Origin of the sequence: Flavobacterium sp., assembly GCF_027484945.1 — a bacterium.
Lineage (GTDB): Bacteria > Bacteroidota > Bacteroidia > Flavobacteriales > Flavobacteriaceae > Flavobacterium.
Genome location: NZ_JAIXRZ010000027.1, coordinates 1 through 50,618, shown reverse-complemented (window position 1 = coordinate 50,618; position 50,618 = coordinate 1). Strand labels below are relative to the sequence as shown.

Annotated in this window: 35 protein-coding genes and 1 tRNA gene; 16 read left to right on the top strand and 20 right to left on the bottom strand. The window is 37.4% G+C overall.

Features of this window, described 5'->3' with window-relative positions:
* The 4 genes from Q0039_RS04370 to Q0039_RS04355 all read right to left on the bottom strand — a co-directional run.
* On the bottom strand, nt 1-1,392 hold a 1,392-nt coding region (locus tag Q0039_RS04370), incomplete at its 3' end, for a peptide MFS transporter (protein ID WP_297509642.1).
* A complete protein-coding gene (locus Q0039_RS04365) occupies nt 1,392-3,050 on the bottom strand; it encodes a peptide MFS transporter (RefSeq protein ID WP_297509639.1) in 1,659 nt (552 codons plus the stop codon). The genes Q0039_RS04365 and Q0039_RS04370, both read right to left, overlap by 1 nt.
* 77 nt (nt 3,051-3,127) lie before the next feature.
* On the bottom strand, nt 3,128-4,846 hold the full coding sequence (locus Q0039_RS04360) for a peptide MFS transporter (protein ID WP_297509638.1): 1,719 nt from the start codon (nt 4,844-4,846) through the stop codon (nt 3,128-3,130).
* Nucleotides 4,847-4,874: 28 nt separating this feature from the next.
* Nucleotides 4,875-7,043 carry a S9 family peptidase gene (locus Q0039_RS04355; RefSeq protein WP_297509636.1) on the bottom strand — a complete coding sequence of 723 codons (2,169 nt, stop codon included), beginning with the start codon at nt 7,041-7,043 and terminating at the stop codon, nt 4,875-4,877.
* A gap of 168 nt (nt 7,044-7,211) precedes the next feature.
* On the opposite strand from Q0039_RS04355, the gene Q0039_RS04350 reads away from it, so the two are divergent.
* Nucleotides 7,212-8,528: a hydroxymethylglutaryl-CoA reductase, degradative gene (locus tag Q0039_RS04350; protein ID WP_297509633.1), complete on the top strand. Its 1,317-nt coding sequence runs from the start codon at nt 7,212-7,214 to the stop codon at nt 8,526-8,528.
* A gap of 11 nt (nt 8,529-8,539) precedes the next feature.
* A complete protein-coding gene (locus Q0039_RS04345; protein ID WP_297509630.1) occupies nt 8,540-9,457 on the top strand; it encodes a GYDIA family GHMP kinase in 918 nt (305 codons plus the stop codon).
* A gap of 54 nt (nt 9,458-9,511) precedes the next feature.
* Here the strand turns inward: Q0039_RS04345 and Q0039_RS04340 are convergent, their stop codons facing one another.
* The 7 genes from Q0039_RS04340 to Q0039_RS04310 all read right to left on the bottom strand — a co-directional run bounded on the left by Q0039_RS04340 (nt 9,512) and on the right by Q0039_RS04310 (nt 16,944).
* Entirely contained in the window at nt 9,512-11,602 is a 2,091-nt protein-coding gene (locus tag Q0039_RS04340; protein WP_297509627.1) for a peptidylprolyl isomerase, read from the bottom strand.
* 96 nt (nt 11,603-11,698) lie between these two features.
* On the bottom strand, nt 11,699-12,964 hold the full coding sequence (locus Q0039_RS04335; protein ID WP_297509624.1) for a hemolysin family protein: 1,266 nt from the start codon (nt 12,962-12,964) through the stop codon (nt 11,699-11,701).
* Entirely contained in the window at nt 12,965-13,162 is a 198-nt protein-coding gene (locus Q0039_RS04330) for a hypothetical protein (protein WP_297509621.1), read from the bottom strand.
* Between the two features lies 1 nt (nt 13,163).
* Nucleotides 13,164-13,706 carry an LPS export ABC transporter periplasmic protein LptC gene (lptC, locus tag Q0039_RS04325; RefSeq protein ID WP_297509619.1) on the bottom strand — a complete coding sequence of 181 codons (543 nt, stop codon included), beginning with the start codon at nt 13,704-13,706 and terminating at the stop codon, nt 13,164-13,166.
* Nucleotides 13,706-14,953, bottom strand: a complete 1,248-nt coding sequence (locus Q0039_RS04320; RefSeq protein WP_297509616.1) for a hypothetical protein — start codon at nt 14,951-14,953, stop codon at nt 13,706-13,708. Before Q0039_RS04320 ends, lptC begins: the two co-directional genes overlap by 1 nt.
* Before the next feature lie 16 nt (nt 14,954-14,969).
* Nucleotides 14,970-16,220 carry a hypothetical protein gene (locus Q0039_RS04315; RefSeq protein WP_297509614.1) on the bottom strand — a complete coding sequence of 417 codons (1,251 nt, stop codon included), beginning with the start codon at nt 16,218-16,220 and terminating at the stop codon, nt 14,970-14,972.
* The gene (locus tag Q0039_RS04310; RefSeq protein ID WP_297509611.1) at nt 16,213-16,944 is read right to left on the bottom strand and encodes a type III pantothenate kinase; all 732 of its coding nucleotides are present in this window, start codon (nt 16,942-16,944) and stop codon (nt 16,213-16,215) included. The genes Q0039_RS04315 and Q0039_RS04310 overlap by 8 nt, the downstream gene beginning before the upstream one ends.
* Nucleotides 16,945-17,042: 98 nt before the next feature.
* Between Q0039_RS04310 and Q0039_RS04305 the strand changes: the two genes are divergently transcribed.
* Nucleotides 17,043-17,115: transfer RNA gene (locus Q0039_RS04305), tRNA-Phe, on the top strand.
* A gap of 173 nt (nt 17,116-17,288) precedes the next feature.
* On the opposite strand, the gene Q0039_RS04300 is transcribed toward Q0039_RS04305, so the two are convergent.
* The 5 genes from Q0039_RS04300 to Q0039_RS04280 form a co-directional block, all read right to left on the bottom strand.
* Nucleotides 17,289-18,128 carry a hypothetical protein gene (locus Q0039_RS04300; RefSeq protein ID WP_297509608.1) on the bottom strand — a complete coding sequence of 280 codons (840 nt, stop codon included), beginning with the start codon at nt 18,126-18,128 and terminating at the stop codon, nt 17,289-17,291.
* 154 nt (nt 18,129-18,282) lie between these two features.
* Nucleotides 18,283-21,180, bottom strand: a complete 2,898-nt coding sequence (locus tag Q0039_RS04295) for an alpha-amylase family glycosyl hydrolase (protein ID WP_297509605.1) — start codon at nt 21,178-21,180, stop codon at nt 18,283-18,285.
* Between the two features lie 62 nt (nt 21,181-21,242).
* On the bottom strand, nt 21,243-22,382 hold the full coding sequence (locus tag Q0039_RS04290; RefSeq protein WP_297509602.1) for a SusE domain-containing protein: 1,140 nt from the start codon (nt 22,380-22,382) through the stop codon (nt 21,243-21,245).
* A 17-nt stretch (nt 22,383-22,399) separates the two neighbouring features.
* Nucleotides 22,400-24,010 (bottom strand): RagB/SusD family nutrient uptake outer membrane protein, encoded by a 1,611-nt coding sequence (locus Q0039_RS04285; protein ID WP_297509599.1) that lies wholly within the window; start codon nt 24,008-24,010, stop codon nt 22,400-22,402.
* A 3-nt stretch (nt 24,011-24,013) separates the two neighbouring features.
* Entirely contained in the window at nt 24,014-26,929 is a 2,916-nt protein-coding gene (locus Q0039_RS04280) for a SusC/RagA family TonB-linked outer membrane protein (protein ID WP_297509596.1), read from the bottom strand.
* Between the two features lie 225 nt (nt 26,930-27,154).
* Between Q0039_RS04280 and Q0039_RS04275 the strand changes: the two genes are divergently transcribed.
* The 10 genes from Q0039_RS04275 (at nt 27,155) to Q0039_RS04230 (ending at nt 44,904) form a co-directional block, all read left to right on the top strand.
* Nucleotides 27,155-28,177 (top strand): LacI family DNA-binding transcriptional regulator, encoded by a 1,023-nt coding sequence (locus Q0039_RS04275; protein ID WP_297509593.1) that lies wholly within the window; start codon nt 27,155-27,157, stop codon nt 28,175-28,177.
* A gap of 188 nt (nt 28,178-28,365) precedes the next feature.
* A complete protein-coding gene (locus Q0039_RS04270) occupies nt 28,366-29,712 on the top strand; it encodes an MFS transporter (RefSeq protein ID WP_297509590.1) in 1,347 nt (448 codons plus the stop codon).
* A gap of 4 nt (nt 29,713-29,716) precedes the next feature.
* Nucleotides 29,717-30,370, top strand: coding sequence for a beta-phosphoglucomutase (pgmB, locus tag Q0039_RS04265; protein WP_297509587.1), 654 nt, complete (start codon nt 29,717-29,719; stop codon nt 30,368-30,370).
* A 53-nt stretch (nt 30,371-30,423) separates the two neighbouring features.
* Entirely contained in the window at nt 30,424-32,724 is a 2,301-nt protein-coding gene (locus Q0039_RS04260) for a glycoside hydrolase family 65 protein (protein ID WP_297509584.1), read from the top strand.
* 74 nt (nt 32,725-32,798) lie between these two features.
* Entirely contained in the window at nt 32,799-34,661 is a 1,863-nt protein-coding gene (locus Q0039_RS04255) for a glycoside hydrolase family 13 protein (protein ID WP_297509581.1), read from the top strand.
* A 61-nt stretch (nt 34,662-34,722) separates the two neighbouring features.
* On the top strand, nt 34,723-37,101 hold the full coding sequence (locus Q0039_RS04250) for a TIM-barrel domain-containing protein (protein ID WP_297509577.1): 2,379 nt from the start codon (nt 34,723-34,725) through the stop codon (nt 37,099-37,101).
* Nucleotides 37,102-37,103: 2 nt separating this feature from the next.
* The gene (locus Q0039_RS04245; RefSeq protein ID WP_297509574.1) at nt 37,104-38,756 is read left to right on the top strand and encodes an alpha-amylase family glycosyl hydrolase; all 1,653 of its coding nucleotides are present in this window, start codon (nt 37,104-37,106) and stop codon (nt 38,754-38,756) included.
* 121 nt (nt 38,757-38,877) lie between these two features.
* On the top strand, nt 38,878-39,537 hold the full coding sequence (locus Q0039_RS04240) for a glycerophosphodiester phosphodiesterase family protein (protein ID WP_297509572.1): 660 nt from the start codon (nt 38,878-38,880) through the stop codon (nt 39,535-39,537).
* Entirely contained in the window at nt 39,534-40,766 is a 1,233-nt protein-coding gene (locus tag Q0039_RS04235) for an NAD(P)/FAD-dependent oxidoreductase (protein ID WP_297509569.1), read from the top strand. Before Q0039_RS04240 ends, Q0039_RS04235 begins: the two co-directional genes overlap by 4 nt.
* A gap of 64 nt (nt 40,767-40,830) precedes the next feature.
* Nucleotides 40,831-44,904, top strand: coding sequence for a fibronectin type III domain-containing protein (locus Q0039_RS04230; protein ID WP_297509566.1), 4,074 nt, complete (start codon nt 40,831-40,833; stop codon nt 44,902-44,904).
* A 50-nt stretch (nt 44,905-44,954) separates the two neighbouring features.
* Here the strand turns inward: Q0039_RS04230 and Q0039_RS04225 are convergent, their stop codons facing one another.
* Nucleotides 44,955-45,431, bottom strand: coding sequence for a TspO/MBR family protein (locus tag Q0039_RS04225; RefSeq protein ID WP_297509563.1), 477 nt, complete (start codon nt 45,429-45,431; stop codon nt 44,955-44,957).
* A gap of 75 nt (nt 45,432-45,506) precedes the next feature.
* Here Q0039_RS04225 and Q0039_RS04220 point away from each other — a divergent pair, with 75 nt between their 5' ends.
* Genes Q0039_RS04220 through Q0039_RS04210 form a run of 3 tightly spaced genes read left to right on the top strand, consistent with a single transcriptional unit; the run spans nt 45,507 to nt 48,479 of the window.
* On the top strand, nt 45,507-46,595 hold the full coding sequence (locus tag Q0039_RS04220; RefSeq protein ID WP_297509560.1) for a diphosphomevalonate decarboxylase: 1,089 nt from the start codon (nt 45,507-45,509) through the stop codon (nt 46,593-46,595).
* A 15-nt stretch (nt 46,596-46,610) separates the two neighbouring features.
* Entirely contained in the window at nt 46,611-47,549 is a 939-nt protein-coding gene (locus Q0039_RS04215; protein ID WP_297509556.1) for a mevalonate kinase, read from the top strand.
* Between the two features lie 6 nt (nt 47,550-47,555).
* A complete protein-coding gene (locus Q0039_RS04210; RefSeq protein ID WP_297509553.1) occupies nt 47,556-48,479 on the top strand; it encodes a geranylgeranylglycerol-phosphate geranylgeranyltransferase in 924 nt (307 codons plus the stop codon).
* 141 nt (nt 48,480-48,620) lie between these two features.
* Here Q0039_RS04210 and Q0039_RS04205 read toward each other — a convergent pair whose 3' ends face one another.
* The 3 genes from Q0039_RS04205 to Q0039_RS04195 form a co-directional block, all read right to left on the bottom strand.
* Complete coding sequence (locus Q0039_RS04205; protein WP_297509550.1) at nt 48,621-49,136, bottom strand: gamma carbonic anhydrase family protein; 516 nt, start codon at nt 49,134-49,136, stop codon at nt 48,621-48,623.
* 35 nt (nt 49,137-49,171) lie between these two features.
* On the bottom strand, nt 49,172-50,173 hold the full coding sequence (locus Q0039_RS04200; RefSeq protein WP_297509547.1) for a type IX secretion system membrane protein PorP/SprF: 1,002 nt from the start codon (nt 50,171-50,173) through the stop codon (nt 49,172-49,174).
* Between the two features lie 4 nt (nt 50,174-50,177).
* The coding region (locus tag Q0039_RS04195; RefSeq protein WP_297509544.1) for a T9SS type B sorting domain-containing protein at nt 50,178-50,618 on the bottom strand (441 nt) is incomplete at its 5' end.

The following is a 50,618-nucleotide window of genomic DNA, read 5'->3' as shown; positions in this document are numbered from 1 at the left end:
TTGACTATTGGTAGCATTTTCTGAAGCTTCTGCAATTCCTGCACCTAATAGACCTGCAAAATATTGGCCATAGGCACTGGCTAAAAACCACATTCCCATGATAACGGCTTGCGTCTTTTGAGGCGATAATTTGGTCATGGCACTCATTCCGATTGGGGATAGACACAATTCTCCAAACGTAATCACAAACCAACCGAATGTAAATAGGTCTAAAGAGGTTTTTCCATCGGGTCCAGCGAAGAATTGTGTGTAATAAAACACCCAAAAACCGCCAGCTAGAAATAAAAACCCGAGTCCAAATTTCACAACTGTATTGGGTTCGATTTTCTTTTTTGCCATCCAAATCCATACCATTCCAATTAAAGCTGCGAAAACAATTACAAAAAGTGAATTGGCCGAATTATTGACCCCGTTAGGATCTAATTCAATACCACCGACTGTATTTTTTAAATTATTTGCTGCAAACAAACTCAAGGAACCCCCACTTTGTTCGAAAAAAGCCCAAAAGAAAATAGAGAAAATAATAAATATTAGCGCTGCTAGTAGCTTGAGGTTTTCCGACTTTGAAAAGTTTTTCATTTCATAAAGCAGATAGACCACCGATAAGGGACCAATTACCATCATAAAATAATCGGTATAAGTGGTATTGGCAACCATTTTAATAATGATTGGAATAAAAATCAACGAGGCTATATAGGTTCCAACCTCCAAAATTTTTCGCTTTGACCCTTCACAATTGGTTAGCGGTGAAAGTCCGATATTACCTAAACTTTTTTGAGTTTGCGTAAAAGTTAATAAACTTATAATCATAACTACTGAGGCGAAGCCAAATGCATAATTCCAACGTAATTGCTCCGGAATAAAAGTACTCCACAAATTTCCATTAGCAACCGCAATACAAATATATCCCCCAATTAGTGCGCCTAAATTAACCCCAGCATAAAACAAAGAAAATCCTGCATCGCGTCTAGTATCATTATCGCGATACAATTGACCTACCATTGAAGAAATATTGGGTTTAAAAAATCCAGTACCTACAATGGTAAATCCGATTCCGGTAAAAAACAAGTCTTTCGGACTTACCGCAAGTATAATACTACCAATAATCATTAAAAGACCACCCCAAAACAAAGATCGGCGTAAGCCTAAAATTTTATCGGCAAATAAACCTCCAATAAAAGTAAAGGCATAAACCCAAGCTTGGGTAGCACCGTATTGCAAATTGGCGGTCGTTTCACTCATATCGAGTTGGCTCACCATAAACACAGCGAGCATTCCACGCATACCGTAGAAGCTAAATCGCTCCCACATTTCACTAAAAAATAAATACCACAACTGTTTCGGGTATTTTCCTTTAAAATCTTGAATCTGTTCTATTGTTAGTGGTTCCATTAGCGAATTCCATTTTCACGCATTACGGCGTTTAATCGTTTTAATAAGACAAACATTAAAGTAGCTGCAAAAAGCAACAAGGTAAAGTTTATCCAAAAGAAATTGGATTTATCTTCATAACTATCCCACATACTCGCCAAAACTCCCGACAACTTATTTCCAATAGAAGTAGCTAAAAACCATCCGCCCATCATTAACGAAGTAATGTTCCTCGGGCTTAATTTGGACACTACAGATAAACCCATCGGACTCAAAAAGAGTTCCCCAATGGTGATTACACCATAGTTGGCCACCAACCACCAAACAGACACCTTTTCAGCACCATTTTGACCCGCTTTCACGGCTGCAACCATTACTAAAACGGATAGGGCCGAAATTAATAAGCCAAATGCGATCTTGGTGGGCGTTGTTGGTTCTTTTTGACGGTGACGTAAAAACGTAAAAAAGGCCACGACCAAAGGTGTCAATAAAATGACCCACCCGGGATTAATCGACTGACTTAAATTGGACGACCAAGTGTAGACCGAAGTTGCTTCTTGTGGCTTTTTCTCAGGAGCCACATTGCGGAAATACAAGGGATAATCGACCGTTTTAACCACTTCCCCGTCTTTCTTTTGAATACGGAAATAGTCATCATATAAAGCAACACTGTCTTTTTTATAGTGCAAGGTATCTACTAATACTAATTTAGAACCAATTTGTTGAGCTGTACCCGTTAATTCACGATCGGTATATTTATCACCCCAATTATTTAAAGCCGAACCGTTTAATTTGAAAACCGCCCAGAACAAAATTACAACCGCAAAAATAGAAAGTAAGGCTCCTATCGGACGCTTCTCTTCGACTTTGGCCTTAAAATACAAACTTCCGTAAAAGAAAATTACGGGGATACAAGCAAATATAAAAGCATCCGTACTATCAGAACCAAAGATATAACTGTCGGTATTGGTATCCGAATACGTTCCTTTTAACATCCAACCAATAACGCCAAAAACCACTGAGGGCAATAAAATATACAATACAATTTTACTGAAGGGCATGTCGCCAGGCTGTTCACCTTTTTTCTCGACTTTATCCCCATAATGTTTGGAACCCAATAAAAAGACAATGACCCCAATTAACATTCCGACACCGGCCGCCATAAATGCATACTGCCAACCGAATAGAATTTTAAATGCAGCACCAAAGAAATTACAAATAAAAGCTCCCACATTAATACCCATATAAAAGATATTATACCCCTCATCTTTCTTGTCTTTATAGTGGTCGTCATTGTAGAAATTCCCTAGTAATGTAGAAATATTCGGTTTAAAAAACCCATTTCCAAGAATTACCAACGTCATTGCGAGATACAACATAGGCATACTGTGAATTCCCATGAGCATATACCCGGCTCCCATCATAAGTCCGCCAATGACAATCGATTTTTTATAACCCCAATAACGATCGGCAATTAATCCTCCAATAAACGGCGTCAAAAAAACCAAAGCGATAAAGGTACCATACAAATCGGCAGATTCTTTTTCGGTCATGGCAAATCCAGCTTCTACATCTTTTAAATAAAGCGTAAAAATCCCGATCATTAAATAATAACCAAAACGTTCCCACATTTCTGATAAAAACAAATAAGGCAGCGCCTTAGGATGACTTTTCCACATAGTTAATTGTATTTAAAAAACAAAACCTACAAGTGTCGCTTGTAGGTTTGAAAGATATAAAATTATTTTTAATCGAATTATGTGATCCCGTGCATCATTTTCTTCAATCGAGGAGATAAAACCGCTAAAATAATAGCCGCTATACCACACAATACCACAAATACCATAAAGAACTCATAGAGGTTGTGAATTTCAAATCCAGCGAAGGAAGTATTTGAAATAGGAAGTTGTTCTTTCTCAAATAAAGCAATTTGATCGGGAGTTAGGGTAACTTTCTTATCTAAAACATCCTGTAAATTGAAACCTAATTTTTCGGCTTTCTCAAACTTATCTCCCGTAGCAGGAATAATCGCACCCAAAGAACCCGCTAAAGCATACCCTGCCGCATTGGAAATAAAGAAAACTCCATACAATAAAGAAGCAAAACGCTTAGGAGCCAGTTTTCCAACCAACGACAATCCAATGGGCGATAAACACAATTCCCCTAAGGTTTGAATGAAATACAGTAACATTAACCATTTAATTGCCAACAAACCTGAATTCCCTAAATCTTTTACATTATGAGCAATGATAAAGTAACTCAATGCAATAAACGCTAATCCAAATGCCTGTTTTAAAGGCGAAACCGGTTCTTTTCCAGACGCTCTTAATTTATCCCACAACAAACTAAAGGGTAGTGCCATCATGACAACAAACACTCCATTAAAAATTTGTACCATAGAAGGAGGCATATTCCAGCCGAAAATATTACGATCCGTTTGGTTATCGGCAATAAATGTCAAAGACGAACCGGCTTGTTCGAAAGCTGCCCAAAAGAAAATAATAAAAAATGAGACGATATAAATTACCCAAATTCGTTGACGTTCCACCTTTGTTTCGGCCGAACTCATAATTAAGTAGGCTAATGAAATCCCAGCAGAATAAATAAATGGATAAATAATTCCTTTAATCAATTGACCCATTTCAACAGAAGAAAAACCAAACTCGCCAACTAATAAATAACGAAACACAAAAAACAATACTGCAAAAATCCCCACTGCAGCACCCATCGCTGAGCTTTTAAAATGTGCCGTTTGCGTTTCCCCTTCTTCAAAATCATTCGCATCATTATGTTTCGGCAAACCCCCTATTGGTCGGCCTTCTGGAGTAACAACATACTTATTTTTTAAGATAAAAAATGTTATCGTACCAATCACCATCGCGATCGAAGCCGCTAAAAAGCCCCATTTGAACGCAAAAATATCACGCACCCCTGTTTCGGCATCTTTCACATCGCCTACCCATGGGCAAATAAATTGTCCTAAGAACGCACCAATGTTAATTCCCATATAGAAAATTGTAAAGGCAGAATCCAGTTTGTTTTTCTCTTGTTTAGGATACAAACTTCCTACCATTGAAGAGATGTTTGGTTTAAAAAATCCATTACCAAATATGATAATAAATAAAGCCGACCACATAAATATCTTCGCAGTTCCAATACTGGAATCAAACGTTGAGGCGCTAATAAATAACAAGAATTGCCCAATAGCCATTAACGTACCGCCCAGCATAATACTATAACGGTTTCCAATATATTTATCGGATATAAACCCTCCGAGTAATGGAGTTAGGTAACATAATGCAAGAAATCCACCATAAATAATTGCGGCATCTGCCTCCTTAATTAATAAGGAGTTCACCATAAATAACGTTAGAATTGCACGCATTCCATAGAAATTGAAACGCTCCCACATTTCGGTTCCGAATAGTACCCATAGCCCTTTAGGATGGCTCTTTTTTACTGCTGCTTCACTCATAAATAGTTCGTTTAGTTTGTTAGGTTAATTATAATTTTTCTTTAATAAAATTGGTCATTTTGTTAAACAATTGAATACGGGTTTTCCCCCCATAAATCCCATGGTTTTTATCGGGATAAATGGCCCAATCAAATTGCTTGTTGGCCTGTACTAAGGCTTCAATCATTTGCATCGAATTTTGAACATGCACATTATCGTCGGCGGTTCCATGAATTAATAAGAAACTGCCTTTTAACTTACTCACGTGGTTAATCGGTGAATTATCATCATAGCCGCTTGCATTTTCTTGGGGTGTTTGCATATAGCGTTCGGTGTATATCGAATCGTAAAAACGCCAATTAGTAACGGGTGCTACTGCGATTGCCATTTTAAATACATCTGCTCCTTTGAACAAACAATTGCTCGCCATAAATCCACCAAACGACCAACCGAAGATACCAATGCGCGTTGAATCTACATAGGGATAGGTCCCTAAAAATTTGGCAGCATCAATTTGATCTTCTACTTCAAATTTTCCTAATTCCTTTTGGGTACATTTTTTAAACGCTGCCCCTTTAAAACCGGTACCGCGACCATCTACACAAACGGTGATATACCCTTGCTGCGCCAATTGCATAAACCAATAATCGTTGGTATCGAGCCAGTCATTGGCCACCTGTTGTGAACCCGGACCGGAATATTGATACATGAAAACAGGATATTTTTTAGTAGCATCAAAATTTTTGGGTTTTATCATCCATGCGTTTAATGCGTGTCCTTTTGCTGTCGTTAACACAAAAAATTCTTTGGCAGGCAAATCGTATGCTTTTAATTTTTCGGTCAAACTCGAATTTTCTAAAATCATTTGTACCTGGTCACCTTCTTTGGCGCTATGTAACGAGTACATTGGTGGAACTGTTGCTGAAGAATAGGTATTAATAAAATATTCAAAGTTTGGACTAAACATCGCGGCATTGGTACCCTCCTGCTTGCTCAATTTGATTTTTCTTTTGCCATCGATACAAATACGATATACATCGCGTACAATCGAACCATTTTCCGTTGATTGGTAAAAAATCGATTTTGTTTTTTCGTCAAAACCATAATAAGCCGTCACCTCCCAAGCCCCTTTAGTCACTTGATTTTTTAACTTACCGTTTTTATCGTATACATAAATATGGTTCCAACCATCGTGTTCAGAGGTCCAAATAAAGCTATTGTCTTTTAAAAAAGTTAAATTATCATGCACATCGACGTAGGCATTATCTTTTTCATTTAAAACAACTTTTGCAGCGGTTGTAGTCCCATCGATAAATAACAAATCTAAATTGTTTTGATGCCTATTGAGCACTTGAGCACATAACACATTAGCATCGTTGGTCCAACGCATACGCGCAATATAAAAATCTTTGTATTGTGATAAATTCACTTCTTTTTTTAGATTGGCGATTAAATCGAAAATATGCAATGAAACCGCTGCATTCTTTTCACCTGCTTTCGGGTATTTGAACTTTTCTTGACCTGGATACAATGCTTTTTGATAGATATCCATCGAAAATTCAGGCACCTGACGCTCATCAAAACGTATAAAAGCTATTTTTTTGCTATCGGCACTCCAATCAAAAGCCCGAACAAAAGCAAATTCTTCTTCGTATACCCAATCGGTGATTCCGTTTATAATTGCATTTTTTTCGCCATCTTCTGTGATTGTTGTTGAAGTTCCACTAGCAACATCCAGCACATACAAATTATTCGTCTTCACATAAGCAATCTTTTTGCCGTCTGGAGAAAACAAAGGTTCTTGAACTTGGGTTAATATTTTGCGCAATGATTTCGAAGTCAAATCATATAAAAAGTAATCCGCAGTAAACGAATGACGGTAAATTGGAACCGAATTATTTGCAATTAACAGTTGCTTTTCATCTGCACTAAACACATAACTATCAATTCCCTCGGAAAGAATAGTAAAATTTTTGGTATCTAAAAGAGTACTTACTTTTTTTAGCGTTGCATAATCATACAAATCGATTTGCTGGCTTTGGGTGGTGCGATCGGTATTTAATACCGTATACTGATTGGCGTTTTTCATGGCTTGCAGTTCTTCCATCCCCTTTGGTCGAAATACACCGGAATAAATTGCTTCTACAGATACTTTTTGTTGTGCCACAACATGGCAGGCAAACATGAGTAAAAACCAGAAAATACTTCTTTTAATCATAGACAAAAAAATTGATTGTTATCGACTTCAATTTTAATGAAAAAAATGCAAACTACCGCCTTTTTTTATCCAAAATACACGTAAACAAAGCTTTTTATTTTGTAAAAATTACATCAATCTCTTCGTTGAAGCTGTATCTTTGTCGTATAAATTGATAATCAACTGAAAATGAATCAAGCCGTATCCGGATTTTCAAAATTATCCAAAGAAGAAAAAATCCAATGGATTGCCCAAACGTACTTTAACACACCAGAGGAAGCGGAAAAAGTTCTGAAACAATACTGGAACCAGGATCATAAACTGCAACAACTTCATGATGAATTTATCGAAAACACCTTAACCAATTTTTACTTGCCGATGGGTATTGCACCTAACTTCAATATTAACGGTCGGTATTATGCGGTACCGATGGTTATCGAGGAAAGTTCGGTTGTAGCCGCGGCAGCCAAAGCCGCTAAATTTTGGAGTACGCGGGGCGGATTTAAAACTACGGTTCTTGCTACTGAAAAAATAGGTCAAGTTCATTTTTTATTCAACGGTTCAATTGAAAAATTACAGCCTTTTTTTGATACAATTAAACCGCAACTTTTAGCCGATACTGCATCAATAACCCACAACATGAACAAGCGTGGCGGGGGTATTTTGGATATTGAATTGCGCGATAAATCGAACGAATTGGCACATTACTTCCAGCTACATGCAACTTTTGAAACTAAAGACAGCATGGGCGCCAATTTCATCAACTCGTGTTTGGAGCAATTTGCGAAAACTTTACGAGAAGCAGCTTCTCTGGAAAGTACATTCACTGAAACCGAACAAAATATAACTATTGTGATGAGTATTTTATCCAATTTTGTTCCCAATTGTGTGGTTCGGGCTGAAGTCTCCTGCAAAGTTGAAGAATTGGCTGAAAAGAAAATTGATGATCCCCGTGCTTTTGCCGAAAAATTTGTTCAAGCAGTTACCATTGCCGAAATCGAAACTTTCCGAGCGGTAACCCATAACAAAGGAATCATGAATGGAATTGATGCGGTAGTATTGGCTACGGGCAATGACTTCCGTGCGGTTGAAGCAGGGGTTCATGCTTTTGCTGCTCGAGAAGGAAAATACAGCAGTTTGTCACATGCCAAAATCGAAGACGGAATATTCTCGTTTTGGATGGATGTTCCCTTGGCTTTAGGAACAGTCGGAGGGCTTACCTCATTGCATCCATTAGTAAAAATCGCTCTCGAAATTTTGGGCAAACCCTCAGCGCAAGAGCTCATGCAAATTGTAGCTGCAACGGGGCTTGCGCAAAACTTTGCAGCAATTCGTTCCTTAACAACTACTGGAATTCAAGAAGGACACATGAAAATGCACTTGAACAACATATTAAATCAATTTCAAGCAACTCCAGAAGAACGAAAAATTATTGCAGCACATTTTGCTGAACAAACCGTTACACATGCCGCTGTTGTAGCATTAATTGAACAATTACGCCGATAGTTAAGTATAGCATGGAAAAAACCTTTTACAGTAATGGTAAACTTCTAATCACCGGAGAATATGTTGTTTTGGATGGTGCAAAAGCCCTTGCGTTGCCCACTCGATTTGGTCAAAGTTTACATGTCTATCCCGGAAAAGATCATCAGATTCATTGGAAAAGTTTTGACCATGACAACAGCATTTGGTTTGAAACGAGCATCGCATTTGATTCAATCCTACGTAAAGAACAATTGGAAGGCCCATTTGATATAAAAAACACGCTAATCGAAATTTTACACGAAGCCTGTCAAATGAATACCGATTTCTTACTCGAATCGGAAGGATTTCAAATTGAAACCCAATTGAGTTTTCCAAAAAACTGGGGGTTGGGCACATCGTCTACTTTGATTAACAATATTGCTCAGTGGGCACAAATTGATGCGTTTACTTTATTAAAACGAAGTTTTGGAGGAAGTGGTTATGACGTGGCCTGTGCGCAACATGACGCGCCCATAATCTATCAACTACAAAATGAACTTCCTAAAGTAGAAACCATCAGTTTTTCCCCATCGTTTTCAAACAAAATCTATTTTATTTATCTCAATCAGAAACGGAGTTCCAAAGCAGCTATTGCAGCCTATATGGATAAACAAGGGGAAATTGATAAAACAATTACTACCATCAACGCAATTACACAACGTATAATTACTGCTCCGACTCCAAAAGAATTTGCACAAGCCTTGCGTGAACATGAAATTGCACTAAGCGATGTTTTGGAAGAAATGACCATTCAAGAAGCATTGTTTGCGGACTTTGATGGAGTAATTAAAAGTTTGGGAGCTTGGGGAGGTGATTTTGTGATGGCTATAGCTAAAGAAGACCCAACCGCATATTTTATAGCTAAAGGATATCCAATAGTTGTACCTTACCACAAAATGATTCTTTCTTAAAACAAAAAATCCCGAGTAACTACTACCCAGGATCTTCTATTTATTGGACATCTATTAATAAAATTCTAAACGATTATCTTCAATATCGGCAGCATTTTTCAACGTTGGAATAACACGTCCTGTATTTTGAATGGCTTGTTGTTTTAGTTTAGTGATATAGTCATCGTATTTTGCAATTTTTGGAGCTTTTGTAACTGATTTGGTTTGCACTACATATACTCCTGAAATTCCTTCAATAGGTGCTGAAACTTTATTTACCCCAGTACCAATTGCTGTACCTACCACTTTAGGCTCCATACCTACATTAGGCAACATAGGACTATCAATAGCAACTGCTGCACTATTTTGAACCGTCACTTTATTTGCCGCAGCAATTGATGCCAACGAACCACCTTTCATTTTTGCTAAAATGATTTGTGCTTTTTTCTCGTTTTTGATCAATCCTTCTACCGATGGGCGCGCATCTTCAATATTGGTTAGTCCTTTTGGATTAATTTTTTTCAAACGAGCAATAACGTGACCTACATTCACCACTTCAAAGCGTTTGATGTCACCTACATTGGTATCATCGGTATATGCCCATTTTACAATTTGACGTTGATTTCCGGCTGCACCAACAGCTTCATCCATTGCTTTTGCACGAACCGACTCTACTTTAAGATTGGCTTTTTTAGCTATTGCTGCAAAATCTTTAGCAGCAGCATCCATTTCAAATTGAGTTGCTTTAGTATAGGCTTCATTCGTAGTTGACTCAGAAGGCTGAATTTTGTGAGCGATTGTGGCTAAACGAACGGCATCTTGCTTATCGGTAACATTAATAATATGATACCCAAACTCCGATTCAACCAAACCAATAGTTCCAACAGGATTGTTAAATGCAAAATCGTTGAACGGTTTTACCATTTGACCTGGCCCAAAATAACCTAAGTCACCTCCTTGTTGAGCAGAAGAGTCATCTGAATTTGTTAGGGCCAACATCATAAATGAACTAGGATTGGCTTTTGCTTGTGCTAACAAACTCTCGGCTTTAGCTTTTGCTTCTTCTTTTGTTCTTTTTTCCTTTTTCTGTACACGATCAATTCCTTCCCAGCTAATCAAAATATGACTCGCTTTCACTTTATCATTAGCTTTACGACCGATCATTTTACTTAAACAGTAATGCTTATTATTGATGTAAGGCCCGTAAATCTCACCTGTAGGTAAGTTGAATAATGCATCCGCAGCTTCAGTAGGCAATTGTTGTTTTGAAACATAAGTGGTATCGTAAGGAAGATCAGAATTTTGCCCTACAAATTCAGCTAGGTTCGATGCGTCTTTGAAACCTGGTAATGTATCGTTTGTTCCCGTAGTTTTGTTGTATTCTACTCTAGAATTTAACAAGGCAACTAATTTTTCTTTTACTTCCTCTTGATCTTTAGTAGAGGGCTTATCTTCTACAAGCACAAATTCAATTTCACGCGTTTCCTCTGCTTTGAAACGTTTTTCGTGTTTTTTCATATATGCAGTGATATCTTCATCGGTAACTTTTACTTCACTATCTTTTACAGAAGAATACATTACACCTACGTAATCAAAGTTAACTTTGTCTTGCTCTAATGCATATTTGAATTTGCCTTCGGCTTTTGTAGTATACATTCCCGCTTTAACCATGGTGTTGTAAATTTGATATTGTCCATTTAACACCATGTCTTTTTCACGTTCCTCAAACATTTTTGCTTGGTCAGGATTGTTTTTGAAAAAGTCTTTAAACTTAGTCAAATCAAATTTTCCATTGGTTTGAAACATTGGTGCTGAACCAATATTTGGGTCTTTTTTGAAAGCATCCAATTTATAAGCTTCGCCTACACGGATACCCGCTTTATCAAACTGATCAACCAAAAGGGCTTTGTTTACTTCAATTTCCCAAGTTTGATTAACCGCTTGGGTTTGCGTCATCTGTCCGCCTTGACCACTCTTTTCTAGATTCGCTACTTTAACTCTGAAATCTTCAAATGCGATATCTTTTCCATTAACACTTCCAACCTCATGGGACTGACTTTTCAATCCTTTTGTAAACAAATCCTGAACTACAAAGGCTAAAAGTGCAAAACCGATGATCAGTAAAAGCAACCCTGAACGATTTCTAATTTTCTGTAAAACTGCCATTTTATTTCTATTATTTTATTTCAGTCTGCGAAAATACGATTATCTCCGAAATAATAACAATTCGAATCCTATATTTTACCTAAAAAGTTGAAAAAATTATTCGTCCAACAAGACAGCCATCAGAACAACTTCAATTTTTCGGTTTGAAGCTGCTTCAATTTGAAATTGATAGCCAGCAATTTGTAGCGAGTCTCCTTTTTGCGGAATCTCTTCTGAATGATCAACAATGAGCCCTCCCAAAGTACTGTAAGAATCGTTTTCGGGCAAGTTTAGTTTATAGGTTTCATTGATATACGCCACCTCTAATCGCGCTGAAAAACGATACTGACCTTCAGCCAATTGGACTTCTATTTCGGCACCATCATTGTCGTGTTCATCTTCAATTTCACCAAACAATTCTTCAATAATGTCTTCTACCGTAATGATACCCGATGTACCGCCATATTCATCCAATACTACTGCTACCGATTTTCTTTTTTTGGTCAAAAGATTTAATACATCTTTGATAAAAATAGTTTCGGGAACAAATTCGACTGGAATCATGACCGACTTTAGGGTTCGTGGTTTTTTGAAGAGTTCAAACGAATGCACATATCCCAAAATATCATCCAATGTGTTTTGAAATACAATGATTTTAGAATAGCCCGTTTGGACAAATAATTCGCGCAAATTGGTAACCGAATCATACACTTCAATTGCAACTAATTCGGTACGTGGTGTCATGATATCGCGTGCTTTCACTCCAGAAAACTCCAATGCATTTTGAAAAATTTGAATTTCAGAATCGACGGCTTCATTTTCGCCTTTGGCATTCATTTGCTGCGAAATATAATTGCCCAATTCGACTTTACTAAAATAGGAAGGTACGTAATCGCCCTCGGTTTTAAAGAATTTCTTCAATAGAAAATCAGAAATCCAAATAATAAAAGAAGAAATGAAGTTGAATAGTGTATAGAAAACATAGCTGGGAATTGCAAAGAATTTCATTACACTATTGGCGTAGATTTGAAAAAAAACTTTCGGAAGAAATTCAGAAGTTATCAATACAATTAGGGTAGAAATCACCGATTGTATCAAAACATTAGTGATATTATCAAAGTGATAACCCATTGAAAAAATATGTTGGGTGATTAAATCGCCCATAAAAAACCCGTACACAACCAAGGAGATATTATTTCCAACGAGCATCGTTGCAATAAACTTGGAAGGTTTTTCAGTAATCGTAGTGAGAATACGCGACAAAAAAGTGTCTTGTTTTTTCTCTATCTCTAAATAAATTTTATTGGAAGAAACGTAAGCAATCTCCATCCCTGAAAAAAAAGCGCATAAAAGCAGACAGATGATGATTACGAGTATATTCATTTAGGACTCGGATGAATTTTGACGGTTTTTAAACTTTTTAGCAAAATGATTTCTGAAGAAAAACAGAAAAACAGAGGCCAAAGCAATCCCAACGCTCACCCAAGGCTTGGGTTGCTCATTCCAATGTGTTGCCGCGTCAAAAGCGAAAAATAAACCGGCTATTAAATAAACGTATTTTGTAATGTTTAAATATCTCATATTATTGAACTTGATCGACTATTCCGGAAACCCGTTGCGAATTAATAATTTTTAAATCTTTACTAAAATCAACTCCTTCACCTTGAGAAACTCCTTTGGGATCGGAAAACTTATACCGCTTTTCGGTAAAAAACCATTCATTTTTTTGATCAAAATACAGTTGTTCCGTTTCAAAAACCTGTCCCGATGTGTTGGTAATTTTTACACTGCCTTGTAAATCGATCATATCGGAATCTTTAAAACGCACACCGTACTTAGCCGTTACAAATGTTGGCTTCCCTTGTGCATCATACAAGGTCACTTGTAAACCTTTCGGAAATTCGGTAAAAGGATATTTTACAGTGGCATAATCCAACATTTTGGGACTAATTAAAACGGATTTTATTTTTCCTGAATCGGTATATTTTATATGGATAGAGTCGGCATCACCACTAGGATTGAACTCAGAAAAAACCGATTTTTGTACTTCGCGAAAATTGCCTTCACAAGCCAAAATGCTGATCAAAACTAGCATACCAAAAAGCACTGAACCCCATTTTTGCATTACCAAGTGACGGTTTTATTTATCCAACAACCCAAATTTACCGAATTCTTTTTTCTTTTTGATGGTTGCATTTTCATTTTTGCTATAAACGCCATCTCCTTTTTTTGTGCTGCTGCAGCATATTTTGGATCAATCTTAGCCGCTTCTGCTGCCGCTTGCGAAGCCAAATAATATACCGCATCAACTTGTAACCCTTCAAATTCACAAAAAACAATAGACGCTTGATAAATTTCACTCATCAAAAGTGGGTAATTTGGATTCTTCGGGTCGGCCTGCATGGCTTTCTTCAACAATGATGCCGATTGGCCAGGATCTGACCCCAAAAACAATGGTACTAAATTACTTGCACGATCTGCTTTTACGGCTGGATTTTCTTCAAGATCAACCGCAGCAAACAAATAGGGCGTTGCACGATCTAAAGACTCCATTGACAACTTTGCCATTCCTAATAAATAGGATGAAAATGGCGTTTCTTTTAATTGATATGTGTATAAAGCTAATGTCAAAAATGTTGGATTTCGCTGGCATTTTTCATACATCTCGTTAGTAAGGGCTATACACAAATCGAAGTCGTTTGATTTTGACTCGAAAACACTTTTCGTATATTTTTCTAACGTCACACACGTTACACGCTCATTAATTTGAGGATGGGTGCTGATATACTGAACTAAATTTTCAAACTCATCTGCCTTATTAGGAAATCGTTTTGCATTTTGTAGAGCTTTACTCTTAACATTTAAATAAGCCGCTACAAGATCTATAGAATTATTTTTTTGCGACTCCAATTGCAAAACCGCATCAAAATAGCATTTATACGCCAATGGATTGTCTACAACTGCTTCCCCTTTAAAAAGTGCTTCATGCAACAATTGATAACGCTCAAGAGGTTCGGATTCTTTATCGTTTGACAACAAAAGGGCTCTTTTTACCAAGGCATTGATAGCCATTTCTGGAAACAGCTTTTGAAGAGAAATATAGTAGTTAACTAGCTGAACTTGCTTTTCTTTTCGGCTTTCTGAAGCTGCATTATCATATTCAAATTGCAAAATCTGCTCCCCTTTAGCATATTCTAAAAAGGAAATTTTGGTACATTTTGCGACATAATTTTGCCACAAATCCAGCAGCTCCTTTGATTTTCCATAGCGGTAGTAGTCGTCAAATTGATCGGGAAGTTTACAAGAATCGGTTTGTGCCGTAGTATTTAAAAAAGTACACAACACTGCAAACAATACAATTATTTTTTTCATTGTTGTGATTTTACAATTAATCGTATTTTCTTTTTTGGAACCATTGATCGTTAAACGACAAACTGAAGCCTACATTTAAATACCGTTCGCGTACCAAATTATTGCTTTGTGTACCCCGAGATCCCATTTCAAACAAAACATTTAAATTGGAAAATGTTCCTCGTATCGGGAAACCAAAACCTGTTGTAAAGGCCGTGTCTGTTATGGACTTGTTATTGATCACCAAACCAGTATTTTCATGGCGAACACCTGCACGGTAAACAATACGGGCTAAATAATTTGAAAACGATTTATAATTTGGAATAAAATATCCGCCCAAACTAAACCGAACGGATTGTTCAAATTGGACATTATCAATTGTATTGTAGCGCGCACCAAAATCACTTGTGCTTTGATACAAAATATTAGCTCCAATTGACCAAACACTATTTTTTCCATATCCTATCCCCAAATCAAATTGGGTTGGTAACTTCATTTTATCATCGGGAACTGAATAATTTACGGGATCTCCAATAGGGGTTTCTACAGTTCCCAATCCGGCCCAATTAATCAAGGTCAAGGTCCGATCGTTACTCAAGGTTAATTGACCTCCTGGACGATAGACTGCACTCGTGTAAAATAAATATTTTTTATCAATAAGCTTCTGATAACGCGCACCGATATTAAAATTAACCCCAGATGCAATGGATACGTTTATTTCACGCGTAGCATATTCGACATCACTAAATGAATTAATTGCTTTGGTTTCAATTTTCCCAAAATTATATTGTACATCGGCACCAATAGAAAAATTGGGTGTGATTGCATAGGATGACCCAAAATAAACTTTGTTTATACCTCCAGAACCGGAGTATTGCCTTAAAATTGCATCGGATGAAACATTATACACATTGTACCCTACTGATGAAAACGGAATTAATCCAAACGAAAAACCTATTTTCTTCGTAGGAATCACTAAAGCTAGATAATCCAAAGCCGTTCGTTGGGCTTTGCTTGATTCCGTATTGGATTCAATTCGTCCTGCATTGAATGTTGCACCAACAGAAAATGAGGTAAGACGCAAAGCTGAATAATACGCAGGGTTTTGCAAATTCACATGAATACTATCGCCATGTGAGGTGATTCCACCCATAGCACGATTTTCTAGTGTCCCTTTAAAACGAACATCACCGATACCATAAAACGAATACGGTGAACTGGTACCTTGTTGCGCAAAAACTTCCAGACCAAATAACAGCCAGGTTAGGATATAAAATCGTTTAATCATTATTTTGAAATTCATAGAGTCGAATACTACTTTCCAAAAGAAAATTTGGATTGGCAAATATGGTGTTTTTTAAATGACCTGCCAAAAAATTGGCATCTCCACCCGTTAAAATTATGATAATGTTGTCTTTTTTTTCACTGTAACGCTCAATACAACCTTCTAATTCAAATAATACGCCATGGATGACCCCAGAGTGGATAGCCGTTGAAGTTGAATTTCCAATAATTTCACTAATTGATTGCGGTTGCAGTTCGGGCAGTTGGTCGGTAAAATGATGAAGGGCTTGGTAGCGCATTTGCAGTCCAGGGCTTATAGCGCCACCCAAATAGACATCATCATTACTAATAAAATCATACGTTATACAAGTCCCCGCATCAATAACCAGACGATTGCAATTGGGGTAATGCAAAACGGCTCCAGCAGCAAGCACCATTCGGTCAATTCCCAACGTTTCTGGAGTTGTATAAGCATTGATAAAAGGAAACCGAGATTCGCGAGAAATTTGGTAAATAGTAAACCTATCTTTAAAGGTTGAAAAATTAAATTTCTCGTTGTGTACCACCGCACTATGACAGAGGGTATCGATTTGGGGGTAATTGGTCAGTATCGATTCCAACGCTGCAATGGCATTTTCATAAGCAATCCAGTACTTTTCAATGAGCGTATTATGCTCAAATACAGCGGCTTTAATTTGGGTATTTCCTAAATCGAGTGCAAGAATCATGGCAACTGGGTTAGACTACAAAAGTACGAATAGATTTTTTTTGTTTTTTCTTTTGGATAAATTAAAAATGATTCTATATTTGCACCCGCATTAGCACTGGTACCTTAGCTCAGTTGGTAGAGCAACGGACTGAAAATCCGTGTGTCCCTGGTTCGATTCCTGGAGGTACCACTTAAACCCTTGATAATCCTTTGATTTTCAAGGGTTTTTTCTTTTCGTTATACAATTTACGGCATAATTTTTATCCAAAAGAAAAGGGACCAATAGCCCCTATGTATCATTATTCTTGATTCAATGCTGGATGTGTTGTTAAAACGTATCCTTTTTCAGGCGTAAGCATTACTTTAGTGTGAATTAATGAAATTATTAACTTCTTGCTTGGCCATAGTGTTTAATGAACTTATAAAAAGTGCATTATGACCCCCTGCAATTTCAACAAATTGACTGTTTTGACAATTAGTGCAATTCTGTATTTCTTGTTTGAAAATAGGCCACGAATGCATTTGAATTGGGGAATCATTTAATCCTTGGACAAATATAATATCGGATTTAAAACCATTGGTAAAATTCAATAATGACCTTTCGTAATACGCAGCAGAATTTTCAGAGGTTAATCCATATACATTTTTTAACTTGGTACAGGTTGCACTTGTTTCAACCTGACCATTTTCTTCAAGTTCACATCGATAAACAAGATTTAATGGACCTGGAGCACTCGCAATTACACCATTCGTTTGATGCATTGTATTTAATCGCGTAACCAAATATCCACCTTGAGAATGTCCTGCTAAAAATATTTTTCCAATAGTTACCCCTAATTCTTCATTTGCTTTATTTTTTACCCATAGCAAAGCAGCTTCTGCTTGAACAATATTATCTCCGAATAAAATAAATTCTTGCGGATGGGCAACACTTACAATCATCATGTCATCCCTATTAAGGATCTTTTTAAACTCATCAAGTGCTTTATTCGTTGCAACCATTAATTGAGCATCACTTTGAATAGTTCCATGAAATACAATAAGTACATCCGGATTGTTAACAGCAGGCTTATCAATAACAACATTAACTTTTACATTGTTGTACGTGATCGATTTCGTTATTCGAGAGGCTGCCAATTGATTGTTATTGTCATCCTTTTGACATGAAAATAGAACTAATGATACGAAAAGAAATAGCCGCATAAAAAAGTTATTATTTTGATTAGACTGAATTTTGAGTAATTGGTTTAATAGCTTACTTATTTTGCCTGGGTTACTTAAGTCGATTAGTAAAAGTTTAGACATTAAAAAAGGCTCCTATTGGAGCCTCTCTAAAAAATAACTTAACTAAATAAACTTACTCTTTGATCAATTTTACAGTTTTCGATAGTCCGGTTTCATCAACCAAACGAACAATGTAAAGTCCATCGTTCAATTCATCAATTGAATATTCCCGATCCATAGTAACATTTTCGAAAGATTTAACCAATTGGCCTGTTAATGAAAATATTTGTAGTTGACGCAAATTGACATTAACAAATACCGATCCAGTTGTCGGATTTGGCACAACATTCACGAAATCGAGTTTAGTAATACCCGCATTATTTAAAACTGCTTGGTTACCAAAAACTCTGAATCCTCCGGGCTCTATAGTAATGGATTGATTTGTATTATTAACTGTTAATGGCGAATTATCCATTAAATTATACCAAGCTCCAGTATAGGGAAAACCTGCTGCACCATTAAACGTAGCATCTGTGAAATTTGTTAAAACAAAAACATAACTTAATGCAGCTTGTGGAGATGTAGAGGTCCAAACATCCAATCGTGGACGACCTGTCTCGTTAAAATTCCATGCATAAGTACCATTTTCAAAAACATTTTCGTTTTTCTTAAGGGTAATCATTCGAGACCATGCGTTGTAGATTGCATTTCTATTTAGATCTCCCGTCCAGTTATTTACCCATTGCGGTTGTGGTTTGGTGTCCAATTTACAATCGGGATTTGAAAAAGAAACAGATCCGTTTGTACATTGCCATAAGGAACTTTCCCATCCTAATTCACCAAAATGCCACATCATTTTTGGTCCTGGAACTAAAAACAAAAGGGCACCCATACCTTGTAGACGTTGATGCATCTTATTTAAATTTCCTTGAGTTTGACCGGCTTCGGTAAGCGCTTTATACCCAACTCGCTCTTCATCATGACTTTCTGCATAACCAATAAAACGATTGGTACCATTAGCAACATTAGATAGATTTGCAAAATTACCTTTAACGATGTTAGCATAATCATCTGTCATTTTACGCCATTGCATAATCCCTTTTCCTTCACCCAAACGATAGTTTGCCCATTCATTTTCTTCAGTAGCAGAGCCACCCACACCTAAATGTTCAAAAATAACATACGAAGTAGCATCGGCTTCCCATTGCTTATCGGCATACCATTTTAATTTCCCAACACGGTCGGTTTGATAAGCATTCGTACACGTTTCATCTCCACTAGTACAATTGTTTGTAAAACCTTTGGTTAAGTCCCAACGGTATCCATCAATTCGGTACTCATTAATCCAATGTTGAATCGTACGGATTGAATAGGTATTTGTAAGATTTCCACCTGGACCTGTCTCACGAAAATGGTTCAAATCACTTCCAACACTGTAGGCATGACGTGCATTCTGATTGATATACGGATTTTCCGTAGTAGTCGAAGTAGCATCTCCCCAACCATCACCATCGGCATCCAACATCCACATTCGCACAAGTGGTGAACGACCAAAGACATGATTTAAGGCCAAATCTAAAATTACAGCAATACCATTTTGATGACAGACATCAACAAATTCTTTCAATTTGGCTGGTGGACCATAGCGTTTGTCTAATGCAAGATGGAAAGCTGTATTATAGCCCCAGCTCTCATTACCTTCGAATTCCATTACAGGCATTAATTGGATTGCATTGACTCCTAAGTTTTTAAAATAATCCAATCGATCAATCATGTCTTGAAAACTTCGATCTGAATCAAAATCGCGAACTAAAGCTTCATAAATCGTTAAATCTTTAATGTTAGGTTTAACAAATGTATTGGTTGGAGTACTCCAATTATAAGAAAAATAATTATTAGCTCCCGTTTGAAATAAAGATACTTCACGGGTTTGTCCAGCTGCTATTGTTGCATACACTGGAAGATTTGGAAAAACGCCTCTTTGTATAATTTCTGGATCATCAAATGGCGAAAGCACCAAAGTAGAGAATGGATCAGCAGTTTTTACTACGTTAGGTGAGTTTAAAGGTAAATTTACATTATCGCAAACCCAATATTGATAGGCATACGGTTGACCAGGTGTAAGACCTGTTATTTCTAACCAAAATCGTGTTGAACCACTGGTAGCATCACGCTTCATGGCATAACTTGAATCGGGATTCCATCCATTAAAATTACCCGCGACATATGCAAAACTTTTCCAAGGAGCATTTAAAACCAAAGTGACTTTAGTTGGATCATTAGGATTGTAATTAATCCCATCCACTAAACCGGCAGGTAGGGCTTGTGAAACAGGTGTAATTGCAATTACTACTGAAAACCGAGCAATATAAGTTGTTGTTCCTTGGGTAATTCGTAACTCATAATTTCTATTCGAAGTTACATTCGTATCGGTAAAAGTGTATGAAGAAACATTTTGCGAATTAATAGGTGTCGCATTTCCATTTACAAACAATGCATAGGCAGCATTACCATTTGTATTTACAGAAGTAATAGTAAAATTAGAACCACTGTTTAATAATGTAGTACTATTGGGTAACGGTGCATTTAAAGTATATTGAAAAGCCCCTACACCAAAGACATTATCATTTGTTTTTTTATTACCGCTTCCATCTTTAGCTTTAACCAAAAATCCCATTTTTCCAAAAGTAGTATTCGAATAAAACACCTCTGGGATAAACGAAATGGTATAGGTATCATTAGCTGAATTATAGGTCAATCGATTGGTTTCACTTGAGCTAGTCCAGGTTCCATTAGTTGGACAATCGCCAATAGGATTATTATTTGCATCCAACATCCATGCCCATAAATAAAGTGCATTTCCTGTCACTCCCCAAGTAGCTTCATTAATTTGAGAACCTTGAACAGTAATGGTAATGTTTTGATTACGTTCAAATGGATTTGGTGAAACTGTTGGCGTAATCGTTTGTACCTGAGCTTTAACTGAAAAAACAGAAGCGAAGAATACGAAGTAAAGTAAAATCTTTTTCATAGCGATTTAAAATTAAATACGGGATTGAAAATTAATTCCAATCCCGTATTCCTATAGATTAATTAGTTTGAAGCAGGAATTAACATATACTGTCCTGTTAAGTCATTGAACCAAACATTGTAAGTAGTTCCAGTAACAGGAATATTAGGACCTCCTTGAGTACCCGTTCCAGAATACTCCGTATTGCTACCCCAGTTTACTGTCCATCCATTATTCGCACGGAACTTTAATTCTCCGTTAGCCAAAGCAACATTATTAGCATACCAAACATGAGGATCTGATGCTAATGGAGTCATGTTAATTTGATTAGAATCAGCCCAACCTCCAGCAGCAGAACCTATCATACCAATTACAGAGTAAGTTGTAGAAGTACTTCCGGTATAAGGAGTAATACTAAAGGTACGAACACCAGTAGCCATATTCATTGAAAATTTATAATATCCTGAAGGACCTGTAATTTTGAATACCCCTGGGTCACCTGACTGCGTAGCAGGATTACCCGCTAATGCACCACTTTGTGCACCACCATCATTAGTTCCCCATTGTGGTTGCCACAATCCTAAGGTTTCAAGGATTTTAAATTCTGATGTTCCACCACCGCCACCAACAAAGTAACCTGTAAATTCATATAAACTTGAATTACTTGGATTTCTCCATAATGGTGTGTTGTTGTTGTTGTTATTCCATCCTGGCGCAGTTGCAGCACCTACAAAATAATAATCTTTGAACAAATACGAAAGGTATGGTGTTACTGAATAGTTTACCACATTACTTAACATCGGTTCAGCACCTACAGTTCCGATAGTAGCTTTAATACGTACATTCATCGTACCTAAAGCGTTAGGAGCTAAACCAATTGTAGCTGCAGCAGTATTTAATTCGCTCACTTTGAAAGTTAAACTATTTCCTGTACTCGTACCCAAAACGTAAGGACTGTCAAAATTGTCGCCGTCTTTATCAACCTCAATTGAGTAATTGACTTGTGTAGGAGCTCCATTGTATACTGCATCTTCCCAACTAACTGTTAGTGCTGGGTTATTGGGATAATCCTTATCCAAGAAAATTGCATCACCATCAACCGGTGCAATGATTCTAAACTGTGCTTGTCCTTCTGAAATTAATAAACTACTATCGTCTTCACAAGAAGTTAAACTTAAAGCAACCGCTGATAGCGCAAATGCCTTTAATGATATATTTTTCATAATTTTTAAAAATTTTATTAATAGCCTGTGTTTTGTGTTAAGTTAGGATTTGCCAATAAATTATTTGCAGGTATTGGAAATACTTTCATATGAGCGGGGATAGAAACGCCATTAACTCCATTTCCTTTCCAAGCCCAATTGTAAGATCCGCCCGTATATTTACCAAAACGAATCAAATCTTGACGACGGTGACCTTCCCAGTGCAATTCACGTGCACGTTCATCTAAGATAAAATCTAAAGTCACGTCAGATGAAGAGAAATCTGGAAAATCATACCCATTTGCACGATCGCGTAAAGCATTCAAATACGTTAACGATTGTGATGACGCACTTGTAGTTGAACTACCATTCGTTGCTCCATCCTTACGCATTTGCGCTTCAGCATACATCAAATAAACGTCTGATAAACGGAACAATGGGAAATCAGTATCAACAAAAGTACTACTTGGACCTGGCACACCAAAGGAATTACGATTCGAGTATTTCTTTAAAATATAACCTTCTTTTTGAAGTGCTATATTATTAATTTCTAAACTACGATCTCCACCGCCAAAAACGGTTTTACGGGCATCAAATTCAAATGCATTACCATCAAATTTTTGAACAAATTGCTTACGTAAACGAAGAGCACCGCCCCATCCGCCAACGCCGAATTCTGAACCGTTGTTTTCAATTGAACCCACTTGACCATTGATAATTACAGTGGTAGCTCCATAATTTTGAGTTACAATTCCATCCGATTGAATCGTGAAAATCATCTCACTTGAAAGGTGATTATCTGCTTTGAAATTATCTAAATAATTTACATTTAATGTATAGCCTCCACCAATTATAGAAGTACATAAATTCATACACTCTTGGTATTTTGAAGTTAACCCGTAAGCTTCAGAATTTAAATACATTTTTGCTAAAATCATTTGAGCTACCGCACGATCTACACGCCCGTATTCATTTGTACGTGCAGGTTTTAAATTGTTCATTATCGCGTTTAACTCCGTGTCAATAAATGTATACAATTGCTGTCTATTAAACTCCGGTCCGGCAAAATCAAGCGGATTATTTTCTGTAACCATCGGAGCTTTTCCAAATAAATCCATCATAACATAATACGCATAAGCACGTAATACACGAACTTCATTACGATAGTCATTAATATTTGCAACGTCTGAAGGATTAGTAATTCCGCGAGATGCTAATTTCTCTGGTGTAGATTGACGAAGAAAATCATTAGCAAAAGCTACTTGTGCCATAGTTCTACTAAACATTCCTAATAAAATAGGGTTGTTTGAAGTCCAGATATTACGTTGTAATTCGCGAACACCTTCGTCATTTTCATAACTCCATACCGCTTCATCGGTAGTTAAGTTTTGCAAATACCATAAACAACGTGCAAATTGACTTGTACCCGCATCAATTCCTTCCAAATAGGAACTCGCAGGTCCATTTGTACCCGTTAATGTAAGATTTCCATAAACACCAGCCAGAGCCTGTCTGTACCCAGCGGGAGTAGAATATTGTTGATCTGCAGAAATGTCTAATGCATTCTCAGACTGAACATCCAAATCTTTTTCACAAGAAGTGAACACCGATAAGGATAGTGCCATAGTGATTATTACTAGTTTTTTCATAGCTTAAAATTTAACATTTGCTCCAAATAGAAACTGTCTTTGTCTTGGGTAAATTGTGGAATCAAATCCATTACCAACCTCAGGATCTAATCCTGAATATTTCGTTATAATAAAGGCATTTTGGCAACCCGTATATAAACGTAAAGATGCCTTACCATCTAACCATTTTGGGAAAGTATAACCCATTGTAATGTTATCCATACGTAAGAACGAACCATTCTCTACGTAATAGTCAGACAATACAACGTCGGGAGTATTCGCAAATTCTGTATCTAAAACAGAAGTTGGCACGTTATTTAAAACACTTCCTAAGTCTATAGAATTTAATTGCGCTCTACTTGCGGCTACTTGATTAAACACGCGGTTTCCTAGACTTGCACGCAAATTGAAATAAAGATCGAAGTTTTTATAATTAAAGTTTGAAGCAAACCCTAAAACTACCTTTGGATCTGGATTTCTGTAGATATATTTATCTTCAGAATTCGTAATTCCATCTCCATTTAAATCTGCATAAGCTCCTTCAATTGGGCGACCACTTGCATCATATAATTGCTTGAATACTAAAAACGAATTCGGAGCAAAACCTTCTTGATATACTTGGGCTTGTGTACCTGTACCCGCTACGTTTCCTCCAACTCGAATAAATTTAGCGCGACTCAATTCAGTTACTTCACGTGCAAAAGTTGTGGCATTGAAAGACAAGTTCCAATTTGTGTTTTGTGTTTTTACAACATCAGAGCTGATTGAAAACTCTAAACCTTTGGTTACCATTTGTCCAATATTTTGCCAAGAGGTATTTGAGAAATTACCTCCATCTGAAGTAGCTACACGAGCTAACAAATCATCAGACTGCTTGTAAAAAGCATCAAACGAACCGGTGATTTTATTATCAAATAATCCAAAATCAACTCCAGCATTGTAGGTATAAGTGGTTTCCCACTTCAAATCATTACTCACTTTTGCTGAAACAGCAATTGGTGTTGCAACGGTTCCAAAAGTATACTGAGAATTTTGTTGACCTACGTTGTAAAATTGAATGTAGTCATTATTATTTGGAACATCTTGCTGTCCACTTGCACCCCATCCTAAACGCAATTTCAAATCAGAAACCAATTTACTATTTGCTAAAAACTCTTCTTTCATTTTCCATGCAAAAGCTGCTCCTGGGAAATAAGCTACTCGGTTCTCTGGAGAAAAACGAGAAGATGCATCTCTACGAACCGTTAAGGTTAGCAAATATTTATCTTTATAAGAAATGTTTGAACGTCCAAAATAACTAATCAATACGCGGTCAAAATCAACAGTACGTAAAGCACCTTCATAAACTGGACTTAGTATATTTCTAGTTTGAAAACGATCTGACTCCCATTTTTGATACGAATAACCAGTGGTAAAATCAAATTTAGTATTACCAAACGTATTGTTGTATACAAAATATGTATCCATCAATTTGTTTCTACGCATTTCTTCAGAATTTTCATTCGTTCCAAATGGAATTAAATTATTTTCAGGTGCAGAACCAGCTGTAGTAGGCACTAAGCGCGTACGCTCTCCTCTAGCCTCATCAAAGCCAAGATTAACTACTGCGCGTAATTTTGGGAAAAAGTGAAATTTGTAATCTACTTCAAAATTACCAAAAACACGTTTACTCAAACCTGTATCAAAAGTTTGCATTAATTGAGAAACAGGATTCCTTGCGGCATTTGCTTGAAGTGTGTTTCCATTTCTATATTCAAAAAATCCACCAAATGGAGAATTGGCATCATAAATTGGCTGTGTAGGATCAAATGAAATAGCTGAACCTTCTACACCATCAGCAAATCTATTTTGCTCGTTAGAATAATTGGCATTCAATTTAAATTTCAAATGATCATTAAAATAAGAAGGGTTCATGGCTAAACCAACCGTTGTACGATTGAATTTATTGGTTAAACGCAAACCTTCTTGATAGGTGTTTCCTAATGTTAATCGTGTTGGAATCGAATTAAACAAGTTTCCACGTAATGAAATAGAATTATCTAAATAATCCGTTCTGCGATAAATTGCACGCTGCCAATCCGTATTTGCATTACCTAAACCAGCAACCTCACTTGGTTTATATTGTTGCACCAACTCACGGAATTGATCTGCATTAAACACATCTACTGTATTCACAATACGACCACTACCATATTGGAAGTTATATTCAACCGCCAATTTTTTGCCACCTTTCTTCGTAGTCACAATAATAACACCATTCGAAGCGCGCGAACCATAGATTGCAGTAGCTGATGCGTCTTTTAATACGGTAATCGATTCAATAGTTGCTGGATTCAAAGATGCTAAAAACGACGTTGAACCAGTAACGGTACTATTTTCAAGCGGTAAACCATCAATAACTATCAATGGATCATTACTCGCAAATAGCGAAGAACCTCCACGAACTCGAATAGTAGATCCAGATCCAGGCGAACCACCTGTATTAATGGTAACCCCGGCTACGCGCCCTTGGAGAAGATTTTCAGTAGTTACATTCGCTCCACGGTTAAAATCTTTAGTCGCTAGCACAGTACTAGATCCTGTAACATCTTTTTTCTTAACAGCTCCATAACCAACTTGAACTACAACTTCTTGTAAAGTGTTGGCTTCTTCAACTAAAGAAATTTTTAATGATTTTTGCCCGTCATAAGACAAGGTTTGGGTTTGGTAACCCACAAACGAAACGACTAATTTGTCGCCTTTTTTCAGTTTGCCGATTTTAAATTTACCGTCAATGTCCGAAGAAACTCCCGATTGAGTCCCTTGAACGACGATGTTTACCCCAGGAATTGGTGCATTCGATTTAGAATCGACTACAACCCCTTCCACTGTTGCCTGCGCCAAAACCGTAAGCGGCAACATGAGTAAGAAAAATAACAACTTGTTATAAATTGTTTTCATACATTTTGTTTAGGTTAATAATTTGTTTTTATTGCATGTACTTGCACTTCGAAGAGTTAAATTTATATTATTTTTTTAAGATAAAAAAACTTACCTATATATATGTAGTCCGAAAACGTTTTCGTGTTGAAAACTTTTAGCTTCTGCCATTAAAAAAATTCGAAAATTTAACCTGTAATAAAAATAGAACTATCTTTACTAGCAATTAAACAGCACTGAAAAACTATGAAAAGAAAAGTTACGTTGAAACAAATTGCTAAGGAGTTGGATGTTTCTATTTCAACGGTTTCAAAATCGCTTCGTGATAGTCCTGAAATTAGTGAAGATACCCGACAAAAAGTACAAGCATTTGCCAAGCTGTACAACTACAAACCCAATAATATAGCCCTTAGTTTAAAGAATAAAAAAACAAAAACGATTTGCATCATAATTCCAGAAATTATTCATCATTTTTTTGCTACTGTTATTAGTGGAGTAGAACATGTAGCTAATGAAAATGGATACAATGTGTTGGTTTGTTTATCTGACGAATCCTTTGACAAAGAAGTTATTAATATGGAAATGTTGGCTGGAGGGAGCATTGATGGCTTTATTATGTCGCTATCAAAAGAAACCCAACTAAGACGTGACTTTCACCACATTACTGAAGTAATTAACCAAGGGATGCCTGTAGTTATGTTTGACCGTGTAACAAACGACATTTTGTGCGATAAAGTAATTATTGACGACAATTTAGCCGCCTACAACGCCACCCGTTTTTTCATTCATAAAGGGTATAAAAAAATCGCACTTATTACCACGGTAGATTATGTAAGTGTAGGTAAATTACGTACCGATGGTTACACCAAAGCGATGATGGATCACGACTTAAAATTGGATCCCAATTGCATCTTAAAAATTGAAGATACCGAAAATTTTGACATGCAAATCGAAGCCTTAATTCGAAATGAAAAACCCGAAGCCATTTTTGCAGTCAATGAAATTTTTGCCGTAACGGCAATCAAACTCGCCAATAAGCTCGGACTTCATATTCCTAATGATATCGCTATTATTGGATTCACCGATGGAATTATTTCAAAATATGCTACACCCACCCTTTCTACGGTAAGTCAGAATGGTGTAAAAATGGGAGAAAAAGCCGCCAAAATGCTTATTGAGCGACTTGAGAACGAAGAATTAGAAAACGATGAACACTACAAAACAGAAGTTATCGAAACCGAGTTAATCGAACGTGAATCGACGCGTTAAAATGGAATTTTTATTAACAAATAACGTTTTCGTAATCCTTTTATTCTAAAATTTAATTCGCGAAAATTTCGATTTTCAAAACTTTAGTATATTTACACCATCAAAGCATTGCTTGTACTTCGAAAATAAAGCAAGTTTTGATAAGCCTTTGACGCTTATCGTAATAGTAATCAATACATTACACGATAATGGAAAAGCGTAAGTTAAGTTTCTGGGAAATTTGGAACATGAGTTTCGGTTTTTTAGGAATACAGATGGGTTTTGCCCTACAAAATGCCAACGCAAGCCGAATTTTACAAACTTTTGGAGCTGATGTTCACGAATTATCATGGTTTTGGATAATTGCGCCCATGATGGGCCTTATTGTTCAACCAATAATTGGTCATTTGAGTGACAAAACGTGGGGAAGATTTGGACGTCGTAAACCCTTTTTTCTAGTGGGCGCGCTTTTAGCCTCCGTTGGATTAGTTCTATTACCTCAAGCAGATATTTTTATTGCCTTCTTACCGGCCCTTTGGGTAGGTGCTGGGATGTTAATGATTATGGACGCTTCGTTCAACATCGCTATGGAACCTTTCCGTGCGTTAGTTGGAGATTGTTTGCATACGAACCAACGTACTTTGGGCTTTAGTGTTCAAACTGCCTTGATCGGACTAGGCGCTGTAATTGGTTCATGGCTTCCTTGGGTACTTACCAATTGGTTTGATATCAAATCAACCTCATCGAGCGGCGTTCCAACTAGTTTAATTATCTCTTTTATCGTAGGCGCTTTTATCTTGGTAGGATCTATTTTGGTAACACTTTTCTCCACTAAAGAATATTCACCTGAAGAACTCGCTCAGTTTGATGATGAAAAAGTACATCATGAAAAAGAAGGGAAATCCCATGAATCATCCTTAAAAGACATTTTCACAGATTTTGCTAAAATGCCACAAACTATGCGTCAATTGAGTTGGGTACAATTCTTTTCGTGGTTTGGCCTTTTTGGAATGTGGGTTTTCACTACACCAGCTATCGCTGAACATGTTTATGGACTTGATCCAGCTGATACAAAAAATCCGCTTTTTCAAGAGGCAGGAAATTGGGTAGGTATTATTTTCGGAGTCTACAACCTAGTATCAATGTTTTTTGCTTTTGCCTTACCTGCAATTGCGAAAAAATATGGGCGCAAAAAAACGCATGCCGTTTCCTTATGTATAGGAGGTATCGGATTGATTTCTATGTATTTTATTCACCATAAAGAGTTGCTTATATTCTCGATGATTTTGGTAGGTATTGCCTGGGCAAGTATTTTAGCTATGCCTTATGCAATCTTAGCAGGTTCTATTCAACCCAAAAAAATGGGTGTATACATGGGGATATTCAACTTTTTTATTGTAATTCCACAAATTGTCAATGCTTTAATTGGTGGTCCAATCGTAAAATATCTTTACGGTGAGGATGCTATTTTTGCTATTGTTACAAGTGGAGTGAGTTTTATTATCGCAGCATTATTAGTCGCCAAGGTTAATGATGTTGACGACACCGTAAATTAACATTATGTCACTAAAAGCCTTCATTTTTGATCTTGACGGCGTTATTGTCGATACGGCGAAATACCATTTTCTCGCTTGGCAAAAACTAGCCCAAGAACTCGGAATCGAATTTACACCCGAGCACAACGAACAACTCAAAGGAGTAAGTCGTGTGCGTTCATTGGAACTAATTCTTGCACTTGGAAATAGAGATGCAACTACAGCAGAAAAAGAGCAATGGCTCCATCAAAAAAATAAGGACTACCTTATGTATATTGAAAATATGGATGCTAGCGAAATTCTACCCGGAGTAGTTGCTACCTTGGAATACATTAAAGCAAAGGGACAACTCATTGCCTTGGGTTCAGCAAGCAAAAACGCGCGACCCATATTGGAAAAAGTAAACATAATGCACTTATTTGATGCTATTGTTGATGGTAATGATGTTAGTAATGCCAAGCCCGATCCTGAAGTGTTTATTCGTGCGGTACAATTATTAGGCATATCCAATGAAAACGCTATCGTTTTTGAAGATAGTGTGGCCGGAATTCAAGCGGCAAACATCGCCCAAATGACCAGTATAGGCATTGGTGATGAAAAAATCTTGAATGAAGCCCGATTTAATTTCGAAGATTTCACATTTATTGAGCACGCATTTATTGATTCGCTACTCAATTAATTCACACAATACCTAAGTAAAGGTTGTAAAAACCTTATTTAAACAACATTACAATGAATCAAGATTATATTAAACCCGACAACTGGTGTATTATTGAAGAAGGATTTGATGCCGAACGAGTAAAATCCTCCGAAAGTTTGTTTAGTATTGGCAATGGAGCCATGGGGCAACGGGCCAATTTTGAAGAATACTATTCGGGTAAAACCTTTCAAGGAAGCTATATAGCTGGAATTTATTACCCCGACAAAACCAAAGTAGGCTGGTGGAAAAATGGGTATCCCGAATATTTTGCCAAAGTTTTAAATGCACCCAATTGGATCGGAATTACCATTGAAATTAATGGTGAAAATTTAGATCTTGCCCAATGCAAAACTGTCTCCAACTTTCGGCGCGTGTTAAATATGAAAGAAGGGATTTATACCCGTTCGTTTAATGCGCTGCTTCAAAATGGAACTGAAATCGAAGTAAATGTAAAACGTTTTCTGTCCCTCGAATTGGATGAAGCCGGTTTTATTGATTATCAAATTATACCGCTAAATCAATCCGCAACAATAGTATTTAAACCCTATTTGGATGCGGGCGTCCATAATGAAGATGCCAACTGGGAAGAAAAATTCTGGGAACCTTTACATGTACAACACCATGATAACCGAGGTTACATTACCGCTCGAACATTCAAAACCCATTTTACGGCGACAACCTTTATGCACAATTCTATCGGTATTGACGGTCAAATTCAAACCGTAGCACCGATAGTTACAGCAACCGAAGATCAAATTACTTTTGCTTACACGATTGCTTGTCCTCAAGGTCAAACCGCTTCTATCCAAAAAATTGGAGGTTATACGGTTTCTTTGAATCATGAAAATACGCAATCGGCTGCTGAAAACATTATAAATCAAGCATTAACCAAAGGATTTGCCGCTTATGAAGCGCTTCAAAAAGAGTCTTGGGCACGGATTTGGGAAATGAGTGATATTACAATCGAAGGGGATGTTAAAGCACAACAAGGAATTCGTTTCAATATTTTCCAATTAAACCAAACCTATCTCGGAAAAGATTCTCGTCTAAATATAGGGCCTAAAGGATTTACCGGAGAAAAATACGGAGGGTCAACCTATTGGGATACCGAAGCCTATTGTATTCCATTTTACATGGCTACCAAAGACCAACAGGTAGCGCGTAACTTATTAGCTTATCGTTACAACCAATTGGATCGCGCTATTGAGAATGCTGTTAAACTCGGTTTCAACAATGGGGCAGCGCTATATCCTATGGTCACCATGAATGGTGAAGAGTGCCACAACGAATGGGAAATTACCTTTGAAGAAATTCACCGAAATGGCGCCATTGCTTTTGCCATTTATAATTACTATCGATTTACAGGTGATTACAGCTATATTCCAGAGAAAGGATTGGAAGTACTCCTTGGAATTGCTCGCTTTTGGCACCAACGTGCAACCTTTTCTACCCATCACAATCAATATGTAATTCTAGGTGTTACGGGGCCTAATGAATATGAAAATAATGTAAACAACAATTGGTATACCAACTACATAGCTAAATGGTGTATTGATTATACTTTGGCTCAAGTTGATCGCGTAAAAGCCGAATATCCCGAAGATTATAACCGCATTATTGCAAAAGTTCAATTAGGTGAAGAAGAACGCAACGCGATGCAAAAAGTTGCTGAGAACATGTACTTCCCTTATTCTGAAAAACATGGGGTTTACTTACAACAAGACGGCTTTTTAGACAAAGAATTAATTACAGTTGCCGATCTCGATATGAGTCAGCGCCCTATTAATCAAAAATGGTCATGGGACCGAATATTGCGTTCGCCTTATATTAAACAAGCCGATACCTTGCAAGGGTTCTATTTCTTTGAAGATCATTTCACCAAAGAACAATTGGAGAAGCATTACGACTTTTATGAACCCTTTACTGTTCACGAGAGTTCGCTCTCTCCGTGTGTACACTCGATCCAAGCGGCTGGATTAGGACGGATGGAACAAGCGTATACCTTCTACCTTCGAACTTCCCGTTTGGATTTGGACGATTACAATAAAGAAGTGGAGGAAGGTCTACATATTACCTCTATGGCTGGAACTTGGATGAGTATAGTAGAAGGATTTGGCGGTATGCGTGTGCGTGATAATGCCTTGCACTTTGAACCGCGAATTCCTGCCCAATGGGAAGCGTATTCATTCAAAATCAATTTTAGAAATCAAATTCTCAAAGTGAGCGTTGGCCAACATGAAACGCAATTTGCACTTGAAGGCAACGATCCAATTTGTGTTTATGTCTTTGGGAAAGAAATACATGTTGAACCTAATGGGCTGGTAACTGTGTAAAAAACACCTTAAAACATAAAGTCGCAAAGTTTATGCTTTGCGACTTCTTATTTTTAGCTACAAAAAGAAAACATATGACTATAGCTACTATTTCAAATCAAAAAACAAGATTCGCATTAGCACTCCTTTGTTTATTTTATTTTACACAAAGCTATGCACAAATCAATCGAATTGAACCCCCATTTTGGTATAGTGATATGCACCATACTGATGTTCAAATTCTATTCTACGGTAAAAATATCGCCCAAAATAAGGTTAGCACACCAAATCTTATCATCAAAAACATACAAAAAACCGAAAACCCCAATTACCTATTCGTTACCGTCGATACGAAAAATGCAGCTCCGGGTTCCTACACATTTACCTTCACAAACGGCAAAAAATCATTTACTCAAAACTATAGTTTAAAAGCACGACGAAAAGACTCGGCTTTACGAAAAGGTTTTGACAGTTCGGATATGATTTATCTCATTATGTCCGACCGATTTGCTAATGGAAACCCCACCAACGACTCCTCCCCTAACTTGATTGAAAAAGCCGATCGAACCAACAAAGACGGACGCCATGGAGGAGATATTGAAGGAATTATTCAACACCTTGATTACATTAAAGAACTTGGAGCTACAGCAGTTTGGCCCACACCTTTGTGTGAAGACAATGATGAAAAAGGTTCCTACCACACCTATGGACAATCCGATGTTTATAAAATCGACGAACGTTTTGGAACGAATGAAGATTATGTGCGCCTAAGCAGCGAATTGCATAAGCGCGGGATGAAACTCATCAAAGATTATGTTACCAACCATTGGGGTTACAAGCACTGGATGATGGATGACCTTCCCACTTACGATTGGATTCATCAATTTCCAGGATACAAACAAACCAGCTACCGAATGACGACGCAATTTGACTCCAATGCCGCTGCCATCGATCGTAACGTATGCATGGACGGTTGGTTTGTTCAGTCAATGCCCGATTTAAATCAATCCAATCCTTTGGTATTAAATTACCTTATTCAAAATGCGTTATGGTGGATTGAATTTGCCGATCTTGATGGATTTCGCGTAGACACTTATCCTTATGCCGATAAACAAGCTATTGCACATTGGACAAAAGCCATTATGGATGAATATCCCGATTTCAATATTGTTGGCGAGGCTTGGTTGTATAGCACTGCTCAAATCGCCTATTGGCAAAAGGATAGTAAAATAGCCGCCATCCAAAGTTACAATTCAAACCTTCCATCGGTTATGGATTTTATGACACAAAGTGTAATTAGTGAAGGCGTTTTCAATGAAGATAAACAGGATTGGCAAAAAGGAATTGTGGGTATATATAACACCCTAGCTAGTGATTTCTTGTATCCAAATTGCAATAACATTCTCCTTTTTGCAGAAAATCATGACACCAATCGGTTAAATCAATACTATCCCGAATTTGAAAAATACCGACTTACAATGCTACTACTAGCTACTCTAAGAGGAATACCCCAATTATACTATGGTGCTGAAATTGGGATGGCTGGCGATAAAAGTAAAGGCGACGGCGATATTCGACGGGATTTCCCAGGAGGATGGCCTGGCGATCTTCAAAATGCATTTACTAAAGTTGGCCGTACACCCGATCAACAAAAGTATTTTGAACTCACGGCACAATTATTCAATTGGCGAAAAACTAAAAAAGTCATCCATACCGGAAAAACTACCCATTACGTCCCAGAAAACAATGTATATGTGTATTTTCGACACAATGATAACGAAAGTGTGATGGTGCTCATTAACAATAGTACTGAAAAACAAACCATTACCACGGAACGATTTTCAGAGAATTTAAAGAAATATTCCAAAGGTACCGATGTTATCACTCAAAAAACAATAGCTATTCAACAGCCAATTGTACTTGAGCCGAAAACCGGACTAGTATTGGAACTGCATTAATTGCACTTTTGTTTGATATAAAATAGTTGCTAATTATGTGGTTTTAACGAATCCTTTATTTATGAAAAAGACGCTTTTCTTACTGTTTTCTTTTGTGCTTACTTGGGGCCAAAACCCAACACGAACTTATGTTGGTACACAATCGAGTACAAGTTCTATTCAAATTGAAGTTTCAGACGGGATTTATCAATTTAAAGTTCTTTCCGATGCTATAATTGAAACTTCGTTTATCCCTAAAGGAGAAAAATTCAATCCAGAGTCGCACGCTACAGTACTGAATCAACATTTGGCTCAATTTGTAGCTTCTGAAACCGCAAATGAAGTGCAACTAGGAACTTCAAGATTAAAGGTTATCGTTACAAAACAACCGTTTGAAATTCGTTATACCAACCTTCAAAACCAGCTTATTTGTGCTGAAGGAGCAGGTTATATTAAAAAAGATTCTACCGAAATCCTTGATTTTAAACTCTCCTACGATGAAAAACTATATGGAGGAGGGGCGCGCGCTTTGGGTATGAACCGTCGGGGCAATCGGTTAGCGTTATATAATCGGGCGCATTATGGATATGAAACACGCGCCGAACTTATGAATTTTTGCATGCCTTTGGTTATTTCATCCAAACGGTATATGCTACACTTTGACAATCCTGCTATCGGCTATTTGGATTTAGACAGTCAAAAAAAGGACCGATTACAATATGAAACAATTTCAGGGAGAAAAACCTATCAAGTCATTATAGGTGCAACTTGGCAAGAATTACTTCGCAATTATACCGAGTTAACCGGACGTCAGCCGCTTCCTCCCCGCTGGGCTTTTGGAAACTTTGCTTCGCGCTTTGGCTATCGCTCGCAAGAAGAAGTTGAAAAAACAATTAAAAAATATGAAGAGGATCAAATTCCTGTCGATGCTATCATTCTCGATTTATTCTGGTTTGGAAAAACCATAAAAGGTACGATGGGTAATCTGGATTGGGACAAAGACACGTATCCCGAGCCCGAAAAAATGATGGGCGAATTATCAAAAAAAGGCATAAAAACCCTATTGATAACCGAACCCTTCATCTTGACCACATCTTCCAAATGGAGCGAAGCAGTTGATCAAAAAATACTGGCTACCTATAGCGATGGTTCTCCTGCTATTTGGGATTTTTACTTCGGGAACACCGGTATTATCGACCTTTTTAAACCCGAAGGTAGCCGTTGGTTTTGGAATGTATACAAACGCTTAATCCAGCAAGGAGTTGGGGGAATATGGGGTGATTTGGGCGAACCCGAAGTGTTTCCCTCCAAAGTTTACACGGCTAAAGGTAAAGCCGATGAAGTTCATAACATCTATGGACACCAATGGGCCAAACTGATAGCTGAGGGTTATCGGAAAGATTTCCCAACCCAACGTCCTTTTATACTTATGCGAGCAGGGTATTCAGGTTCGCAACGTTTTGGAATGATTCCTTGGAGCGGTGATGTGAACCGTTCTTGGGGCGGCCTCCAAAGTCAGATGGAAATCGCCTTACAGATGGGCCTGCAAGGGATGGGTTATATGCATAGTGATTTAGGTGGTTTTGCGGGAGACTATTTTGATAATGAATTGTATTTACGTTGGTTACAATACGGCGTGTTTAACCCCATATTCCGTCCACACGCACAAGAAGAAGTGGCCTCTGAGGTAGCGCGAAAAGATATTGTTACCAAGGCTAAAGCAAAAAAAAGTGTTGCATTACGGTACCAATTACTTCCCTACAATTATACACTCGGGTATCAAAACAGTGCTTTTGGGATGCCTTTAATGCGTCCTTTATTTTTTGAAGAACCAAATAATGAACGACTTGCAACAGTGGCGGATACTTATTTATGGGGATCCGACTTTTTAATAAAACCAATTGTAAATCCTGGGGTAACACAAACCGATGTTTATTTCCCTTCTACCGCCAATTGGTTTGATTTTTATACGTTTAAAAAATTCATGGGAGGAAAAAAAGTTAGGATATCCGTTGTAGAAGACCATATTCCTACTTTTGTTCGTGCAAACACTTTAATCCCAATGACTTCAGTAGTGCAAAACACCAATCTCTATCAAAACCGCATGTTGGATTTAATTGCGTTTATTGACGGGATTGGAAGTACACAACGCAGCTTTTATTTTGACGATGGCTCTACCCCAGCGGCTAATTTACAACCTGAAAATCATGAGTTTTTAGTCGCTAACTTGGAAACTAGGACTCAAAAAACAAGCATTACGCTCGAAAACAAAACCGATTCATCATTGGTGCATCCTACAGAAAAATCGGGAAAAATAACGTTATATGCTATTTCAAAAAAACCGAAATCCATTACACAAAACGGACAAAAAATCCCCTTTGAATGGTTTTCTAAATCAAAAAAATTGTGTTTTAATTACAACCACAATCAAGCAAAAACAACCCTAATTATTACCTATTAACCATGAAAAAACTCCTTTTTATACTTGCAATTTTACTGCTCAACGGAACAGTCATTGCTCAAAAAAAATCGAAAAAAAATGATTCAAAAGCACCTTTCGTATGGGAAAATGCTACGGTTTATTTTATCGTAACCGATCGGTTCTTTAATGGGGATAAAACCAATGATTTTCAATTTAATCGCAATAAACCTACAGGAAAATTACGCGGATTTGAAGGAGGTGATTTACGCGGAATTATACAGAAATTGGATGAAGGCTACTTTGATCGATTAGGAATCAATGCCCTTTGGATGACGCCAATTGTAGAACAAATTCACGACGGAGTCGATGAGGGAACCGGGTTTTCATATGGCTTCCACGGATATTGGACCCGCGACTGGACGGCATTAGACCCCAATTTTGGCACACGAAAAGACTTGGCCGAATTAGTAACCAAAGCCCATGCACGCGGCATACGTATACTTTTAGATGCAGTAATTAACCACACCGGTCCGGTTACTTCCGAAGACACCGTTTACCCCGATAATTGGGTTCGTACGCGCCCAAAATGTCAATACAACTCCTATGAGAACAATATCAATTGTACTTTGGTTGAAAACCTTCCCGATATAAAAACCGAAAATAATTCCCCGGTAGCATTACCTCCATTTTTAGTAGAAAAATGGAAAAAAGAAGGACGGTATGAACAAGAAATAAGCGAATTGGATGCTTTTTTTAATCAAACTGGATATCCACGAGCTCCACGCTTTTATATTATGAAATGGCTGGCCGATTACATTACCGATTTTGGCATCGATGGATACCGTATCGATACTGCAAAACATACAACTGAAGATGTTTGGGCAGATTTTAAAAAAGTTTGCGATCAAGCTTTTACTACTTACAAAAAAAACAATCCGAAAAAGAAACTCGACGACACGCCTTTTTTTACAGTAGGTGAAGTATATGGATATTCCATTGGAGCTAAACAATATTATGATTTTGGGGATAAAAAAGTCAACTATTTTCAAAATGGAATGACGAGCTTAATCAATTTTGACTTCCGGAATGAAGCTAAAATGAAGTATGAAGACTTATTTTCAAAGTACAATACGATTTTGCAAAACGACTTAAAAGGGCATACAGTGATGAACTATGTCTCATCGCACGACGATAGTTGGCCATTTGATAAAGAACGAACAAAACCTTTTGAAAGTGGCACCAAACTACTGCTTGCACCCGGAATTTCACAAGTTTATTACGGCGATGAAGTAGCACGTCCTTTACGTATTCCAGGAACCCAAGGCGATGCTACATTGCGATCTTGCATGGATTGGTCTGCTTTGAAAACCAATGATTACCAACAAGCCATTTTGGAACATTGGCAAAAACTGGGAACATTTCGTAAAAATCACCCTGCAATTGGAGCCGGGGTACATCAGCAAATTACTGCTTACCCTTATGTGTTTAGTCGCAACTATACTACTCCAACTTATACCGATTCGGTTGTTGTAGGATTGGACTTACCCATAGGAACTAAAACAATTACAACGGGAGCAGTTTTCCCTGAGGGAACTCTTTTGAAAGATGCGTATTCAGGAGTAATTACGGTTGTAAAAAATGGAAAAGTAACCTTAACAACCCATTCTATGCTTGTGCTATTAGAAAAAAAGTAACGCTTTTCAACTACGAATTGATTCTCTTTAATCCTATTTTTTAAACCAATCGGTTAAAGTTTCTACTAACTTGCTTTAACTACCAGCTAAAATTAGTATTGGATAACCCTATTCAACCAATATGTGGAAAATCGGACACCGTGGCGCCTGCGGTTATGCGCCTGAAAACTCGCTACTTTCATTCCAAAAAGCAATCGACTTAGGTGTTGATGCGGTAGAATTGGACGTACACCTAAGCGCTGATAATGAGGTTATGGTTATTCATGACCCAACCCTTGACCGTACCACTCCATCACAAGGTTTTGTCAACTCAAAAACCAAATTTGAACTCCAGCAATTGGGAATTCCAACCTTGGCAGCGGTGTTGGACCTTATTCAAAATCGATGCGTAGTAAATATTGAACTTAAAACAAAATCGGCTGCACAACCTACTTTAGATTTAGTGGCAAAATATTGTGAAAGTCGAAAAGCTTCGTTTCACCAAATTCTTATTTCCTCCTTTGATTGGGATATTCTAAGGGAAATTTCCCATCAACAGCCCGAATACCAACTTGGTATACTTTATGAAGAAGAATCCCTTGATGCAATTGCGTTTGCTCAAACCATTGGAGCATTCAGTATGCATCCCAATTATAAATTACTTACTTTTGAAAAAGTGAAAAAAATTCAAGCATTCGGATTCAAAGTCTTTCCATGGACAGTTAATGACCCAAGTGCAATAACAACTTTAACCTCTTGGCATGTGGATGGTATTATTTCTGACTTTCCCGATCGTATATGAAGCATTTTGATATCCTACTAATTGGAGGCGGAGCCGCTGGATTTTTTACAGCAATTGCCATTGCAGAACAATACCCTAATCTAAAGATTGCTATTTTAGAACGTGGTAAAGAGGTCTTGTCAAAAGTACGGGTATCGGGTGGTGGTCGCTGTAATGTCACCCATGCATGTTTTGTTCCTGCTGAATTAGTCAAAAATTATCCCCGAGGTGAAAAAGAACTATTAGGGCCGTTTAACCAATTTTGCACGGGAGATACAATGGAATGGTTTGAACGCAATGGGGTTGAATTAAAAATAGAAGAAGATGGAAGAATATTTCCCGTAACCGATTCTTCTGCAACCATTATCGATTGTTTTTTAACGGCTACGCATCGCTTAGGGATTGAAGTTGTTACGCAACAAAGCGTTCAATCGCTTTACCAAGGTGAAAATTATTGGAAAATCGAAACCCAAAATCAACAGTTTAAAGCCCAAAAAGTGATTGTAACCACCGGGAGCAATCCAAAAATTTGGGAACTGTTGGCTACTCTTGGACATACTATTGTGCCTGCGGTACCCTCTTTATTTACATTCAATACAAAAGACCCAAGAATTAGTGATTTGATGGGGATTGCTACACCCGCTGAAGTTGCTGTATTCGGCACAAAACTTTCGGCTTCGGGTCCACTTTTAATTACACACTGGGGAATGAGTGGCCCTGGGATATTACGCTTATCGGCTTGGGGAGCACGTTTATTAGCAGAAAAAAAATATCAATTTTCACTGCAAGTGAATTGGATTCCTGATTTTGATTTTGCAACTTGTATCGATTATTTAAAAGGAATTCGAACGGAACAGCCCAAAAAAACAGTTGCAAAAAAAGCACCATTTGTGTTACCCAATCGCCTTTGGGAAAAACTCGTACTTGCTTCGGGCATTTCAGTTGATCAAAAATGGGCCGATATAAATAATCCACAACTTCAGCAACTCGCACAACAACTTACCCAAAGTAAATTTCAAATTAATGGCAAAAGCACATTTAAAGAAGAATTTGTTACGGCAGGTGGAATTGATTTAAAAGAAGTTAATTTTAAAACGATGGAGAGTAAATTACTGCCAAATCTCTATTTTGCTGGAGAAGTACTCAATATTGATGCCATTACGGGAGGGTTTAATTTTCAAAATGCTTGGACGGGAGGTTTTATTATTGCGAATAATCTTTTATTTAATTTTTCAGAAAAAGGCAAATAGTTTTTGAACATTTGTTAAATATTTAAAAATCAGTGTATATTTGTTATACAAAACCAAACCAAACATGAAAAAACAACTACTTCTGACTTTTATAGTCCTAATGTTTGCCCCCTTTGCTTTATTAGCACAAAATACAACTACCTATACTTGTGGTCAATCCTTTTTTGACTCGGGTGGACCCAATAATGATTATGGTAACAATGAAAATACCATTTCATATATTATGCCGCCAAGTGCCACAGGATTTCAATCTATTCTTGCACTAACTTCAGTTTCAATTAGTGATGGGGATACCTTAACGATTTATGATGGCCCTTCACAAAACGCACCCATACTTTCAGTAATTACGAATGTAACAAATGAACAATACAGTTTTATTGCTAGTAACTTTTCAGGACAACTTTGTGTAGAATTTGTTTCAAATAGTGATGCGGTTTCTTCGGGATGGATCGGAACAATAGATTGTCTTCAAACTAGTTGTAACCCGCCGACACAAATAACTGTCACTACACCTTCGGCTACTCAAGTAATTTTAAATTGGGCCAATACAAATGTAATTGCCAATCAATGGGAAGTACTTATATTACCTGTTGGATCGACTCCTTCCCCAACATCACAAGGTGTATTGGTTACAACTCCATCATACACTACATCGTTAAATCCAGGCGTATACAATGTATTTATTCGAACTATTTGTAATGGAAGTATAAGCATATGGTCTACACCCACAACATTTACATTAACTACAACGCAACCCTGCTCACTCCCTACAAACTTTAGTGTTTCATCAATAACCGCAACAGGAGCTGCTTTTGCATGGACAGCTCAAGGAGCTGCATTACAATGGGAAATAGTTGTTCTTCCGCAATCGGCAGGTTTACCAACAGCGTCTTCTACAGGTACGGTAGTTTCTCAAAGTCCATTTTTAGCTACGGGACTTACGGCAAATACCCAATATAATTTCTTTATTCGATCTTTGTGCAGCAATAGTACATCGGCTTGGTCTACAGGCACCTACTTTCAAACGAGTCAATCGCCTGTTATTTCACCTAATTGTGGGGAAATTTTTGTTGATAATGGAGGAGCAAATGCCAACTACGCTAACAATTCTAACAATACCTATGTAATCTGTCCCAATACGACAGGACAAGTAGTTACAGTAATTTTTAGTAGCTTTAATGTTGAAGCATTATGGGATGGATTGTATGTATACAATGGGAATTCAATCAATGCGCCTCAAATCGCAAGTGCCAATAATGGGAACAATATCCCAGGGGGTCTACCCGGAGCTTATTGGGGGACAACAATTCCTGGACCATTCACTTCAACTGCTTCCGACGGTTGCTTGACCTTTCGTTTTGTTAGCGACAATGTTGTTCAAAGTGAAGGATGGGTGGCCAATGTAACTTGTGCAGCAGCAGCAACCTGTATTGCCCCAACCAATTTAATTGCAACCAATATCAACACTGGGAGTGCTGTTATAAATTGGGCTTCAAATGCATCAAACACAACGCAATGGGAAGTTGTGGTTACACCTTGTACAGTTACTGCTCCTTCGCCAAATTTCCCATCCCTATTTGTAACAAGCACTCCTTATACAATAACCGGTTTAAATCCAGCTACTTGCTATAATGTATTTGTACGTTCAATTTGCAGCAATAATGAAGTAAGTGCATGGTCGTTTAATACTTTCACAACTTTAAACGCTTCACCAACATGCGGAAGTCTTTTTATTGATGCAGGGGGAGCCAATGCCAACTATGCCAACAATAGTGATAGCACAACTACGATTTGTCCAACAAATTCAGGCGAAGTAGTTACTGTAACCTTTACTAGCTTTGCAACAGAAGCCAATTGGGATGCATTATATGTATTTAATGGAAATTCTATCAATGCACCTATGTTTCCTAGTACTAATGGAGCAGCCAATGTTCCTGGTGGTTTAGCTGGTGGTTATTGGGGAACATTAACCGGCACAAATTTACCATCTTTCACTTCTACAGCTACCGACGGATGTTTAACCTTCCGTTTTCGTAGTGATGGATCAGTAAATGCAGCGGGTTGGGTTGCCAATGTAACGTGTAGTGCACCTCCAACATGTTTTAAACCTACGGCACTTGTTGCTTCAAATATTGCGCAAACGAGTATGACTGTTAGTTGGACTCCTGCATCTACATCTGATAACCAATGGGAAGTATTTGCTTTACCTTGCGGTACTACTCCTCCTTCAGCAACTTCAACAGGAGGTATTATCACAACAACTCCTTCAATAAATTTAACAGGATTAAACGAAAGTACCTGTTATACCCTATATGTTCGAACCATTTGTTCACCTACTGACGCTAGTGCTTTTGCAATTTTGTCTAATCTTACTACATTACAAACTCCACCCGTATGTGGAGGAACATTTGTTGATGCTGGTGGAGTCAATGGTAACTATCCCAATAATTCAAATATTACCTATACTATTTGTCCAACAATTGTTGGAGAACTGGTTACCGTCACTTTTACTTCATTTAATACCGAAGCCAATTGGGATCCATTATATGTATATAACGGAAACTCTACTGCCGCTCCTATGATTGCTAGTGCCAATGGTGCAGGAAATACTGCTGGTGCTGTAGCAGGTGGATATTGGGGCAATGCAATACCAGGTCCATTTACATCGAGTAGCCCAGATGGCTGTTTGACCTTTAAATTTTTAAGTGATGCTTCTATTACACAATCGGGTTGGACGGCTAATGTTACATGTACTCCCGACCAGCCTAAAATTTTAGTAATCGCCTTTGTTGATCTAAATAATAATGGCGTTCAAGATCAAGGAGAACCCAACTTCCCAAGTGGAAACTTTGTTGTACAACAAAATAACTCCGGAACAAATACAATGGTGTATGCTCCATCGGGCGCGTATACAATTTATGATGCCAATCCTAATAACTCCTATGATATTAGTTATGAAGTTTTAACTGAAGCTCAGCCCTATTTTGCTGGAAATGGATTTACTGTAAATGACATTTCAATTCCTGCAACTGGTGGAACGCAAGTTTTCTATTTTCCAATTACCAACATCCAAGCGTATAGTGATGTTGAAGTAAGTTTAAGTCCATATGGAGCACCTCCTCGTCCGGGCTTAAATTATATGCAACGCTTAACAATTAAAAACAATGGTATTGCTGCAGCTTCAGGTACGGTAACCTATTCTAAGCCTGCTCCTGTTACTGTAACTACGATTAGTCAGAATGGCACTGTAGCTAATGCCAATGGCTTTACGTATGCTTTCACAAATTTAGCACCCAACCAAACAATAGTAATGTATATCACATTATCGGTTCCAGCAGCGCCAACGGTAAATATGAATGCCATTTTAACGGCAACTGCTGCAGTTAACTCTGGGAATGATATCAATGCACAAAACAATAATGCATCATTATCGCAAATTGTTGTAAATTCTTGGGATCCAAATGACAAAACTGAAGCGCATGGTGATAAAATACCTTTTAGTGCATTTACACAAAATGACTATTTATTTTATACGATTCGATTCCAAAATATGGGTACAGCCAATGCAATTGATGTCCGAATTGAAGATGATTTGAGTCCGCTAATCGACGAAGAAAGTATACGAATGGTCAGTTCAAGTCATAATTATGTAATGACTCGTGAAGGAAATCATGTGGAATGGAACTTTTCGAATATCCAATTAGTTCCCGAGATTGTTAGTCCAGAAGCTAGCCAAGGATTTGTAACTTTTCGTGTTCAATTAAATCCTGGCTTCCAGGTAGGGACCATTGTACCTAACACCGCATCGATTTACTTTGACAGCAATCCAGCCATTGTAACCAATACATGGACTACTAAATTTACTGCTCCGCTTGGGTTAAATAATCCAGAGTATGTAGCATTCATAATGTATCCAAACCCAGCTAATCACGAAATCACTTTGACGAGTGATATCAATGGTGAACTTTTACAAGATGTTGTAATCTATGACCTCTTAGGGAAAACTGTCAAAGCTGTTCGTCAACTAAACACTAATACGACAACCTTGTCAATTGATACGTTAGCACAAGGTGTTTATACCGTAGAAATTACGAGCATGAGTGGTTTGCGTTTAACACAAAAACTAGTGGTTCGATAATAACTCTGTACCATAAAATAAATAAAGCCGTTCAATGAACGGCTTTATTTTTATCGATTTAACCACCAAATAGCGCCATTGAGCAGCGTTGCAAAACCAACCCAAGCTAAATAAGGTATAAGTAATTTCCCAGCCCATCTGTTTATTTTTTTAAATTGAGTATACGTTTCAAATATGAGTAACCATAACAAAACGATCTCAATTAAAGCTAGCAAAGGATTGCATAGCACGAAAAACAAATACGACCACATGGCATTTAATCCAAGTTGAATTACAAAAAACAAAAAACCCTTTTTAACACCTTCAGGGTTCGTATCGTGTTGGTTCCACACAAGTCCGCCCGCTATACCCATAAAAATATACAGTAGCGTCCAAACCGGACCAAATACCCAATTGGGTGGATTAAAGAAAGGTTTAACCAATGTAGGGTACCATGTTTTTATTCCTTCTTGAGTAGCCATTCCCGACAAATAGCCAACCACTAAAGAGGTCATTACAACCAATCCAATACGTAAATAGCGTTGCATATCTTTTTTTTGGTAAAGATACTAAAGCCAAGCGTCACGCAATTTTTCTTTTTATCTTTGTTCAAAAAAAATGCTATGCCTTCAACTGAAGATTTTATTTTTAAAGGAATTTACAACGCTCAACAATCGGGAGAAAGTATATGGTCTGCCCCTAGTAATATTGCTTTAGTAAAGTATTGGGGTAAAAAAGAAAACCAAATTCCGGCCAATCCCTCTCTAAGCTTTACATTGCGTAACTGTAAAACCGAAACCCGCATAGCCTTTACACCAAAGGTAACCGATTCACGTTTCTCCTTTGATTTTTTATTTGAAGGAACCGCTAAAGCAAGTTTCCGACCTAAAATTGAAACCTATTTTGAACGAATAGCACCGTATTGTCCATATGTAAACGACTTTCATTTTGCAATTGACTCCTTAAATACGTTTCCACACAGTTCGGGAATAGCCTCTTCTGCTTCGGGCATGGCTGCGCTATCGGTAAATATAATGGACTTAGAAAAACAACTGAATCCGGAGATGTCAATGGATTTCTTTTGGCAAAAGGCCTCGTTTTTAGCTCGATTAGGCTCTGGAAGCGCTTGCCGTAGTTTAAAAGGTTCATTGGTGGTTTGGGGAGAACATCCCGAAATTGAGGGCAGTTCAAATTTATATGGCGTTGAATTTCAAAAAACTACGCACTCGAATTTCAAAAATTATCAAGATACTATTTTACTCGTCGATAAAGGTGAAAAACAGGTTTCGAGTTCTGTTGGACATGATTTAATGCACAACCATCCTTTTGCACAAAAGCGATTTGAACAGGCGCATCAGAATTTAACTTCCCTTCAAGAACTTCTTGTTTCGGGTGATTTGGAACAATTTATTCAGCTAATCGAAAGCGAAGCATTGACCTTACATGCTATGATGATGACCTCAATGCCTTATTTTATTTTGATGAAGCCCAACACATTGGAAATACTAAATCGAATCTGGAATTTCCGTCGCGAAACTAAAATTCCGATTGGTTTCACGCTAGATGCGGGTGCAAATGTTCATGTTTTATATCCCGAAAACGATAAAGCTAACGTTTTACAATTTATTCAGTCCGAATTAGTTGGCTATTGTCAAAAGGAACAGTATATTTGTGATGAAATTGGAAACGGAGCACAAAAAATTGAACGCTAACGGATTACTTTAATTATGAAAGGACCGCTATTTTATTCCAAAATTTTACTTTTCGGCGAATATGGAATTATAAAAGATTCTAAAGGTTTGTCAATCCCCTACAATTTTTATAATGGCGCATTAAAAATCGATGGCACTTCTACTCCAGAAGCGATTCAATCGAACGCTAGTTTGAAAAAATTTGTGACGTATTTGGAGCAATTGCAAACAGAACAACCCGAGCTAGTTCAGTTTCAATTGACAACTTTACAAACCGATGTTACTGCCGGCATGTATTTTGATTCCAGTATACCTCAAGGTTATGGTGTTGGGAGTAGCGGCGCATTAGTTGCTGCGATTTATGATAAATATGCACTTCATAAAATTACCGTACTAGAAAATCTAACTCGAGAAAAATTACTCCAATTAAAAACGATCTTTTCCCAAATGGAATCTTTTTTTCATGGTAAAAGTTCGGGGTTAGACCCACTTAATAGCTATTTGAGCATTCCGATTTTAATTAACTCCAAAGATCATATTGAAGCTACGGGTATTCCCTCACAAAGCGCAGAAGGTAAAGGAGCTGTCTTTTTATTAGATTCGGGTATCGTTGGTGAAACCGCGCCCATGGTCAACCTATTTATGGAAAACCTAAAAGATCAAGGATTTCGTAAAATGCTTAAAAATCAGTTCGTTAAACATACCGATGCTTGTGTAGAAAACTTTTTGGGAGGCGATTTCAAAGCGCTATTTGACAATACCAAAAAATTATCGAAAGTGGTGCTAAACAACTTCAAACCTATGATTCCTGAGCAATTTCATGGGGTTTGGCAAAAAGGCCTAGAAACCGATGATTACTACTTAAAATTATGTGGTTCTGGCGGCGGCGGCTACATTTTAGGCTTTACTCAAGATCTTGAAAAAGCACAAAACGCTTTAAAAGACTACAAGCTCGAAGTCGTATATCAATTCTAAATCCAGATGTTGTTATCGCGTCGTAAAACCAAACGTATGATGATGAAAATCATCAGTATGTTTTCTGTGGTTCGCGGCTACAATATTCCTGTGGTAATCGCAGCGCAATATCTCTCAGCAATCTATATTTTTGCACCCCACAAGCGCGCTTTATCAGTGGTTTTTGATAGTGGATTATTTTTAATCGTACTTGCCTCCTCTTTAGCCATAGCATCGGGCTATATTATTAATAATTTTTACGACAGTAATAAGGATTTAATTAATCGCCCTTCAAAGTCGATGCTGGATCGCTTGGTAAGTCAGAAAACCAAACTTCAAGTCTATTTTACATTAAATTTTGTGGTGGCTCTGTTGGCTATTTTTATTTCATGGCGCGCGGTAATTTTCTTTTCAAGCTATATTTTTTTAATATGGTTTTACTCTCACAAATTAAAAAAATACGCAATCATTGGCAATCTTACGGCGGCTTTATTGGCGGTTATACCCTTTTTTGCAATCCTTTTATATTATAAAAATTTCTATCCGCAAATTGTTGCGCATGCTTCTTTTTTAGGCATTTTAATTGTAATGCGTGAAATCATTAAAGATTTAGAAAACCTACAAGGAGATTTGGCAAACGGCTACCAAACAATTCCTGTAAAATATGGTGAAGCAACGGCTCGAAAGGTATTGATTGGCTTATGTCTATTTACCGTACTCCCATTATACACTTTAATTGAAGTTTTTGACGTTGGATATATGGATCTTTACTTTTATGGTGCTGCATTATTCCTAATCAGTTTTGCAGTTTTAGTAATGCGGGCAGTTACTAAAAGTGATTACCTCAAACTCCATGTAATTTTAAAGTTTTTGATCGTAACTGGCGTTTTTAGTATTGTTCTTATAAATCCAAAAGTACTAGAAAACGGACGCAATTTATTACCTTTTTAGGAGCCCTAATATCGACTCTTTAAAACATATCCTCCCGCTTTTGCCTTTATCACTCGCTCCTAAAGTCGGGCGTGGATACCGGCGCAATCGGGGCTACTTTATCACGTCTTTTATCCTAAATAGATGCTATAAATGGGGTACTTATTCTTTAAACCATTCCGAATACATAACGTAATTGTTTGAAATACGCTGGATTTCTCCGGCAAACGCCGATGCATCAATTGCTTTCACTTTTTTGGCAGGAACTCCTGCATAAATCGTTCCCGATTCTACAACGGTATTTTGTGTAACTACAGCACCCGCTGCAACAATAGCATTCGATTCAACTATGCAACCATCCATAACAATCGCGCCCATGCCAATTAAAACATTGTCATGCAATGTACATCCATGTACAATTGCATTATGTCCGATAGAAACATTATTGCCAATTACGGTTGAATGCTTTTGGTAGGTAGCATGAATAACAGCGCCGTCTTGGATATTTACTTTGTTCCCAATAGTAATTGAATTTACGTCACCGCGCACTACTGCATTAAACCACACACTGCATTGTTCGCCAAAGGAAACCGCACCTACTATAGTAGCGTTTTCAGCCACGTAACAATCTTCTGGAATTAGTGGGGAAATTCCCCGAACTGCTTTGATAATTTTCATAAAAAAAGAATCCCGACGAATCGGGATTATAAGTATTAGTTAACTGCTGGACAATTACAGTGGTATTTTTCTGGTTTGCAGAACAAATTCATTCCTAAAGTAATTTGGTGAAAACCTCCGTCATCAAATTTTACATTACCCATCAAATGAGAATAGGTATACGATAACATAAAACTCTTATAATTAACCCCTAAAATTGGCGTTATGTATTGCATTTTTTGATTATTAACTGCAACTCCTTCAATATAATCGGCACCATCTAAACTTGTTCGATAGGAAATACCGCCCCACAATTTTCCAAATTCTAGATTTTTATACGCTTTTATATTTAGATCTAAAGCGGTTTCTTTGGTTTGAAAAACATGTTGCAACATAAAAGAAGGCTCCCACTGAATAGTTTCTGCATCACCAAAGGTGTAACCCATATTATAGATCAAACGTCTTAAGTTGGTAGGCTCACGATCGGTATATAAACGACGGGCATTCGCTACAGCGTTTTTCACCGTTAAATGTGCATAAAAATCCAAATAATTATACGATGCACCAATATCCATATTAAAATAAGAAGCTTTTTGTACTATTGTTCCATCAATAATTGGATCATAAGTTGGGTTATTGATTAAAAAATCTGTTTCATCCAATAAACTCTGCGCAAAACCTGCATTAATACCAAAAGATAATTGGTTTAAATCAATATTGTCACGTGAAAACATGATGTGGTGTGCATAGGCAAGTCGCATTCCTTTTTGAGAATGATAACCATTTTTATCATTAATCAAAATAATACCCATCCCGTCTTTTTCCGATAAACTTCCGTTAAAACTCAAGGTTTGCAATGCGGGCGCATCTTCTTGACCAAACCATTGCTGACGAGCAGTCATTCGTAATTTAGCACAGCTTGCTGCTCCAGCCATAGACGGATGAAGTAAGAAATAATTGTCTGAGAGATAATCCGAATAAACTGGTAAAATCTCTTGTGAGAAAACTGGTTTAGCAAAAAGTAGTCCAATCAGGAGGAGCAATTGTCTCAATTTCATTGTATTATCGTTTTAATGAGAAATGGGCTTTAAATTCTTTAGTTACATTATTTTCAAGGAATTCTACTTTAAACCAGTAGTCGGAAGAAGGCATCAAGGCTCCGTTATAGGTTCCGTTCCATCCCTCACTTGCAGGACTGATTTGTTTCAATAGTTTTCCTTGTCGGTCAAATATATAAATTTTTGCGTTTAATTGACCACTTAATCCTACAATATTCCAAGTATCATGAATTCCATCGCCATTCGGCGTGAAGTAATGCGGATAATCAATAATGGAAACACCGGTAATTACTAGCGGATCACAGCTGTTATCAATACCTCCTTCAGTATCCCAAACCGTGATGGTGTGCTGGCCTAAGGGTACGTTTTCAAACACATTCGAACTTTGTCGTGGTCCGTCGTCTAAACTATAGGCATAGGTTCCGTATCCGTTAACCGTTACCGT

Excerpts from the sequence above, each read along its gene's own strand:
- Q0039_RS04365 (WP_297509639.1), bottom strand. The coding sequence starts at position 3,050 with ATGTGGAAAAGTCATCCTAAGGCGCTGCCTTATTTGTTTTTATCAGAA.
- Q0039_RS04360 (WP_297509638.1), bottom strand. The coding sequence starts at position 4,846 with ATGAGTGAAGCAGCAGTAAAAAAGAGCCATCCTAAAGGGCTATGGGTA.
- Q0039_RS04355 (WP_297509636.1), bottom strand. The coding sequence starts at position 7,043 with ATGATTAAAAGAAGTATTTTCTGGTTTTTACTCATGTTTGCCTGCCAT.
- Q0039_RS04350 (WP_297509633.1), top strand. The coding sequence starts at position 7,212 with ATGAATCAAGCCGTATCCGGATTTTCAAAATTATCCAAAGAAGAAAAA.
- Q0039_RS04345 (WP_297509630.1), top strand. The coding sequence starts at position 8,540 with ATGGAAAAAACCTTTTACAGTAATGGTAAACTTCTAATCACCGGAGAA.
- Q0039_RS04340 (WP_297509627.1), bottom strand. The coding sequence starts at position 11,602 with ATGGCAGTTTTACAGAAAATTAGAAATCGTTCAGGGTTGCTTTTACTG.
- Q0039_RS04335 (WP_297509624.1), bottom strand. The coding sequence starts at position 12,964 with ATGAATATACTCGTAATCATCATCTGTCTGCTTTTATGCGCTTTTTTT.
- Q0039_RS04330 (WP_297509621.1), bottom strand. The coding sequence starts at position 13,162 with ATGAGATATTTAAACATTACAAAATACGTTTATTTAATAGCCGGTTTA.
- lptC (WP_297509619.1), bottom strand. The coding sequence starts at position 13,706 with ATGCAAAAATGGGGTTCAGTGCTTTTTGGTATGCTAGTTTTGATCAGC.
- Q0039_RS04320 (WP_297509616.1), bottom strand. The coding sequence starts at position 14,953 with ATGAAAAAAATAATTGTATTGTTTGCAGTGTTGTGTACTTTTTTAAAT.
- Q0039_RS04315 (WP_297509614.1), bottom strand. The coding sequence starts at position 16,220 with ATGATTAAACGATTTTATATCCTAACCTGGCTGTTATTTGGTCTGGAA.
- Q0039_RS04310 (WP_297509611.1), bottom strand. The coding sequence starts at position 16,944 with ATGATTCTTGCACTCGATTTAGGAAATACCCAAATTAAAGCCGCTGTA.
- Q0039_RS04300 (WP_297509608.1), bottom strand. The coding sequence starts at position 18,128 with ATGCGGCTATTTCTTTTCGTATCATTAGTTCTATTTTCATGTCAAAAG.
- Q0039_RS04295 (WP_297509605.1), bottom strand. The coding sequence starts at position 21,180 with ATGAAAAAGATTTTACTTTACTTCGTATTCTTCGCTTCTGTTTTTTCA.
- Q0039_RS04290 (WP_297509602.1), bottom strand. The coding sequence starts at position 22,382 with ATGAAAAATATATCATTAAAGGCATTTGCGCTATCAGCGGTTGCTTTA.
- Q0039_RS04285 (WP_297509599.1), bottom strand. The coding sequence starts at position 24,010 with ATGAAAAAACTAGTAATAATCACTATGGCACTATCCTTATCGGTGTTC.
- Q0039_RS04280 (WP_297509596.1), bottom strand. The coding sequence starts at position 26,929 with ATGAAAACAATTTATAACAAGTTGTTATTTTTCTTACTCATGTTGCCG.
- Q0039_RS04275 (WP_297509593.1), top strand. The coding sequence starts at position 27,155 with ATGAAAAGAAAAGTTACGTTGAAACAAATTGCTAAGGAGTTGGATGTT.
- Q0039_RS04270 (WP_297509590.1), top strand. The coding sequence starts at position 28,366 with ATGGAAAAGCGTAAGTTAAGTTTCTGGGAAATTTGGAACATGAGTTTC.
- pgmB (WP_297509587.1), top strand. The coding sequence starts at position 29,717 with ATGTCACTAAAAGCCTTCATTTTTGATCTTGACGGCGTTATTGTCGAT.
- Q0039_RS04260 (WP_297509584.1), top strand. The coding sequence starts at position 30,424 with ATGAATCAAGATTATATTAAACCCGACAACTGGTGTATTATTGAAGAA.
- Q0039_RS04255 (WP_297509581.1), top strand. The coding sequence starts at position 32,799 with ATGACTATAGCTACTATTTCAAATCAAAAAACAAGATTCGCATTAGCA.
- Q0039_RS04250 (WP_297509577.1), top strand. The coding sequence starts at position 34,723 with ATGAAAAAGACGCTTTTCTTACTGTTTTCTTTTGTGCTTACTTGGGGC.
- Q0039_RS04245 (WP_297509574.1), top strand. The coding sequence starts at position 37,104 with ATGAAAAAACTCCTTTTTATACTTGCAATTTTACTGCTCAACGGAACA.
- Q0039_RS04240 (WP_297509572.1), top strand. The coding sequence starts at position 38,878 with ATGTGGAAAATCGGACACCGTGGCGCCTGCGGTTATGCGCCTGAAAAC.
- Q0039_RS04235 (WP_297509569.1), top strand. The coding sequence starts at position 39,534 with ATGAAGCATTTTGATATCCTACTAATTGGAGGCGGAGCCGCTGGATTT.
- Q0039_RS04230 (WP_297509566.1), top strand. The coding sequence starts at position 40,831 with ATGAAAAAACAACTACTTCTGACTTTTATAGTCCTAATGTTTGCCCCC.
- Q0039_RS04225 (WP_297509563.1), bottom strand. The coding sequence starts at position 45,431 with ATGCAACGCTATTTACGTATTGGATTGGTTGTAATGACCTCTTTAGTG.
- Q0039_RS04220 (WP_297509560.1), top strand. The coding sequence starts at position 45,507 with ATGCCTTCAACTGAAGATTTTATTTTTAAAGGAATTTACAACGCTCAA.
- Q0039_RS04215 (WP_297509556.1), top strand. The coding sequence starts at position 46,611 with ATGAAAGGACCGCTATTTTATTCCAAAATTTTACTTTTCGGCGAATAT.
- Q0039_RS04210 (WP_297509553.1), top strand. The coding sequence starts at position 47,556 with ATGTTGTTATCGCGTCGTAAAACCAAACGTATGATGATGAAAATCATC.
- Q0039_RS04205 (WP_297509550.1), bottom strand. The coding sequence starts at position 49,136 with ATGAAAATTATCAAAGCAGTTCGGGGAATTTCCCCACTAATTCCAGAA.
- Q0039_RS04200 (WP_297509547.1), bottom strand. The coding sequence starts at position 50,173 with ATGAAATTGAGACAATTGCTCCTCCTGATTGGACTACTTTTTGCTAAA.